General features: G+C 70.5%; 51 protein-coding genes (1 of these 51 cut by a window edge). 27 read left to right on the top strand and 24 right to left on the bottom strand.

All coding sequences use genetic code 11. From position 1 onward, the window contains the following. Positions 1-50: 50 nt before the first annotated feature. On the top strand, positions 51-914 hold the full coding sequence (locus tag ACWCPF_RS06440) for a DUF4429 domain-containing protein (protein ID WP_451043870.1): 864 nt from the start codon (positions 51-53) through the stop codon (positions 912-914). Here ACWCPF_RS06440 and ACWCPF_RS06435 read toward each other — a convergent pair whose 3' ends face one another. Further along, complete coding sequence (locus ACWCPF_RS06435; RefSeq protein WP_451043803.1) at positions 915-1,931, bottom strand: aldo/keto reductase; 1,017 nt, start codon at positions 1,929-1,931, stop codon at positions 915-917. After that, a complete protein-coding gene (locus ACWCPF_RS06430) occupies positions 1,928-2,392 on the bottom strand; it encodes a MerR family transcriptional regulator (protein ID WP_451043802.1) in 465 nt (154 codons plus the stop codon). Before ACWCPF_RS06430 ends, ACWCPF_RS06435 begins: the two co-directional genes overlap by 4 nt. 106 nt (positions 2,393-2,498) lie before the next feature. Between ACWCPF_RS06430 and ACWCPF_RS06425 the strand changes: the two genes are divergently transcribed. Together ACWCPF_RS06425 and ACWCPF_RS06420 are read left to right on the top strand one after the other, a co-directional pair. Beyond that, positions 2,499-2,969 carry an N-acetyltransferase family protein gene (locus tag ACWCPF_RS06425; protein ID WP_451043869.1) on the top strand — a complete coding sequence of 157 codons (471 nt, stop codon included), beginning with the start codon at positions 2,499-2,501 and terminating at the stop codon, positions 2,967-2,969. 19 nt (positions 2,970-2,988) lie between these two features. After that, complete coding sequence (locus ACWCPF_RS06420; RefSeq protein WP_451043801.1) at positions 2,989-3,810, top strand: serine hydrolase domain-containing protein; 822 nt, start codon at positions 2,989-2,991, stop codon at positions 3,808-3,810. Between the two features lie 92 nt (positions 3,811-3,902). On the opposite strand, the gene ACWCPF_RS06415 is transcribed toward ACWCPF_RS06420, so the two are convergent. Beyond that, a complete protein-coding gene (locus ACWCPF_RS06415) occupies positions 3,903-4,565 on the bottom strand; it encodes a pirin family protein (protein ID WP_451043868.1) in 663 nt (220 codons plus the stop codon). 61 nt (positions 4,566-4,626) lie between these two features. On the opposite strand from ACWCPF_RS06415, the gene ACWCPF_RS06410 reads away from it, so the two are divergent. The 5 genes from ACWCPF_RS06410 (at position 4,627) to ACWCPF_RS06390 (ending at position 9,588) form a co-directional block, all read left to right on the top strand. Further along, positions 4,627-5,832 carry a PucR family transcriptional regulator gene (locus ACWCPF_RS06410; protein WP_451043800.1) on the top strand — a complete coding sequence of 402 codons (1,206 nt, stop codon included), beginning with the start codon at positions 4,627-4,629 and terminating at the stop codon, positions 5,830-5,832. An 89-nt stretch (positions 5,833-5,921) separates the two neighbouring features. Continuing rightward, complete coding sequence (locus ACWCPF_RS06405) at positions 5,922-6,863, top strand: ACP S-malonyltransferase (RefSeq protein WP_451043799.1); 942 nt, start codon at positions 5,922-5,924, stop codon at positions 6,861-6,863. Positions 6,864-6,874: 11 nt separating this feature from the next. Continuing rightward, positions 6,875-7,876, top strand: a complete 1,002-nt coding sequence (locus ACWCPF_RS06400; protein WP_451043798.1) for a beta-ketoacyl-ACP synthase 3 — start codon at positions 6,875-6,877, stop codon at positions 7,874-7,876. Positions 7,877-7,958: 82 nt separating this feature from the next. Beyond that, positions 7,959-8,207, top strand: a complete 249-nt coding sequence (locus ACWCPF_RS06395; RefSeq protein ID WP_351909107.1) for an acyl carrier protein — start codon at positions 7,959-7,961, stop codon at positions 8,205-8,207. Positions 8,208-8,307: 100 nt separating this feature from the next. After that, on the top strand, positions 8,308-9,588 hold the full coding sequence (locus ACWCPF_RS06390; RefSeq protein WP_451043797.1) for a beta-ketoacyl-[acyl-carrier-protein] synthase family protein: 1,281 nt from the start codon (positions 8,308-8,310) through the stop codon (positions 9,586-9,588). Positions 9,589-9,712: 124 nt separating this feature from the next. On the opposite strand, the gene ACWCPF_RS06385 is transcribed toward ACWCPF_RS06390, so the two are convergent. Further along, positions 9,713-10,207 carry a DUF3145 domain-containing protein gene (locus ACWCPF_RS06385; RefSeq protein ID WP_451043796.1) on the bottom strand — a complete coding sequence of 165 codons (495 nt, stop codon included), beginning with the start codon at positions 10,205-10,207 and terminating at the stop codon, positions 9,713-9,715. Between the two features lie 261 nt (positions 10,208-10,468). Between ACWCPF_RS06385 and ACWCPF_RS06380 the strand changes: the two genes are divergently transcribed. Continuing rightward, positions 10,469-11,371 (top strand): SGNH/GDSL hydrolase family protein, encoded by a 903-nt coding sequence (locus ACWCPF_RS06380; RefSeq protein WP_451043795.1) that lies wholly within the window; start codon positions 10,469-10,471, stop codon positions 11,369-11,371. A gap of 26 nt (positions 11,372-11,397) precedes the next feature. Then, a complete protein-coding gene (locus tag ACWCPF_RS06375) occupies positions 11,398-12,375 on the top strand; it encodes an aldose epimerase family protein (RefSeq protein ID WP_451043794.1) in 978 nt (325 codons plus the stop codon). A 190-nt stretch (positions 12,376-12,565) separates the two neighbouring features. Here the strand turns inward: ACWCPF_RS06375 and ACWCPF_RS06370 are convergent, their stop codons facing one another. Next, positions 12,566-14,998, bottom strand: a complete 2,433-nt coding sequence (locus ACWCPF_RS06370; protein WP_451043793.1) for a glycoside hydrolase family 3 protein — start codon at positions 14,996-14,998, stop codon at positions 12,566-12,568. Positions 14,999-15,165: 167 nt separating this feature from the next. Between ACWCPF_RS06370 and ACWCPF_RS06365 the strand changes: the two genes are divergently transcribed. Beyond that, entirely contained in the window at positions 15,166-15,735 is a 570-nt protein-coding gene (locus ACWCPF_RS06365; RefSeq protein ID WP_451043792.1) for a TetR/AcrR family transcriptional regulator, read from the top strand. 231 nt (positions 15,736-15,966) lie between these two features. Beyond that, positions 15,967-17,232 (top strand): pyroglutamyl peptidase, encoded by a 1,266-nt coding sequence (locus tag ACWCPF_RS06360; RefSeq protein WP_451043791.1) that lies wholly within the window; start codon positions 15,967-15,969, stop codon positions 17,230-17,232. Here the strand turns inward: ACWCPF_RS06360 and ACWCPF_RS06355 are convergent. Beyond that, positions 17,204-17,818: a LysE family translocator gene (locus ACWCPF_RS06355; protein WP_451043790.1), complete on the bottom strand. Its 615-nt coding sequence runs from the start codon at positions 17,816-17,818 to the stop codon at positions 17,204-17,206. The two genes, ACWCPF_RS06360 and ACWCPF_RS06355, sit on opposite strands and share 29 nt — an antisense overlap. Beyond that, complete coding sequence (locus ACWCPF_RS06350) at positions 17,815-18,612, bottom strand: EI24 domain-containing protein (protein WP_451043789.1); 798 nt, start codon at positions 18,610-18,612, stop codon at positions 17,815-17,817. Before ACWCPF_RS06350 ends, ACWCPF_RS06355 begins: the two co-directional genes overlap by 4 nt. Positions 18,613-18,768: 156 nt before the next feature. On the opposite strand from ACWCPF_RS06350, the gene ACWCPF_RS06345 reads away from it, so the two are divergent. Then, on the top strand, positions 18,769-21,336 hold the full coding sequence (locus tag ACWCPF_RS06345) for a M14 family zinc carboxypeptidase (RefSeq protein WP_451043788.1): 2,568 nt from the start codon (positions 18,769-18,771) through the stop codon (positions 21,334-21,336). Continuing rightward, positions 21,333-22,538: a serine hydrolase domain-containing protein gene (locus ACWCPF_RS06340; RefSeq protein WP_451043787.1), complete on the top strand. Its 1,206-nt coding sequence runs from the start codon at positions 21,333-21,335 to the stop codon at positions 22,536-22,538. The genes ACWCPF_RS06345 and ACWCPF_RS06340 overlap by 4 nt, the downstream gene beginning before the upstream one ends. 87 nt (positions 22,539-22,625) lie before the next feature. On the opposite strand, the gene ACWCPF_RS06335 is transcribed toward ACWCPF_RS06340, so the two are convergent. Then, positions 22,626-23,645 carry an NADP-dependent oxidoreductase gene (locus tag ACWCPF_RS06335; protein ID WP_451043786.1) on the bottom strand — a complete coding sequence of 340 codons (1,020 nt, stop codon included), beginning with the start codon at positions 23,643-23,645 and terminating at the stop codon, positions 22,626-22,628. Between the two features lie 111 nt (positions 23,646-23,756). On the opposite strand from ACWCPF_RS06335, the gene ACWCPF_RS06330 reads away from it, so the two are divergent. Further along, positions 23,757-24,209: a MarR family winged helix-turn-helix transcriptional regulator gene (locus ACWCPF_RS06330; protein WP_451043785.1), complete on the top strand. Its 453-nt coding sequence runs from the start codon at positions 23,757-23,759 to the stop codon at positions 24,207-24,209. A gap of 122 nt (positions 24,210-24,331) precedes the next feature. Here the strand turns inward: ACWCPF_RS06330 and ACWCPF_RS06325 are convergent, their stop codons facing one another. From ACWCPF_RS06325 to ACWCPF_RS06315, 3 genes are read right to left on the bottom strand one after another with little or no spacing between them, the layout of a single operon-like run. Further along, the gene (locus ACWCPF_RS06325; protein WP_451043784.1) at positions 24,332-24,535 is read right to left on the bottom strand and encodes a hypothetical protein; all 204 of its coding nucleotides are present in this window, start codon (positions 24,533-24,535) and stop codon (positions 24,332-24,334) included. Then, positions 24,532-25,326 carry a GntR family transcriptional regulator gene (locus ACWCPF_RS06320; protein ID WP_451043783.1) on the bottom strand — a complete coding sequence of 265 codons (795 nt, stop codon included), beginning with the start codon at positions 25,324-25,326 and terminating at the stop codon, positions 24,532-24,534. Before ACWCPF_RS06320 ends, ACWCPF_RS06325 begins: the two co-directional genes overlap by 4 nt. Beyond that, entirely contained in the window at positions 25,323-25,865 is a 543-nt protein-coding gene (locus tag ACWCPF_RS06315; protein ID WP_451043782.1) for a GntR family transcriptional regulator, read from the bottom strand. Before ACWCPF_RS06315 ends, ACWCPF_RS06320 begins: the two co-directional genes overlap by 4 nt. Positions 25,866-26,048: 183 nt before the next feature. Between ACWCPF_RS06315 and ACWCPF_RS06310 the strand changes: the two genes are divergently transcribed. Then, complete coding sequence (locus tag ACWCPF_RS06310; protein ID WP_451043781.1) at positions 26,049-26,441, top strand: ATP-binding protein; 393 nt, start codon at positions 26,049-26,051, stop codon at positions 26,439-26,441. A gap of 114 nt (positions 26,442-26,555) precedes the next feature. Here the strand turns inward: ACWCPF_RS06310 and yjfF are convergent, their stop codons facing one another. The 6 genes from yjfF to ACWCPF_RS06280 form a co-directional block, all read right to left on the bottom strand. Beyond that, positions 26,556-27,581, bottom strand: coding sequence for a galactofuranose ABC transporter, permease protein YjfF (gene yjfF / locus ACWCPF_RS06305; RefSeq protein WP_451043780.1), 1,026 nt, complete (start codon positions 27,579-27,581; stop codon positions 26,556-26,558). After that, on the bottom strand, positions 27,581-28,708 hold the full coding sequence (locus ACWCPF_RS06300) for an ABC transporter permease (protein WP_451043779.1): 1,128 nt from the start codon (positions 28,706-28,708) through the stop codon (positions 27,581-27,583). Before ACWCPF_RS06300 ends, yjfF begins: the two co-directional genes overlap by 1 nt. Then, the gene (locus tag ACWCPF_RS06295) at positions 28,705-30,243 is read right to left on the bottom strand and encodes a sugar ABC transporter ATP-binding protein (protein ID WP_451043778.1); all 1,539 of its coding nucleotides are present in this window, start codon (positions 30,241-30,243) and stop codon (positions 28,705-28,707) included. The genes ACWCPF_RS06300 and ACWCPF_RS06295 overlap by 4 nt, the downstream gene beginning before the upstream one ends. A gap of 239 nt (positions 30,244-30,482) precedes the next feature. Further along, positions 30,483-31,487 carry an ABC transporter substrate-binding protein gene (locus tag ACWCPF_RS06290; protein WP_451043777.1) on the bottom strand — a complete coding sequence of 335 codons (1,005 nt, stop codon included), beginning with the start codon at positions 31,485-31,487 and terminating at the stop codon, positions 30,483-30,485. A gap of 134 nt (positions 31,488-31,621) precedes the next feature. Continuing rightward, positions 31,622-32,668 (bottom strand): LacI family DNA-binding transcriptional regulator, encoded by a 1,047-nt coding sequence (locus ACWCPF_RS06285; protein ID WP_451043776.1) that lies wholly within the window; start codon positions 32,666-32,668, stop codon positions 31,622-31,624. Positions 32,669-33,759: 1,091 nt separating this feature from the next. Next, positions 33,760-34,533, bottom strand: coding sequence for an SCO2400 family protein (locus ACWCPF_RS06280; protein ID WP_451043775.1), 774 nt, complete (start codon positions 34,531-34,533; stop codon positions 33,760-33,762). Positions 34,534-34,768: 235 nt separating this feature from the next. Between ACWCPF_RS06280 and ACWCPF_RS06275 the strand changes: the two genes are divergently transcribed. The 8 genes from ACWCPF_RS06275 (at position 34,769) to ACWCPF_RS06240 (ending at position 45,150) form a co-directional block, all read left to right on the top strand. After that, the gene (locus ACWCPF_RS06275; RefSeq protein WP_451043774.1) at positions 34,769-35,929 is read left to right on the top strand and encodes a mandelate racemase/muconate lactonizing enzyme family protein; all 1,161 of its coding nucleotides are present in this window, start codon (positions 34,769-34,771) and stop codon (positions 35,927-35,929) included. Continuing rightward, the gene (locus tag ACWCPF_RS06270) at positions 35,926-36,930 is read left to right on the top strand and encodes a zinc-dependent alcohol dehydrogenase (protein ID WP_451043773.1); all 1,005 of its coding nucleotides are present in this window, start codon (positions 35,926-35,928) and stop codon (positions 36,928-36,930) included. Before ACWCPF_RS06275 ends, ACWCPF_RS06270 begins: the two co-directional genes overlap by 4 nt. A gap of 145 nt (positions 36,931-37,075) precedes the next feature. Further along, entirely contained in the window at positions 37,076-38,047 is a 972-nt protein-coding gene (locus tag ACWCPF_RS06265) for a hypothetical protein (RefSeq protein ID WP_451043772.1), read from the top strand. Between the two features lie 160 nt (positions 38,048-38,207). Beyond that, positions 38,208-39,314 carry a multiple monosaccharide ABC transporter substrate-binding protein gene (gene chvE / locus ACWCPF_RS06260; protein WP_451043771.1) on the top strand — a complete coding sequence of 369 codons (1,107 nt, stop codon included), beginning with the start codon at positions 38,208-38,210 and terminating at the stop codon, positions 39,312-39,314. Between the two features lie 32 nt (positions 39,315-39,346). Beyond that, positions 39,347-40,897, top strand: a complete 1,551-nt coding sequence (mmsA, locus tag ACWCPF_RS06255; protein WP_451043770.1) for a multiple monosaccharide ABC transporter ATP-binding protein — start codon at positions 39,347-39,349, stop codon at positions 40,895-40,897. Continuing rightward, a complete protein-coding gene (mmsB, locus tag ACWCPF_RS06250; protein WP_451043769.1) occupies positions 40,894-42,141 on the top strand; it encodes a multiple monosaccharide ABC transporter permease in 1,248 nt (415 codons plus the stop codon). Before mmsA ends, mmsB begins: the two co-directional genes overlap by 4 nt. Before the next feature lie 94 nt (positions 42,142-42,235). Then, positions 42,236-43,318: an aldose epimerase family protein gene (locus ACWCPF_RS06245; protein ID WP_451043768.1), complete on the top strand. Its 1,083-nt coding sequence runs from the start codon at positions 42,236-42,238 to the stop codon at positions 43,316-43,318. 185 nt (positions 43,319-43,503) lie between these two features. Next, complete coding sequence (locus tag ACWCPF_RS06240) at positions 43,504-45,150, top strand: pyridoxal phosphate-dependent aminotransferase (RefSeq protein ID WP_451043767.1); 1,647 nt, start codon at positions 43,504-43,506, stop codon at positions 45,148-45,150. Positions 45,151-45,271: 121 nt separating this feature from the next. Here ACWCPF_RS06240 and ACWCPF_RS06235 read toward each other — a convergent pair whose 3' ends face one another. From ACWCPF_RS06235 to ACWCPF_RS06220, 4 genes are all read right to left on the bottom strand, one after another. Continuing rightward, a complete protein-coding gene (locus ACWCPF_RS06235) occupies positions 45,272-45,604 on the bottom strand; it encodes a hypothetical protein (protein ID WP_451043766.1) in 333 nt (110 codons plus the stop codon). Positions 45,605-45,806: 202 nt separating this feature from the next. Then, positions 45,807-46,553 (bottom strand): class I SAM-dependent methyltransferase, encoded by a 747-nt coding sequence (locus ACWCPF_RS06230; protein WP_451043765.1) that lies wholly within the window; start codon positions 46,551-46,553, stop codon positions 45,807-45,809. Beyond that, the gene (locus tag ACWCPF_RS06225; RefSeq protein ID WP_451043764.1) at positions 46,550-47,905 is read right to left on the bottom strand and encodes an asparagine synthase-related protein; all 1,356 of its coding nucleotides are present in this window, start codon (positions 47,903-47,905) and stop codon (positions 46,550-46,552) included. Before ACWCPF_RS06225 ends, ACWCPF_RS06230 begins: the two co-directional genes overlap by 4 nt. A gap of 590 nt (positions 47,906-48,495) precedes the next feature. Further along, positions 48,496-48,723, bottom strand: coding sequence for a hypothetical protein (locus tag ACWCPF_RS06220; RefSeq protein WP_451043763.1), 228 nt, complete (start codon positions 48,721-48,723; stop codon positions 48,496-48,498). A 148-nt stretch (positions 48,724-48,871) separates the two neighbouring features. Here ACWCPF_RS06220 and ACWCPF_RS06215 point away from each other — a divergent pair, with 148 nt between their 5' ends. Both ACWCPF_RS06215 and ACWCPF_RS06210 read left to right on the top strand, forming a co-directional pair. Beyond that, a complete protein-coding gene (locus ACWCPF_RS06215; protein ID WP_451043867.1) occupies positions 48,872-50,212 on the top strand; it encodes a tetratricopeptide repeat protein in 1,341 nt (446 codons plus the stop codon). Positions 50,213-50,490: 278 nt separating this feature from the next. Further along, a complete protein-coding gene (locus ACWCPF_RS06210) occupies positions 50,491-51,288 on the top strand; it encodes an intradiol ring-cleavage dioxygenase (RefSeq protein WP_451043866.1) in 798 nt (265 codons plus the stop codon). Between the two features lie 104 nt (positions 51,289-51,392). On the opposite strand, the gene ACWCPF_RS06205 is transcribed toward ACWCPF_RS06210, so the two are convergent. From ACWCPF_RS06205 to ACWCPF_RS06195, 3 genes are all read right to left on the bottom strand, one after another. Next, positions 51,393-52,043, bottom strand: a complete 651-nt coding sequence (locus ACWCPF_RS06205; protein WP_451043762.1) for a DUF4360 domain-containing protein — start codon at positions 52,041-52,043, stop codon at positions 51,393-51,395. 179 nt (positions 52,044-52,222) lie between these two features. Next, complete coding sequence (locus ACWCPF_RS06200) at positions 52,223-55,537, bottom strand: NACHT domain-containing protein (protein WP_451043761.1); 3,315 nt, start codon at positions 55,535-55,537, stop codon at positions 52,223-52,225. Continuing rightward, the gene (locus ACWCPF_RS06195; protein WP_451043760.1) at positions 55,534-55,872 is read right to left on the bottom strand and encodes a trypco2 family protein; all 339 of its coding nucleotides are present in this window, start codon (positions 55,870-55,872) and stop codon (positions 55,534-55,536) included. The genes ACWCPF_RS06200 and ACWCPF_RS06195 overlap by 4 nt, the downstream gene beginning before the upstream one ends. A gap of 199 nt (positions 55,873-56,071) precedes the next feature. Here ACWCPF_RS06195 and ACWCPF_RS06190 point away from each other — a divergent pair, with 199 nt between their 5' ends. Further along, positions 56,072-56,731, top strand: the 5' portion of a protein-coding gene (locus ACWCPF_RS06190; protein ID WP_451043759.1) for an intradiol ring-cleavage dioxygenase. 183 nt of this gene lie beyond the right edge of the window; 660 of the gene's 843 nt are visible here — the first part of the coding sequence; it begins with the start codon at positions 56,072-56,074; its stop codon lies off the right edge, out of view.

The raw sequence follows: 56,731 nt of genomic DNA, 5'->3' as shown, positions 1-56,731 counted from the left end.
GAATTGCGGCACGCGCGAGGAGGGGACGAAGAATGGGTGTCCCGCATACGATGAGCCGCATGGGTGACGTACTGGCCGGATTTCATGCCGCCTGGGAGTTCGAGTCCGACTCCGTGCTCATCCGCTACGAACGGGGACTGCGCACGCCCAAACTGCTGTCGGCGCTCGGCGAACGGCGGATCCCGCTGTCGGCGATCGCCCGGGTGACGCTGGCCCCCGGGCGGCGCGGGACGGTCGTGCTGCACGCGGAGCCACGCCCGGGAGCCGATCCGCTGATGGAGGCGGCCGCAGGGCAGCTCAAGGAGGCCTGCGACCCGTACCGGCTGGTGCTGCCCGCCGAGCGCGAGACGCTCGCCGAGTACTACGCCGACGAGCTGCGGGACAAGCTGACCGACTCCGAGGCCGGCCCGGCGGAGCGCTTCCTGGTGGACGCGCCCGAGGTGCCGCTGTCGTTCAAGGCGTACGACGGCAAGGCGTCCTTCGACGGCCGGACGGTGCGCTTCCGCTGGTTCTGGACGGGCGCGTCGTCGGCGAAGTGGAAAGCCGGCGACCAGAGCTTCCCCGTGTCCGAGCTGAGCGGGCTCGAGTGGCGCTCGCCCGAGGTGTTCGAGGGGCACCTGCGGCTGCTGCCCAGGGACGGCGACAGCCGGCCCGCGCAGGCCGATCAGGACCCCGCGACGGTGGTGTTCGGGCTGGGGTACGGCCCCGTGCACGAGTCGTTGCCGTTCGCCGCGGCCGTGCTGGCGCGGATGCGGGCCGCGCGGCCGGTGGCCGCCGTCCCCGCGACCCCGCCGCGCCGGGATCCCGCCGACATCGCCGAACGCATCCGCCACCTCGGGGAACTGCACCGGGCCGGGCTGGTCACCGACGAGGAGTTCTCCCTCAAGAAGGCCGAGCTGCTGTCGCAGCTGTGATCACTCGCGGCCGGCCGAGGTGAACGCCATGTCCGCGTACCGGTCGCCGGACACCTGCGCCGCGATCGGCTCCAGCAGCGCCAGCTCCTCGTCGCCCAGGACGACGGAGACGGCCGCCGTGTTCTCGGCCACCCGCCCGGGCCTGCGCGTCCCCGGTATCGGGATCACCGGCAGGCCGTGCACCCGGGCCTGCTGCTGGACCCAGGCCAGGGCGATCTGCGCCGGCGTCACGGCGTGCGCCGCGGCCAGCGCCCGGATCGGCTCCAGGAGCGCCGCGTTGGCGGCCGCGTTCGCGCCGGTGTAGCGGGGCTGCTGACGGCGGAAGTCGTCGGCGGTGAGGTCCGTGTCGGCGTCCGCGAAGGAACCGGTGAGGAAGCCCCGGCCGAGCGGGGAGTAGGGGACCAGTGTCACGCCCAGCTCCCGGGCGGCCGGCACCACCTGCGCCTCGATGTCCCGGCTGAACAGCGACCACTCCGACTGCACGGCGGCGATCGGGTGGACGCCCTGCGCCGCGCGCAGCTCGGCCGCCGTCACCTCGCTCAGGCCCAGCTGCTTGACCTTGCCCTCGCGCACCAGCTCGGCCATCACGCCGACGGTGTCCTCGATCGGCACGTTCACATCGCGCCGGTGCATGTAGTAGAGGTCGATGACGTCGACGTCCAGCCGCTTCAGGCTCGCCTCGACGGCCTCGCGGATGTAGGGCGCGTCGTTGCGGATGATCCGGCGGGTCGGCTCGCCCGGCGGGATCGCCAGGGCGAACTTGGTCGCGATCACGACCTCGTCGCGGTGCGCCTTGACGAACGGGGCGAGGAACCGCTCGTTCTCCCCCTGGCCGTAGGCGTCCGCCGTGTCGTAGAACGTGACGCCGAGTTCCAGGGCGCGCTCCAGGGTGGCCCGGGACTCATCGGCGTCCGCGGGACCGTAGGCGAAGCTCATGCCCATGCAGCCGAGGCCCTGGACGCCGACCTCGGGGCCGTTCGCGCCGAGTCGGGCCGTCGGGATCCTGCTGTCGGTCATCCGACCTTCTCCTTTTCGTAGAGGTGCGCGGCGTCCGCGTAGAAACTGATCTTCCGGTCGAGCACGGCGAGGGTGTCCTGCAGTTCGGCGACTCGGGCCAGGACGTCCCGGCGGGTCGACTCGAGGAGTTCGAAGCGCTCGGGGAACGTGTGGTCGCCCGCGCGCACCAGTTCCGCGTACCGCACCATGTCGGCGACCGGCATGCCGGTGAGCCGGAGTTTGCCGACGAGGTCCAGCCAGTCCAGGTCGCGGTTGCTGTACCGGCGCTGACCGGTGTGCGAGCGGTCGACGTGCGGCATCAGGCCGATCCGCTCGTACCAGCGCAGGGTGTGGGCCGTCAGGCCCGTGAACGCGACGACTTCGCTGATCGTGTAGCTGTCCTGGCCTTCCGGCCGCCGTTGCGGGTGCGGCGGGGCGGCACAGCTGTCGGTCCTGGTACCCGTGGTCTCCATCACCGTCATGGCGCCAACGCTATGGCCTTGGAGTGCGCTCGAAGCAAGCGGAATCGGTAAGAAAACCGGGGGACGCGGCTTGATCGCGCCCGTTAGCGTGCCGGACATGAGTGACGTGAGCGTCGTACGCCGTGCCCTGCCCGAGGACGCCGTGGAAGTGCTGCGGCTGCGTCAGGTGATGATCGACTCGATCGCCCCCGCGGACGGCTCCGTCGGCTGGCACGCGGAGTCGCTGCCCACGCTGCGCGCGCGACTGGCCGAGCCGGACGGCGGCTTCGCGGCCTTCGTCGTGGACCACCCGGAGCGGCCGGGGGCGCTGGCCGCCCTGGTCGTGGGGACGATCGAGTACCGGATCGGGCGGTCCGGCAATCCGCACGGGGACATCGGCTACGTCTTCAGCGTCGCCACCGATCCGGACGCGCGCCGGCGCGGTTACGCGCGTGCGTGCATGGACACGCTGCTGGCCTGGTTCCGCGCGCGGGGAGTCGGAAAGGTGCAGCTCACCGCATCCGCCGACGCCGCGCCGCTCTACGCGTCGCTCGGCTTCGAGCCCAAGCCGGACCCCTTGATGGAGCTCGCGCTGTGAGGCGCATAGGCTCGACCGCATGTCGCTGAAGAGCCTCGCCCTGATCGAGAACTGGCCGGTTCCCTCCGCCGCGGCGGGGGTCGTCCGGGCCGACGGCACGGTCCTGGGGACCCACGGCCCGGTCGGCCGGCGTTTCCCGCTGGCCTCGGTCACCAAGCCGCTCGCCGCGTACGCGGCCCTCGTGGCGTACGAGGAGGGCGCGATCGAGCTGGACGAGCCGGCCGGTCCGCCCGGGGCGACCGTCCGCCAGCTGCTCGCGCACACCTCCGGGCTCGCCTTCGACGAGCACCGGGTGACCGCCCCGCCCGGTGAGCGGCGGCTGTACTCCAACGCCGGGTTCGAGCAGCTCGGCGACCACATCGCGAAGGCGACGCAGATCCCGTTCCCGGAGTATCTGCGGCAGGCGGTGCTGGAGCCGCTGGGGATGACGGCAACCTCGCTGGAGGGCTCCCCGGCGAAGGACGGCGTCTCGACGGTCGAGGACCTGCTGCGGTTCGCGGCGGAGGTGCAGGCGCCCCGGCTGCTGGATCCGCGGACGGTGGCGGCGGCGATGAGCGTGCAGTACCCGGGTACGAAGGGCGTCGTGCCGGGGTACGGCCATCAGAACCCCAACGACTGGGGGCTCGGCTTCGAGATCCGCGGCTCCAAGTCCCCGCACTGGACGGGAAGTTCGTCGTCCCCGCGGACCTTCGGGCACTTCGGCCAGTCCGGCACGTTCCTGTGGATCGACCCCGAAGCGGGCGCCGCCACCGTCGCCCTGACGGACCGAGCGTTCGGGGCCTGGGCAATCGAAGCCTGGCCGCCCTTCACAGACGCGGTGCTTGCCGAGCTGCGCGGCTGAACCGCGCCCCAAAGGGGCGCGGGGAACTGCGCGACCAGCCACAACGGCGCCGCAGCGAAACGACGCCACATCACCGCACCCCCAGCGGAGCGCTATTCGCCGGACGGGCTGAAGATCCACGCCAGCAGTTCCGCGTCCGTCACCCCCTGCGCCTCCAGATCCTTCGCGTCCGTGACCCGGGCCGCGTCGCCCGGGCCCAGCCGTTCGCCGTCCAGGAGGACCTCGCCGCTCACCACGTGGACGTAGACGTGCGGCGCGTCCGGCACCGCCGTGCGCTCTCCGGCGGCCAGGCGGCGCACATGGAGCATCGCGCCCGCCTCCGGGACGGCGTAGGGGGTGGAGTCGGCGATGCCGTGGACCATCTCGTAGGCGGGGTCGCCGCCGGGGTCCAGCGGGGCCAGCCACATCTGGACGAAGGTCAGGGGCGTGTCGGCGTCGTTGCGTTCCACGTGCCGTACGCCGCCCGCCGAGCTGAGCCGCTGCACGTCCCCGGGGCGGACCCGACTCTCGTGGCCGGCCGAGTCGCGGTGGGTCAGCTCGCCCTCGATGACCCAGGTCACGATCTCGGTGTGGCTGTGCGGGTGCTCGTCGAAGCCGGCGCCGGGCGCGAGCCGCTCCTCGTTGCAGGCGATCAGCGGGCCGAAGCGAAGGTTGTCGGGGTCGAAGTGCGGGCCGAAGGAGAAGGCGTGCCACGACTCGACGCCTGCGGCCGGGTCGCCGCCTCGATAGCGCTCGTCGGCGCGCCTCACGTCCATCACGGGACCACGGTAGACCCGGCGGCACACTCCCCCGTCCCGATAAGGCAGTCTTGTCCACGTGCCCGAACCCGAAACCAGTCACCCCGATCCCACGGCGCACGCCGTCCACTCCCACCCCGCCACGCTGAAGCGGCTGGAGAAGTCCTCCGGGAGTCTCGCCGCCCAGGCCATCACGCGGATGGACGAGACACTGTCGTGGTACCGGGCGATGCCCCCGGAGAACCGTTCCTGGATCGGGCTGGTCGCCCAGGCGGGCATCGCCGCCTTCACCGAGTGGTTCCGGCAGCCGGACGCCCCGCAGGCCATCTCCACCGATGTGTTCGGCACGGCGCCGCGTGAGCTGACGCGGGCCATCACGCTGCGGCAGACCGTCGAGATGGTGCGCACCACCATCGAGGTCATGGAGTCCGCGATCGACGAGGTCGCGGCGCCGGGCGACGAGAACGTGCTGCGCGAGGCGCTGCTCGTCTACGCCCGGGAGATCGCCTTCGCCACCGCGCAGGTCTACGCCCAGGCCGCCGAGGCCCGGGGCGCCTGGGACGCCCGGCTGGAGTCGCTCGTCGTGAACGCCGTGCTGAGCGGCGAGGCCGACGAGGGGGCCGTGAGCCGGGCCGCCGCACTGGGCTGGAACGCGCCGGAACATGTGTGCGTCGTCCTCGGGACCGCCCCCGAGGGGGACTCCGAGCTGACCGTCGAGGCCATCCGGCGGGCCTCGCGGCACGCCAAGCTCCAGGTGCTCACCGGGGTGCTCGGCACCCGGCTGGTGGTGATCGCGGGCGGCAGCGACAACCCGCTCGCGGTGGCGAAGTCGCTGATCGGGCCGTTCGCCGCCGGGCCCGTGGTGGCCGGGCCCGTCGTGCCCGATCTGCTGGCCGCGACCCGGTCCGCACAGGCCGCCGCGGCCGGGCTCAAAGCCTGTTCGGCGTGGCAGGACGCACCCCGGCCGGTACTGGCGGACGATCTGCTTCCGGAGCGCGCGATCGCCGGTGATCCCGGTGCGCGCGATCAGTTGGTGGAGGAGATCTACAGACCGCTCGAGGAGGCCGGATCGGCGCTCCTGGAGACCCTCTCCGTATATCTCGAACAGGCGTCCAGTCTGGAAGGGGCCGCGCGGATGCTCTTCGTTCACCCGAACACCGTGCGCTACCGGCTTCGACGTGTGACTGACGTCACCGGCTGGTCGCCTTCAGATGTACGCTCCGCGTTCACGCTCCGGATCGCACTGATCCTGGGGCGTCTGGTCGACGGCGATCCCCAGACCTAGCCTTTTGTCGGGGCTCCACAAAACCCCCTGCCGTTCTTCGTCCCTGTCCCCACGGGCGGCTTCGGCCGTCCCCAAGAGAGAGTGTGAGAGTGCTCGTACTCGTCGCTCCCGGCCAGGGCGCCCAGACGCCCGGCTTCCTGACTCCTTGGCTCGAACTGCCCGGTGCCGCCGCCCGCGTCGCCGCGTGGTCGGACGCCATCGGCCTGGACCTCGCCCACTACGGCACGCAGGCCGACGCGGACCAGATCCGTGACACCGCGGTGGCCCAGCCGTTGCTGGTCGCCGCCGGAATCCTGTCCGCGACGGCGCTCGGCGACGCCTCCCCGGGCGCGGTCGCGGGCCACAGCGTCGGCGAGTTCACCGCCGCCGCCTTCGCCGGCGTCCTCGACGACACCGTCGCGCTGGACCTCGTCCGCAAACGCGGCCTGGCCATGGCGGACGCCGCCGCGATCACCGAGACCGGTATGTCCGCCCTGCTCGGCGGCGACCCCGAGGTCTCCCTCGCGCATCTGGAGAAGCTGGGGCTGACCCCGGCGAACATCAACGGCGCGGGTCAGATCGTGGCCGCGGGCACGCTGGAGCAGCTCGCCGCGCTGAACGACGACAAGCCGGAGGGCGTCCGCAAGATCGTCCCGCTGAAGGTCGCCGGCGCCTTCCACACCGTGCACATGGCCCCCGCGGTCGAGGCCCTTGCCAAGGCCGCCACGGAGGTCACGCCGGCCGACCCGACGGTCCGTTACCTCTCCAACAAGGACGGCCGGGCCGTCGCCACCGGCGCCGAGATCCTGGACCGGCTGGTCGGCCAGGTCGCCAACCCGGTCCGCTGGGACCTGTGCATGGAGACCTTCAAGGAGCTCGGCGCGACCGCGATCATCGAGGTCTCCCCCGGCGGCACGCTGGTCGGCCTCGCCAAGCGCGCCCTGCCCGGTGTGAAGACGCTCGCGCTCAAGACACCCGACGACCTCGACGCGGCTCGCGAACTCATCGCCGAGACCGCGGCCTCTGCCGCCGACGCGGCGGGCGTCGCCTAAAAGGAGCTCTGATGGCGAAGATCAAGCCCAGCAAGGGCTCCCCGTACGCGCGCATCCTCGGCGTCGGCGGCTACCGGCCCACCCGGGTCGTCCCCAACGAGGTGATCCTCGAGACGATCGACTCGTCCGACGAATGGATCCGCTCGCGCTCCGGCATCGAGACCCGGCACTGGGCGAACGACGAGGAGACCGTCGCCGCCATGTCGGTCGAGGCGTCCGGCAAGGCGATCGCCGACGCCGGGATCACCGCCCAGCAGATCGGCGCGGTGGTCGTCGCGACCGTCTCGCACTTCAAGCAGACCCCGGCCGTGGCCACCGAGATCGCCGACAAGCTCGGCACGAACAAGGCCGCCGCGTTCGACATCTCGGCGGGCTGCGCGGGCTTCGGCTACGGCCTGACCCTCGCCAAGGGCATGGTCGCCGAGGGCTCGGCCGAGTACGTCCTCGTCGTCGGCGTCGAGCGGCTGTCCGACCTGACCGACCTGGAGGACCGCGCGACGGCCTTCCTGTTCGGCGACGGCGCGGGCGCGGTCGTCGTCGGCCCCTCCGCCGAGCCGGCCATCGGCCCGACCGTATGGGGCTCCGAGGGCGACAAGTCGGACACCATCATGCAGACCGTGCCGTGGACGGACTACCGCGACGGCCCCGTCGCCAAGTTCCCCGCGATCACGCAGGAGGGCCAGGCGGTCTTCCGCTGGGCCGTGTTCGAGATGGCGAAGGTCGCCAAGCAGGCGTTGGACGTCGCCGGCATCACCGCCGACGAACTCGACGTCTTCATCCCGCACCAGGCCAACGAGCGGATCATCGACTCGATGGTGAAGACTCTCAAGCTGCCGGAGTCCGTCACGGTCGCCCGTGATGTGCGCACCACCGGCAACACCTCGGCCGCCTCGATTCCGCTCGCGATGGAGCGGCTCCTGGCGACCGGCGAGGCGAAGAGCGGCGACACCGCGCTCGTCATCGGATTCGGGGCGGGTCTCGTCTACGCCGCGACTGTCGTTACCCTCCCCTAGGCACTCCGTGCCGGATCACCCGGTCCGGCGCGGGAAACACCCCTTGCCACACCCTCTGGAACAGCAAAGAAGGAGCGCCAAGATGGCCGCCACTCAGGAAGAGATCGTCGCCGGTCTTGCCGACATCGTGAACGAGATCGCCGGCATCCCGGTTGAGGACGTCCAGCTGGACAAGTCCTTCACCGACGACCTGGACGTCGACTCGCTGTCCATGGTCGAGGTCGTCGTCGCCGCCGAAGAGCGCTTCGACGTCAAGATCCCGGACGAGGACGTCAAGAACCTCAAGACCGTCGGCGACGCGACGAACTACATCCTCAAGAACCAGGCCTGATCCACCGGCCCTGGGCTGAACTGCCCCGCCACCCGGCGGTGGCGCCGCTCTCCCCGCACCTGCGGGGGTAGTCCTCCTCGCAACGTTGGAGAAAGAATCCGTGAGCCCGACCAATCGCACCGTGGTCGTCACCGGTATCGGCGCAACAACACCGCTGGGTGGCGACGCAGCCTCTACCTGGGAGGGTCTCGTCGCCGGCAAGTCCGGTGTCAAGGCCCTGGAGCAGGACTGGGCGGCCGACCAGGCCGTCCGGATCGCGGCCCCGATCGCCGTGGAGCCTCTCGAGGTCATCCCCCGGCCGCAGGCCCGCAAGCTGGACCGCTCGGCGCAGTTCGCGCTGATCGCCGCCCAGGAGGCCTGGAAGGACGCCGGCTTCAGCGGCAAGGCCGGTGAGGACGGCAGCGACGGCCTGGTCGACCCCGACCGGCTCGGCGCGGTCATCGCCTCCGGCATCGGCGGCGTGACCACCCTCCTCGAGCAGTACGACGTGATGAAGGAGAAGGGCGTCCGCCGCGTCTCCCCGCACACCGTGCCGATGCTGATGCCGAACAGCCCGTCCGCCAACGTGGGCCTGCTGGTGGGCGCCCGCGCAGGCGTGCACACTCCGGTCTCGGCGTGCGCGTCGGGCGCGGAGGCCATCGGCTACGCCATCGAGATGATCCGCACCGGCCGCGCCGACGTCGTCATCGCCGGTGGCACGGAGGCGGCGATCCACCCGCTGCCCATCGCCGCGTTCGGCAACATGATGGCGATGTCCAAGAACAACGAGAACCCGCAGGGCGCCTCGCGTCCCTACGACGTCTCCCGCGACGGCTTCGTCATGGGCGAGGGCGCCGGCGTGATCGTCCTGGAGTCCGCGGAGCACGCGGCCCGGCGGGGCGCCCATGTCTACGCCGAGGCCGTCGGACAGGGCATCTCCGCCGACAGCCACGACATCGTGCAGCCGGAGCCCGAGGGCCGCGGCATCTCGCACGCGCTGCAGCACCTGCTGGACAACACCGACCTGAACCCGGCGGAGATCGTGCACGTCAACGCGCACGCCACGTCGACGCCGGCCGGTGACATCGCCGAACTGAAGGCGCTGCGCAAGGTCTTCGGCGACGACGCGGACCACATGGCCGTCTCGGCGACCAAGTCGATGACCGGTCACCTGCTGGGCGGCGCGGGCGGCGTCGAGACCGTGGCGACGGTCCTCGCGCTGTACCACCGGATCGCTCCGCCGACCATCAACGTCGAGAACCTCGACCCCGAGGCCGAGGCGAACGCGGACATCGTCCGCGGGGAGGCGCGCAAGTTGCCCGTCGAGGGCCGGATCGCGGCCCTCAACGACTCGTTCGGGTTCGGTGGGCACAACGTGGTACTGGCGTTCCGGACGGTCTGAGAACACCGTTAGCCGAATGTGGCCCGGACTCCCTGTGGGAGTCCGGGCCACATTTGCGTCTGCACGTCGGTGGGGGCTGGTCGCGCCCCGCGGCGGAGCCGCATATCGATACAGCCCCGCGCCCCTAAACGACCTGGTGCAACCAGCGCACCGGGGCTCCCTCACCTGCGTAGCGGAAGGGCTCCAGTTCGTCGTCCCAGGGCTTGCCGAGGAGTTTGGAGAGTTCGGCTTCCAGGTCCGTCTCGCCGCGCCGACTGCGGAGCAGCGCCGCGCGCAGCCGGTCCTCGGGGATCAGGATGTCGCCGTGGATTCCGGTGACGGCGTGGAAGATGCCGAGGTCGGGGGTGCAACTGTAGCGCTCGCCCTCGGCGGTCGCGCAGGGCTCGGCGGTGACCTCGAAGCGGAGCATCTGCCAGCCGCGCAGCGCGGAGGCGAGCTTGGAGGCGGTGCCGGCCTGGCCCTTGAAGGAGAACTCCGAGCGCCAGGTGCCGGGCGCGGCGGGCTGCCGGATCCAGTCGAGGCTGACGCGCGTGCCGAGCACCCCGGCGACGGCCCACTCGACGTGCGGGCACAGCGCGCGCGGCGCGGAGTGCACGTACAGAACTCCACGTGTCGTCACCGGGACCTCCGGGCAGAGCGGGACAGTCTTGCAGGCCGGCATGGCTGCGGTGGCAGGCAGCCGCGTTGATGGCGAGGCTACCGTGCGGCGGCGCAAGGAGTGTGACGTACCGTCGCTCCCGGTGCCGTGAACCACCGCCATTCACTCGGCAGGACGCCTGGAGTGGCGTGAAGCGTTCCATCTTGTGGGTGTGATTCGCCGGGAACTCCCGCGCGTTGTCATTACGGGGGCGTTGATCGAGGAGCGAGGGGACACCGGCGGATGCGGAAACGGAAACGGCACGCGCGGGCCGTGCTCGCGGGCACGACGGCGGCCGTCCTGGGCCTGGCCGGCTGCGACGCGCTGGGGGGCGGCGACGACCCGGGGGCTTCGGAGACCCAGGCCCGGCAGGCGAAGCCGTCCGCGTCGCCGACCCCGCTGTGGGACTCCACGCCGGACTCGGTAGCGGCGGTGGGCGACTCCATCACGCGTGGCTTCGACGCGTGTACGGTCCTCGCGGACTGTCCGGAGGCGTCCTGGGCGACGGGCAGCAGCACCGAGGTGAACAGTCTCGCGGTGCGGCTGCTGGGCGCGGCGAAGGCGGCCACGCACAGCTGGAACTACGCGGCGACCGGGGCGCGGATGGCGGACGTGCCGGGGCAGCTGGCGCAGGCGGCGGCCGAGAAACCGCAGTTGGTCACGGTGATGGCGGGCGCGAACGACGCCTGCCGCGCGTCGACGGAGGCGATGACGCCGGTGGCGGACTTCCGGGCGCAGTTCGAGGACGCGCTGGGCACGCTGCGCCGCGCGCTGCCGAAGACGCAGGTGTATGTGGCGAGCGTGCCGAACCTGAAGCGCCTGTGGTCGCAGGGGCGGACGAACGCGCTGGGCAAGGCCGTGTGGAAGCTGGGCATCTGTCCGTCGATGCTGGCCGACGCGGACGCGCTGGACTCGGCGGCGACCCTGCGGCGGGAGACCGTGCAGAAGCGGGTGGAGGACTACAACACGGTGCTGAAGAAGGTCTGCGCGAAGGACGTGCGGTGCCGGTTCGACGGCGGCGCGGTGTACGACTTCCGATTCGGCACCGACCAGTTGAGCCACTGGGACTGGTTCCACCCGAGCAAGGACGGACAGGCGCGGCTCGCGGAGATGGCGTATCGCGGAGTCACCGCGAAGGCTTCCTGACCAGGGCCTGCTCTAGAGTTTTGCTCATGAGCGAACACTTCGGAACACTTTCCGACGGCACCCCGGTGCACCGCTGGACCCTGGAGCGGGCGGGCACCCGGGTGCGGGTGCTGTCGTACGGCGGGATCGTGCAGTCCGTCGAGGTCCCGGACCGGGACGGACACGCGGCGAACGTGGTGTTGGGGTTCGCGGACCTGGACGGCTATCTCGCGCACCCGGAGCCCTATCTCGGCGCGTTGATCGGCCGGTACGCCAACCGGATCGCGCACGCCCGCTTCCCGCTGGACGGCGTGACGTACGCGCTGGAGCCCAACAACGCGCCCAATTCCCTGCACGGCGGGTCGCGCGGTTTCGACAAGCGGGTGTGGGAGGTGCGGCCGGTCGAGCACGGGCTGCGGCTGAGCCGGGTCGCCGCGCACGGCGAGGAGGGCTTCCCGGGCCGGCTGGAGGTCTCGGCGACCTACACGCTGGACGCATCGGGGGCGCTGCGGCTCGCCTATCGGGCGGTCACGGACGCGCCGACGGTGGTGAACCTGACCAATCACAGCTACTTCAACCTGGGCGGGCCCGGGACCGGCAGCGCGGGCGGTCACGAGCTGCGGCTGGCCGCCTCCCGGTACACGCCGGTGGACGCCGATCTGATCCCCACGGGTGAGCTGGCGCCGGTGGCGGACGGCCGCTTCGACTTCCGTGCGGCCCGCAAGGTCGGCGCCGGCTACGACCACAACTTCGTGCTCGACAAGGGCGTCACGGACACGCCGGTCGAGGTGGCCGAGCTGCACGATCCGGCGTCCGGGCGGGTGCTGACGGTGGCGACGACCGAGCCGGGGCTGCAGCTGTACACCGCCGATCACCTGGGCGAGCCGTTCGTGCCGGGCGAGGGGATCGCGCTGGAGACGCAGGGCTTCCCCGACTCCCCGAACCGGCCGGAGTTCCCGAGCACCGTGCTGCGGCCGGGCGCGGAGTACCGGTCGGAGACGGTGTACGGCTTCTCGCTGCGGTAGCGCTCCGCTGGGGGTGCCGCGACGTGCCGCGATGTGCCGTCGGTTCGCTGCGGCGCCGTCGTGGCTGGTCGCGCAGTTCCCCGCGCCCCTTCGGGGCGCTGCCGAACCGCTGCCGAATGAGGAAAGATGTTGCCCCGGTCCGGGGGTCAGGTCCCGGACCGGGGCTGTTCGTGGGGCGACAGACGCCAGGTCACACGGTAATCGTCGCGGTGATTCTGCGGTCGGCGATCGAGCGGCCCACCTGGATTTCGTACGAACCCTTCACAAAGAGCCAGCGGTGATCCGCCTCGTCCCACACCTCGAAGGCGCGCTGCGGGAGGTCCACGGTGACCTCGACGCTCTCCCCCGGGCCGGCCTCGACGGCGGCGAAGCCGGCCAGCCAGCGGGCCGGGCGCTCGGGCGTCGCGGTCGGTGTAGTCGGTGCGAGGTAGACCTGCACGACCTCGCGGCCCGCGCGCTCGCCGCTGTTGCGCAGCCGCACCTTGACCGTGGAGCCCGTGGTCGCGACCGACTCGTAGGTCCAGTCGGTGTAGCCGAGGCCGTGGCCGAAGGGGTAGGCCGGGGTGCGGTGCGCCTTCTCCCAGGCGCGGTAGCCGATGAAGACGCCCTCGGTGTAGGGGAGTTCGCCGTCGGTGGGGGTGACCTCGGTGACGGGCGCGTCGGCGAGGGAGCCCCAGGTGGTGGGGAGCCGGCCGCCGGGTTCATGGGCGCCGGTCAGGACGTCCGCCAGCGCCGCTCCGCCTTCCTGGCCGGGGAACCAGGTGAGCAGGACGGCCGCGACGTCCTCGCGCCACGGCAGCTCCACCGGGGAACCCGCGTTGACGACCACGACGGTGTTGGGGTTGGCGGCGGCGACGGCGCGCACCAGGTCGTCCTGCCGGCCGGGGAGGCGCAGGTCCTTGCGGTCGAAGCCCTCGGACTCGACGCGGTCGGTGGTGGCGACCACGACGACGGCCGTGTCCGCGGCCCGCGCCGCCTCGGCGGCCTCGGCGATCAGCTCGTCGGGGTCGCGCTGCGGGCCCTGGTGGGCCAGGGCGAAGGAGATGACCTTGAAGGGGATGTCCCCGGGCAGCGCGAAGACATGGGTGAGGGAGACCTCGACGGGTTCGCCGGCGGTCAGTTCGGCCCGGCCGCGGGGGGTCGGGGCGCCGAAGAACGCCTCGAAGGGGTCGGTGGTGTCGGCGGGGAGCTGGTCGTCGTCGAAGTACGTCGTGCCGGCGACGGTGAGGGTGAAGGCGCCGGTGCCCTTGATGCCGAAGGTGTGCGAGCCGCTCTCGCGCGGGGTGAAGGTGCCGGTCAGCTCGATGGTGTGGAGGTTGTCGTGGGTGACGCCCGCGGGGAGGTCGGAGCCCATCCACTGGATCAGGCCGCCCGGCGCGGAGGCGGCGCCGATGATCTCTCCGGCCGCGTCCCGGCAGACCGTCCGCAGCTCGAAGCCCTTGCCGGCGACCGCGAGTTCGGTGGTGGGGTCGGCGCCCACCGCGTAGCTGAGAGCGCCTTCGGGCAGGGCCGCGGTCAGGCCGTCCAGCGGGGAGACCGTGCGGGCCGGGAAGACGGTGGCCGAGCCGCCGCCGAGGACGCGGGCGTCGCGGGCGGCGGCGCCGATGAGGGCGACCGTGCCGGGCCTGAGCGGGAGCGCGCCCGCCTCGTTGCGGACCAGGACGAAGGAGCGGCGGGCCAGTTCGCGGGCCAGGGCCTCGCCGTCGACCGGGGCGGGGAGCGCGGTGACGGCCGGTTCGACGTCCGCGAGGACGCCGACGCGGGCGGCCAGGCGCAGGACGCGGCGTACGGCGTCGTCGACCTCGGACTCGTCGAGGCGGCCGTCGCGTACCGCCTGGGCGAGTGCGGGGCCGTAGACGGTCTTGGGGCCGGGCATGGCCACGTCCAGGCCGCCGCGGAGCGCGCCCACGGTGTCGCGGGCGGCCATCCAGTCGGAGACGTTGAAGCCGTCGAAGCCCCATTCGCCGCGCAGGACCTCGTTGACGAGCCGGCGGTGCTCGGTCATGGTCGTGCCGTCGACCTTGTTGTAGGCGGTCATGACGCCCCAGGGGCGGGCGTGGGCGACGATGGCCTCGAAGGGCGCGAGATACAGCTCGCGCAGGGCGCGCTCGGAGACGCGGTTGTCCACGGTGAAGCGGTCGGTCTCGGCGTCGTTGGCCACGAAGTGCTTGACGGTGGTGCCGACGCCGCCGGACTGGACGCCTTTCACATAGCCCGCGCCGATCACGCCGGTGAGGTACGGGTCCTCGCTGCAGGCCTCGAAGTGGCGGCCGCCGAGCGGGGAGCGGTGCAGGTTGACCGTGGGGGCGAGCAGCACGTGGACGCCCTTGCGGCGGGCCTCCTGGGCGAGCAGGACGCCCGCGCGGCGGGCGAGGTCCGGGTCCCAGGCGGCGGCGAGGGCGGTCGGGGAGGGCAGGGCGACGGACGGGTCGTCCGCGGTCCAGCGCACGCCCCGGACGCCGATGGGGCCGTCGGACATGACGAGGGAGCTCAGGCCGATCTCGGGCAGTGCGGGCAGCGACCACACGTCCTGGCCGGCCAGCAGTCGGGTCTTGGCATCCAGGTCGAGCTTGCCGAGAGCACTCTCGACGGCCGCTTCCCGACCCTCCTCGGTTCCCGCCATGCGGTGCCTCCTCGTTGAGTGACGTGACACGCCCGGCCGTGCCGGTGCGACGCCTTCCGTCGCGCGTCTCCGTCCTGCATCTCCATTCTGCACGACTACCTGTAGAGCGGTAGGTTTCGTTATCTATCCGTTACATTTAATGCCCCGGATGCCGCTACGGTGACGACATGAGTGCACGAGCCAGGAGTCAGGAGCGGCGGGCCGAGATCGTTCGGGCGGCCCTGGAGGTGATCGCCGAACGCGGTTACCGGGGGGCGAGCCTGGCGGCGGTGGCCGAGCGGGTCGGGCTGACCCAGCAGGGACTGCTGCACCACTTCCCGACGAAGGACACGCTGCTGGTGGCGGTGCTCCAGGAGCGCGACCAGTGGGACGCCGTGCCGGACACCGGGTGGCGGACGGAGCTGCTGGTCTCGCTGGTCGAGTACAACGCGATGCGGCCGGCCATCGTCCAGACCTTCGCGGCGCTGCTCGGCGAGAGCGTCACGGACGGGCATCCCGCGCGGGACTACTTCACCGAGCGCTACGCCCAGGTCCGGGCCAACATGGCGGCGGTGCTGCGCGCCGAGTACGGCGACCGCCTCCCCAACGGCCTCACCCCGGAGCGCACGGCCCCGCTGCTGGTGGCGGTGATGGACGGCCTGCAGTACCAGTGGCTGCTGGACCCGGAGTCGGTGGACATGCCGGGCGCGTTCCGCGACTTCCTGCACTTGCTGGGCGAGGCGCCGACCGGGTCCTAGCCGCCGTCGTTCCGGTGCGGCGCCGTCGTGGCTGGTCGCGCCCGCGCGGCGGAGCCGCATATGTCAGCGCCCCGCGCCCCTAAAGGGGCGCTGCCGAACCGTAGCCGACTTCGCCCGACCCACTCAGGTCCGCGATGCCGTGTGCCATGGCGTAGACCACTGCTGTCACGGGATACTTCCGCCGTCCCACGCCCACGCTCTCCCCCACAGCGACGGAAGGCCTCAACCCCCGTGCATTCCATACGAGTTCGCGTCGGTCTCCTCGGTCTGGCCCTGTTGGCCGGGCTATCCTCCCCCACCGCCCCCACCGCCCCCACCGCCACCACCGCGGCCGAGACGGCGCCCGCGCCCACCGTCGAGGAACAGCGGCTGGCGGGCGCCGTTCCTCAGGAGATCCTCGCCCGGTCCGGGTTCGACGCGGTGGCTCCGCGGTTCGCCCGGCTGTTGCAGGCCTCGCACTCCTATGCGCAGGCCCGGCGGATCGTCGACCGCGAGGGCACTGCCCTGTGGCGGCGGGCGGTGGACCGGGTGCAGGGGCGCGGTCCGGCCGGCGGGGACCTCAGCCGGGACGACGACCGGCCGCTGTACTGGGCGCGGCTCGGCATGACGAGCCAAGTGCGCACCTGGGAGCCCGGGTTCACGGTCACCGACCGCCAACGGACCGCGCTGCTCGACGCCTTGGAGCGCACCTCGCGCGGCCAGAGCGACCTCCGCTACCCGGCGCACGCCAAGGGGCTCAAGCGCGTCCTGGTCACCGGCTTCGATCCGTTCACCCTGGACCGGGACATCCGGATCTCCAACCCGTCCGGGGCCACCGCGCTCGCCCTCGACGGCACGGTGATCGACACCACGGACGGGCCGGCACGGGTGGAGACGGCCGTCTTCCCGGTGCGCTGGCAGGACTTCGCGGAGGGGACGGTGGAGCGCACCCTGCGGCCGTATCTGCCGCACGTCGACCTGTTCGCGACCGTCAGCCAGGGCCGCGTCGGCCGGTTCGACGTGGAGCGCACCAACGGGGCCTGGCGCGGCGGCTTCCCCGACAACGACACCATCGGGCGGACGGAGACGATCCCGGTCGCCGACCCCGCCTCGCAGCCGCAGTGGACGACCACGACCCTGCCGTACCCGGCGATCGTGGCGGCGGACACCGGGCGGTTCCCGGTCTACGACAACACGAGCGTCACGGAGATCCCGGCCGGCGGCACGGCCGCGGTGGTGCGGCCGGACGGGCCGACGGAGGGGTCGACCGCGCGGGCCGGGGGCGGCGGGAACTACCTCTCCAACGAAATCGCCTACCGGGCCACCCTGCTGCGCGACCGGCTGGGCCTGCGCAGCCTGCCGGGCGGGCATGTGCACACGCCGGTCCTGCAGTTCGGGGCCGGCAACACCACCGAGGTGACCGATGCGGAGTTCGTGCGCAACCGGCTGGACATCGTCGCCCAGGTGCGGGCGATCCTGACCGTGGCGGTCAGTGCGACGGAGCGAACGCGAGGCTGACGCCCAGGCCCGCCAGGACCGAGCCGATGACCTTGTTGAGGACCTTCTGACCGCGCAGCATCAGCGTGCGCATCCGGTCCTGGGAGAAGAAGACGGCGACCACACCGAACCACAGCAGGTGGGCCAGCGACATGAACAGGCCGTAGCCGACCTGCTGATGGGCCGGGGTGCCGGGGCTGACGACCTGGGAGAACGTCGAGACGACGAACAGGGTCGTCTTGGGGTTGAGGACGTTGGTGAGGAAGCCGGTGCGCAGCGCGGCGAGCGGGGTCAGTTCGGTCTTCCCGGTCAGATCGATCTCGACCTCGCCGCGGGTGCGGAAGGTGCGCACGCCGATGTAGACGAGGTAGGCGGCGCCGACCAGCTTGATGACCGTGAACAGGAACGTCGAGGACGCGATCAGCAGGCCCACGCCGAGCATCGTGTACGTGACGTGCACGAGGACGCCCGCGGCGACTCCGGTGGCCGCGAACAGTCCCGTACGGCGGCCGTAGAGATAGCTGTTGCGGACGATCATCGCGAAGTCGGCGCCGGGGGCGATGACGGCCAGCACGGTGATGAGGGCGACGGCGAGCAGCTCGGTCATGACGTGACGTCCTCCGACTCGGGTGCGACCGCTTCCTCTTTCTCGCGGATCTCCTCGCCGAGCAGTTCGCGGGCCAGCAGGGTGGCGCCGGCGACCGCGCCCGGCATCAGGAACACCGCGACGAAAGGGACCAGGAAGGCCAGGCCCAGGGGTGTGCCGAAGCCCCAGATCAGGGCCTTGCGGGAGCGGAACAGGGCGAGTCGGGCGCGCAGGCCGACGTCCCGGCGCTGGAGGGCGACGGCGGCGAGTTCCTCGGTGAGGAAGAAGCCGGTGACGAAGAACCCGATCACCGGGACGACGGTCTGGCCGACGACCGGGATGAAGCCGAGGGCGAACAGCAGCACCGCCCACACCAGGGCCCGGGCCAGGATCCGCAGGCTGTCGCGGGCGGAGATCCACAGTTCGCGCCAGAGCGGCAGCCGGGACTCCGGGGCGGCGCCGTCGGGCGAGACGTCCCGGTCGACCGTCTCGGAGAGGCTCTCGTAGAACGGCTGCCCGATGAGCAGGGTGACCGCGGTGAAGGTGAGGACGGCCAGCAGGAGGCCGAGGGCGAACAGCACGACGGTCAGGAAGCCGCGGAACAGGCCCAGCCAGGGGCTCGACCAGTCGTCGGCGAACGGCGTCGCCCAGCCGACGAAGTCCTCGCCCCACACCGCGAGCGCCACCAGCGCCGCCGCGTAGAGGACGAACGTGATCAGGCCGGGAACGAGCCCGAACCCGTACTGCTTGCCGTGCCGGGCCACCCACCGCTGGCCCTTCAGGAGGTACGTGAACCCCAGCCCTAGATCGTGCATGCCCGAACCCTATCGGTCGTGCTCGAACAGCTCTCCTAGGCCATCCGGGGTATCGGTGACACCAACACCCTCTTGTTGCAGTTGAGTCGAACAGGTACACCTCGCCGTACCGCTCTTCGGAAGCAACGATCTCGGCAAGTCCTCCAGGAGGTACACGTGCGCACCACGAGCACCTGCCCTGCCCGACCTGTTCTGATCAGCGCCCTCGCCCTCGCCGCGACGGGCTCTCTCCTGCTCACCCCCCACCCCGCCGACGCCGACCCGAAACCCGTCACCCGGGAGGGTGCCGCCGGTTCCGCCCTCGACCGCACGGCCGCCGCCGCCCCGCAGAGCGCGGCCCAACGCGCCCTGACCGCACCGGCGGCGGAGAAGACCGGCGTGCGCGGCTACCCGCGCAGACAGCTTCTCGCCGCCGATCCCGAGAACCCCGCCGACAAGTCCCTCAAGCTCGGTCTCACCCCGTACCACGCCATCGCCCCGAAGCTGAACGCCCTCCAGGCGCTCGGCGACCGGGTGAGCGTGGAGGTCGCGGGGCGGTCGGCGGGCGGGCACCGGCTCTATCTGGTCACGGTCACCGCCCCGGAGACCGCCCGTCAGGCGCAGGCCCAGGAACGGATGCGCGAGCTCATCGAGAACGCGCCCGTGACGGCGGCCCGGAGCAAGGAGATCAAGGCCGGCTACAAGGCCCCGGTCTTCTTCAACAACAACATCCACGGCAACGAGTGGGAGGGCACCGACGCCTCCCTCGCCCTCGTCGAGCGCCTCGCCACCGCGAACGACGCGCGGACGAAGGACTTACTCGCGCACAGCCGCCTCTACTTCAACATCACGGCCAATCCGGACGGCCGGATCGCCGGAACCCGGGCGAACGCCAACGGCTTCGACCTCAACCGGGACTTCGTCACCGCCTCGCAGCCCGAGGCGCGCGCGATGCGGCAGATCGAGATCGACAAGCAGCCCGCCGTCATGCTGGACCTGCACGGCTATGTCAACGGCACCCTGATCGAGCCGACCACCCCGCCGCACGGCGAGAACTACGAGTACGACCTCTTCCTGAAGAACACCTACGCCAACGCGCTCGGCATGGAGGCCGCCGTCAACGGCCTCGGCTACACGCCCGCGAAGGACGGCGTGCAGCCCGCCCAGATCCCGTTCCGGGACCAGGAGGAGGGCTGGGACGACTGGCCCCCGATCTTCACCCCGCAGTACGCGGCCTTCCACGGCACGGTCGCCGCGCACACGGTGGAGATCCCGCTGGCCGTCAACAACTCCGCCTACAACACGCTGCCGGTGACGGAGCTGCGCCGGCGGTCCGCGATCAACGTGGAGGTGGCGGGGGCGGCCCTGCGCGCCACCCTCGACTTCGTGCGGACCCACCGCGCCGCGCTGGTCGCCGACCAGATCGAGGTGTTCCGGCGCGGCTCCGCCGGCGCGGCGCAGCTGCCGGTGTCGGCGCAGACCGTGCCGGGGGTGCCGGGCATCGGCCCGGAGGACGTCTACACGACGGCCTTCCCGCGCGCCTACGTCATCCCGGCCGGTAAGACGTCCGCCGCCCGGCTCGTCGACCATCTGCTCGCCAACGACGTCCGGGTCACCCGCGCCACGCGCGCGTTCCGGCTCGGCGGGCGGACGTATCCGAAGGGCTCCTACGTCGTCGACCTGCACCAGCCCAAGCGGGGCATGGCGAACGTGCTGCTCGCCGACGGGCGGGACATCAGCGACAAGGTGTCGGTGATGTACGACATCTCGGGCTGGAGTCTGGGGCGGCTCTGGGGCGCCGAGGCAGTGCCGGTGACCGGCGGCGGTCTGGCGGGGCTCGGCCTGCGGCCCGTCTCCGCCGCGGCCCCGGTCGCCGCCGTCGCCCCGCGCGGCGATCTGCGGCTGCGGCTCGACGACCCGAACGCCGTGGCCGCCCTCAACTCCCTGCTGCGGCAAGGGGTTCCGGTACGGCGGGCCGCGGACGGCAGTGTCGTCGTGCCCGCGTCGGCGCGCGGCCGGGCCGCTGTCGTGGCACGCGCGTACGACGTCTCGTTCACGGCCGCGGGACCCACCGGCGCGACGACCGCGCTGCGTCCGGTGCGGGTCGCCGCCGCCGTCACCCCGGGCGAGCTGTTCGCGCTGCGGGAGATGGGCTTCGACGTCACACCCGTCTCCACGGCCGTGCTCAACGCGGGCTTCGACTGGTCGTCGGTGGATGTGCTGTTCGTGTCCGCCGGGCTCGACCGGGCCGCTCTCGGCGTATCCGCCCGCAACGCCCTGGACGCCTTCCTGGCCGGTCACGGTCTGGTCGGCCGGGGCCTCGGCGGAGCCAAGGTCGGCACCGGCGCGGGGCTCCTCGACGTCACGGCCGTCGAGGGCAACGGGAACGCCAACGGCGTGGTACGGGTGGTGAGTTCGAGCGGTGCGGTGACGGCCGGCGCACCCGATCACAGCTTCGTCTACGCACCGGTCTGGTTCACCGGGCTCGGCTCCGGGGTGCGCGTCGAGCAGTCGTACGCCACCGGGAACCCGCTCGTCTCCGGCCACTGGCGGGCCCTGGCCGACGGCTCGGGCGGCCCCGCCGCCGCGGCCGGCCGGCCTTCGGTCGTGAGCGGGCCGCATGCCGTCCTGTTCGGCACGGAACCGCTCTTCCGGGACCATCCGAAGGGCGCGTTCCCGCAGGTCGCACAGGCGTTGATCACCATGGCACACGCAAGCAGCGGGCTGGTTGAGGAGAACGGATGACTCGATTGACTCGGACGACCAAGGAGATCCACGGCACCGTCGCCGACGGATTCGACGCGGTGCGGGAGGAGTTCGCCGCGTTCGTGGCGGAGGAGACGGCACAACGGCCCGACTACGAAGGCCAGTTGTGCGCGTATGTGCACGGCCGACGGGTCGTCGACCTGTGGGCTCCCGGCGACGACGCCGACTCCCCCGACTTCCCCGATGCCGCTGACTCCCTCTACGGCGTGTACTCGTCGACCAAGGGCGCCGCCCATCTGGTCGTCGCGCTCCTCGTCCAGGAGGGCACCCTGGAGCTGGACCGCAAAGTCACCTACTACTGGCCGGAGTTCGCCGCCGAGGGCAAGGGCGCGCTGACCCTGCGCGAACTGCTCGCCCACCGGGCGGGCGTGATCGGCACGGACGGCGGGTTCTCGTCGCAGGAGCTGGCCGACGACCGGCAGATCGCCGAACGCCTGGCCGACCAACGGCCGTTCTGGCGTCCGGGCACCGCCTTCGGCTACCACGCGCTGGTCATCGGGGCGCTCATCGGCGAGGTCGTCCGGCGGGCCACCGGCCGTACGCTCCAGGAGGTGTACGAGGAGCGGGTGCGCGCCCCGTACGGGCTGGACTTCTTCCTGGGGCTGCCCGCGGTGCACGAGCCGCGCTTCCGGGCGGCGCAGCCGATGGCGCCGACCGCCGAGCAGCGGGCGCTGCTCGACTCCCTGCCCGGCGGGCCGCACACCCTCGCCGCCGTCGCCTTCAACCGGCACACCGCCGAGCCGACCGACCTCGAACTGCTGCCGAACGACCGGCTGATCCGCGCCAAGGGGCCGGCCTCGGTGGGCGGGGTGGCCTCGGCGCGCGGGCTGGCCGGGCTGTACGCGGCGGCGATCAGCGAGGTCGACGGGAAGGCTCCGCTGCTGAAGGAGGACACGGCGGCGGAGTTCGGGCAGCTGCACTCCGTGGGGTACGACGTGGTGGCGCGCACGCACAAGTCGTACGGGCTGGGCTTCCAGGCGACCGCGGACACCTGGTACCCGTTCCTGGGCGTCGGGGCGTTCGGGCACAGTGGGGCGGGCGGCTGCCAGGCGTTCGCGGACCCGCGCAGCGGGCTCGCCTACGGCTACACGCGACGCCGGTTCGCGTTCCCGGGCGGTGCGGCGCCGGAGAACGAGCGGCTGGTCGCGGCCCTGCATCGGGCGGCCCTGGCCACCGGCTGACGACGGGCGAAGGCCGCACCCCCTGGAGAAGCATCGTCCAGGGCGTGCGGCCTTCGTCGTGCGGATCAGCGCCGGACCGGAGCCGGGTCAGAGCTTGACGATCATCTTGCCGGTGTTGTCGCCGCGCAGCACCCCGAGGAACGCCTCCAGGTTGTTCTCGATGCCCTCAACGACCGTCTCGCGGTACTTCAGCTCACCGGAGCGGACCCAGGCGCCGACCTCCGCGACGAACTGCGACTGGAGGTCGTAGTGGTCGCCGACGAGGAGGCCCTCGATGCGGCCGCGGGTGGCGATGAGACGGGCGAGGTTCTTCGGGCCGGGGGCGGGCTCGGTGTTGTTGTAGACGGAGATCATGCCGCAGATCGCGATCCGGCCGTGCAGGTTGAGGGAGCCGATGGCGGCCTCCAGGTGTTCGCCGCCGACGTTGTCGAAGTAGACGTCGATGCCGTCGGGAGCGGCGGTGCGCAGCTGCTCGGCCACGGGGCCGTTCTTGTAGTTGAAGGCCGCGTCGAAGCCGTACTCCTCGACGAGGAGCTTGACCTTGTCGTCCGAGCCGGCGGAGCCGATGACCCGGGAGGCGCCCTTGAGCTTGGCGATCTGGCCGACCTGGCTGCCGACGGCGCCGGCCGCGCCCGACACGAAGACCGAGTCGCCCTCCTTGAAGGAGGCGGTGCGCAGCAGGCCGGCGTAGGCGGTGAGGCCGGTCATGCCGAGGACGCCGAGGTAGGTGGACAGCGGCGCGGCCTCGGGGTCGACCTTGACGGCCTGCTTGGCGTCGACGGTGGCGTACTCGCGCCAGCCGCCGAAGTGCAGGACGTGGTCGCCGACGGCGATGCCCTCGGCGGCGGAGGCGACGACCTCGCCGACCGCCCCGCCCTGCATGGCCTTGCCCAGCTCGAAGGGGGCGACGTAGGACTTGGCGCTGCTCATGCGGCCGCGCATGTACGGGTCGACGGAGACGTATGCGTTGCGGACCAGTACCTCACCCGCGGCGGGCTGTCGGATCTCCGCCTCGGCCAGCTCGAAGTCCTCGGGCTTCGGCCAGCCGACGGGGCGGCTGAGCAGACGCCATTCGCGGCTGGTGGTGGGGAGGGCCGAGTCAGTCATGGGGAGGCTGCCTTTCGCATGCTTCATGCTTCACTGCAAAATACTTCAGTACCTGAAACAACCATGCCTCTGAATATTTCAGGATGTCAAGTAAAGAGGTAGGCTGAATGCATGCCGACCTCACCCGCGACCCGCCTCCCCGACCCGCTGACCATGGAGGTCGTCGAACTGATCGGCGAGGTCGTGGCCCGCTACTACGAGGACTACGAGGAGGCCGCCGCCGATCACGCCCTCACCGGGGCGCAGGCGCGGCTGCTGAGCCTGCTCTCGCTGGAGCCGCTGCCGATGCGGAAGCTGGCGAAGAAGCTGAAGTGCGAGCCGTCCAATGTGACCGGCATCGTCGACCGGCTGGAGTCCCGCGGTCTGGTCGAGCGGCGGCCCGACCCGGCCGACCGCCGGGTCAAGCTGGCGGCGGCCACGGACGAGGGGCGGCGGATCGCCAAGGGGCTGCGCGAGTCGCTGCGCTTCGCCCGGGAGCCGCTGGCGGGGCTGGAGGCCGCGGAGCGGGAGGCGCTGCGGGGGCTGCTGCAGCGCATGCTCGTGCCCGAGGGCGGCCGAGCCTAGCGGGTCCGCTGGAAGTGCCGCGATGTGCCGTCGTTCTGCTGCGGCGCCGTTGTGGCTGGTCGCGCAGTTCCCCGCGCCCCTTTGGGGCGCTGCCGAACCGCTGCCGACTCCGCCCGACCCGCTCAGTCGTTCTGGCCGTCGTCCGAGTTCGACTGTCCGTTGCCGCGTCGGCTTCCGCGGTTCGCCTGGGTCATCAGCTCGCTGATGGCCAGCACCACGGCGCTCACGCCGCGCGCCCAGCGAGGGCCGCCGCGCGCCGCCCACCAGACGCAGGCGCAGCCGCCGAGGACGAGGACGAGGAGCCCCGAGAGGACGAGCACGGTCACGCTCCTCCCCCTCCTTCCGCTGTGAACTCGTACTGCAATTCGTAGAGATGGCCGGCCTTCACCATCACGGTCACCTCGACGGGACGGTCGCCGTCGCTGTGGATCACGCGCAGTGTACGCAGCACCGGCATGCTGCTGGTGAGGCGCAGGGCCCGGTACTGGTCCTGGGTGGGCACGCGGGCCGAGACCCGGTCCGTGCTGCGGCGGGGCGGGTGGCCGAGTTCGGTCAGCAGGGCGGGAGTTCCGCCCCGGATCCGGCGGCGCTCGGCCAGCGGCGTGCCCTGCGCGAGGTCCGACGGGTAGTAGGACTCGACGAGTTCGGCGGGTTCGTCGTCCACGAGGAGTATCTGGGCGCGCAGCAGGGCGGTGCCGTCCGGCGGGAGGCCGAGGGCGGCGCGGACGTCCGCGGGCGGGCGGGTCTCGGTCACGTCGAGGAGTTCGATGCGGGCGTGCGTGCCGTGCTTGGCCGCCTCGGTGAGCCAGCGGTAGGGCGCGCCGGGGGCGGCCGGGGCCATCAGGGCGGCGGGCCGGACGGTGCGCTGGCGGTGTTCGCGGACGGTGACGGCGGCGCCCGCGCGGCCGATCACCAGGCGTTCGTCCTTGAGGAGTTGAAGGGCCTTCTGCACAGTGGCGCCGGACGCGTCGAAGCGGGCCTTGAGCTGGGCGGTGGTGGGCAGGTTGGCGCCGGGGGCGAGCTCGCCGCTCATGATGTCGTCGCGCAGATCGGCCGCGATCCGCTCGTGCAGGGATCGGCGGTCGACGGCTTCCGGTTCTGCCTTGGGCACGGTCATCCGATCCTGATCTGGTAGCGCAGCCTCTGCCGTAGGGCAGGCATCACCATACGGTCGACCTGGATCGGCCGGTCGTCGCGGTCCAGGGTGAGCCGGATCAGCCGCAGGACGGGCTCGTCGGGGGCGGTGCGCAGGGCCCGGCGCTCGTCGGCGTCCGGCATCCCGGCCGTGACGTCCTCCCGGACGAGGACGCCGACATGGCCGAGTTCGGCGAGCAGGGCGAGGGCGCCGCCGCGGATCTTGGCGGTGCCGGCCAGGCGGGTGCCGGCCGCTATGGCCGTCGGGTAGTAGGTGTCGGTGAGCTCGGTGGGCTCGTCGTCGAGGAGGATCAGCCGTCGGCGCACCACGACGGGTTCGCCTTCCGGGACCTCCAGCAGCGCCGCCACGTCGGCGGGGGCGGGCACCTCGCCGGCATGCACGATCCGCTGCGTACCCCGTCGCCCCTGGGCCGCGGCCTCGGCGGCCCAGGGGTCGCCCTGCCCCGCCCCCCGGGGCATCAGATACGGCAACGACGTGCTGACCCAATCGCTCCCACCCAAGACGTCCTCCTGTACGGCCGACCGTTCTTTCGACCCTGCCGCCCTACACGGTAGGCGACTTGACTGATCCGCCAACCGCCACCCCGAGCCACCCTCAGCCACCCTTCACTACCTTGTTGCCTTTCGCGAATAACAGTAAGGTATCGCCGCAGGACGCCCCTGAACCACCGGAGGTGGCCCCCCGTGCCCCTGACACGGCAACGTCGTTTCCCCCGCTCGCGCGCCTCCGTACGGGCCGCCCGCACCTTCGTCGAGCAGGTCCTGACGGAGTGGGGCTGCGTCGACCGGCAGGACGACATAAGACTGTGCGTCTCGGAGCTCGCCACGAACGCCCTGCTGCACGGCGTGCCCCCGGGCCGCCAGTACTGCGTGACCCTCACCCTGGACGGCCCGCTGATCCGCCTCGCCGTCCGCGACACCGGCGATCACCCGGCGCCCGCGGCCCCCCCGACCTCCGAAGCCTGCTCGGGCCGCGGCCTCCACCTGGCCCGCCATGTCTCCGACGACTTCGGCATCACGGAACACGCCATCGGCAAAACGGTCTGGACGATCTTCAAGACGGACGGCGCCCACTAGGCGCTCCGCTGGGAGTGCCGCGATGTGCCGTCGTTTTGCTGCGGCGCCGTCGGGGCTGGTCGCGCAGTTCCCCGCGCCCCTTTGGGGCGCTGCGGACCGGGGGCTTCTCCTCCGTCAGGTCTTTCTGCGGGTCGTCATGAAGCGCTGGATCAGGATGAACGCGCACAGCAGCACACCCGTGGCGATCTTCGTCCACCAGGAGCTGAGCGTGCCCTCGAACTGGATGATGCTCTTGATCAGGCCCAGGACGAGGACACCGAAGAGGGTGCCCAGGACATAGCCGGAGCCGCCGGTCAGCAGGGTGCCGCCGATGACGACCGCGGCGATCGCGTCGAGTTCCATGCCCGTCGCGTGCAGCGGGTCGCCGGACTGGATGTACAGCGTGAAGAGCAGACCGGCGAGAGCCGAGCAGAACCCGCTCACGGTGTACACGGCGATCTTCGTGCCGCCCTGCGGGAGACCCATCAGCAGCGCCGACTGCTCGTTGCCGCCGATGGCGTACACCCGGCGCCCGAAGCGCGTGTAGTGCAGGACGTAGAACGCCACGGCGAGGACGACCAGGGAGACGATCGCGCCGATCGACACGAAGCCCATCCCCAGCGACACCTGCGCCTGGGCCATGCTGCTCACCGAGGAGTCGCTGATGGAGATCGACTCCTTGCTGATGACCAGGCACAGCCCGCGGAAGAGGAACAGGCCGGCGAGGGTCACGATGAAGGGCTGGATCTCGAAGTTGTGGATCACATAACCCATCAGGAAACCGCCGAAGGCGCCCACGCCCAGCGCCAGCGGGATCACCAGCACGAGCGGCAGCCCCTGGCGCTCGACCAGCCAGGCCGTGAACATCGTCGTGAAGCCGATCACCGAGCCGACGGACAGGTCGATGCCGCCGGACAGGATGACGAAGGTGACGCCGACGGCGGCGACCAGCAGATAGCCGTTGTCGATGAACAGGTTGAGGAAGACCTGCGGTTCGGCGAACCCGTAGTACTGGTAGCGGCCGAGGCCGACGCCGTACATCACGAGGAAGAGCAGGGCCGTCGCCACGACGGGCAGCCGCCGGTCGGCCAGCAGACGCGCGGCCCTGGAGGGCGTACGGCTGTCCGGGGCGGCCGTGGGGGTCTGGGTGGTCGTGCTCATCACGACACCTCCATCTTGGGAGCGGCCTCGGTCGCCGCGGCGGCGTCCGCGGGCGGCGCGGCCGACTTGGCGTCTGCCTTCGCGCCGAACCTCGCGCCGAATCCGGCGCCGAAGACCTTGGCCCGGAACTTCGGGGACTGCAGCAGACAGACGACGATGACGACGGCGGCCTTGAAGACCAGGTTGGTCTGGGTCGGCACGCCGATGGTGTAGATCGTGGTGGTCAGCGTCTGGATGACGAGGGCGCCGACCACCGTGCCGCCGATCGAGAACCGGCCGCCCAGCAGGGAGGTGCCGCCGATCACCACGGCGAGGATCGCGTCGAGCTCGATCCACAGGCCGGCGTTGTTGCCGTCCGCCGCCGAGGTGTTGGAGCTGATCATCAGGCCCGCGATGCCCGCGCACAGCGCACAGAACGCGTACACCATGATCTTGATGCGGCGGGATCTGATGCCCACCAGTCGGCTGGCCTCGGCGTTGCCGCCGACCGACTCGACGAGCAGTCCGAGCGCGGTGCGCCGGGTCAGCACGACGGTGACGGCCACCACCACGGCCACCACGAAGATGGAGAAGGGCAGCGTCAGCCAGTAGCCGCCGCCGATCAGCTTGTACGGCTCGCTGTTGATGGTGATGATCTGGCCATCGGTGATCAGCTGGGCGACACCGCGCCCGGCGACCATGATGATCAGCGTGGCGATGATCGGCTGGATGCCCATCCGGGCGACCAGGAAGCCGTTCCACAGTCCGCAGACGACCGCGGCCAGCAGGCCCAGGCCCATCGCGAGCAGCACCCCGGACAGGGCGCCCTGGTCGGACTGGTCGCTGATGTACGAGCAGGCCAGTGCGCCGGTGATGGCGACCACCGCGCCGACCGACAGATCGATGCCGCCGGTGGCGATGACCAGGGTCATGCCGACCGCGACCAGGATGAGCGGCGATCCGAACAGCACGATCGAGACGAGGCTGCCGTAGAGGTGGCCGTCCGCCATCTTGATCGAGAAGAAGTCGGGGGTGAAGGGGACGTTGACGAGCAGCAGGAAGACGAGGACCGCTATCGGCCAGAACAGGTGATGGCGGGTCAGCGCTCGCCATCGGGTGGAGGTCGGCGTGGAGGTGGAGGTGGTCACTGGTGCTCTCCGCTCGCGATGGTCTCCAGGATCCGGCTCGTGGTGATCTCGGGCCCGTTGGCCAGCTGCGCCACCAGCCGGCGGTCGCGCAGCACTCCGATGGTGTGGCTGAGCCGGAGCACCTCTTCGAGTTCGGCCGCGATGTACAGGACGGACATGCCGTCCTCGGAGAGCGAGACGACGAGCTTCTGGATCTCCGCTTTCGCGCCGACGTCGATGCCGCGCGTCGGCTCGTCGAGGATCAGCAGCTTCGGCTGGGTGATGAGCCAGCGGGCCAGCAGCACCTTCTGCTGGTTGCCGCCGCTGAGCTGACCGACCCTGGCCTCGGGGTTCGCGGGGCGGATGTCCAGCGCCTTGATGTACTTGGCGACGAGTTCGTCGCGCTGGGCGACCGGGATGGGCCGGGTCCAGCCGCGCGAGGCCTGGAGGGCCAGGATGATGTTCTCCCGGACCGTCAGATCGGGCACCAGGCCCTCGGTCTTGCGGTTCTCGGAGCAGAACGCGACGCCGGCACCGATGGCGTCGTTCGGGGCGCTCATCGAGACCTGCTTGCCGCCGATGGTGACCTTGCCGCTGTCGGGCTGGTCGGCGCCGAAGAGCAGCCGGGCGAGTTCGGTGCGGCCCGAGCCGAGGAGGCCGGCGAGCCCGATCACCTCGCCCTTCTTGATCTCCAGGTCGAAGGGGGCGATGCCGCCGGTCCGGCCGACGCCGTCCGCCTTCAGCAGCGTCTCGCCGACGTCGGCGTGCAGTTGCTGGTCGTGGAGCTCCTCCAGCTGGTCCAGGGCCTTGCCGATCATCAGCTGGATCAGCCCGACCTGGTCGAGGTCCGCGACCAGGTGCTCGCCGACGAGCGTGCCGTTGCGCAGGACCGTCATACGGTCGCAGATCTCGTAGATCTGGTCGAGGAAGTGCGAGACGAACAGGATCGCCACGCCCTCCTCCTTGAGCTGCCGCATCAGACGGAACAGCTCCTGGACCTCGTCGCGGTCGAGACTGGACGTCGGCTCGTCCAGGACCAGCACCTTGGTGCCCGAACCCTGTCCGTCGCTGTCGCCGGTGCCCACCGACCGCACGATCGCGACGAGTTGCTGCACGGCCAGCGGGTACGAGGACAGCGGCGCGGTCACATCGATGTCGAGGCCGAGCCGGTCCACCAGCTCCGCCGCCTCCTTGCGCATCCGCTTCCACTGGATGCGGCCCATGCGGGTGGGCTCGCGCCCGATGAAGATGTTCTCCGCCACCGACAGGTTGGGGCAGAGGTTCACCTCCTGGTACACCGTGCTGATGCCGGCCTGCTGCGCCTGCAGCGGGCTGCCGAACCGCACGGACTTCCCGTCCAGGGTGATCGTGCCGCCGTCCAGGGTGTAGACCCCCGTCAGGACCTTGATGAGGGTGGACTTCCCGGCGCCGTTCTCGCCCATCAGGGCGTGGATCTCGCCGGGGAAGAGCCGGAAGTCGACGTCCGACAGAGCCCGTACCCCCGGAAACTCTTTGACTATGCCCGTCATCTCCAGGACGGGCCGCGGCTCTGCCATACCTCTCCTAGTGAGGGAGGCCACCGGCCATACCCGGTGGGTGAATTCATTGCGTGTTAGATTGATTACGCCCCGTATGGGGTCGGTTCGGGCTGGACCGCAGCTTTCGGGCTGGAAGCCCCTCACCTGGGGCGGAGTCACGGCAGTGCTCCTCGTGAGATCGAGCCGCTGCAGGCCCAGAGGGCCCGGCCGACCGAGATTTCGGTCGGCCGGAGGCTCCCTGCCGGTGGGTGCGTCGGTCAGTACTTCCGGGTCGGGAGCGCGGCCGCGGCCTGGTCCTGCATGAAGTCGCCCTCCTTGGTCTTGATCCAGCGCTCGACCGTCTCGCCGTCCTTGACCTTCTTCACGACGTCCATCAGCTGGGGGCCGAGGAGCGGGTTGCACTCGACGATGGCGTTGATCTTGCCCTCGGACATGGCCACGAAGCCGTCCTTCACGCCGTCGATGGAGACGATCAGGATGTCCTTGCCCGGCTTCTTGCCCGCCGCCTCGATGGACTGGATGGCGCCGATGGCCATGTCGTCGTTGTGCGCGAAGAGCACGTTGATGTCCGGGTTGGACTGCAGGAAGGCCGCCATGACCTGCTTGCCGCCGGCGCGGGTGAAGTCACCGGTCTGGCTGACGACGACCTTCCAGTCGGAGGCGTGGTCGGCGTCCATGACCTCCTTGAAGCCCTTGGCGCGCTCGATCGCCGGGGCGGCGCCGGTGGTGCCCTCCAGCTGCGCGATCTTCACGGCGCCCTTGAGGCCGGCCTTCGCGATGACCTTCTCCAGGATCTTCGCGGCGCGGCGGCCCTCGTCGGTGAAGTCGGAGCCGACCAGGGTGACGTAGAGGGACTCGTCGGAGGTCTCGACGGAGCGGTCGGTGAGGACCACCGGGATCTTCGCGGCCTTCGCCTCCTTGAGCACCGCGTCCCAGCCGGTGACGACCACCGGCGAGAAGGCGATGACGTCCACCTTCTGCGCGATGTAGCTGCGGATGGCGGAGATCTGGTTCTCCTGCTTCTGCTGGGCGTCGGAGAACTTGAGGCTGTACCCCGCTTCCTTCGCGGCCGCCTTCACCGAGTCGGTGTTGGCGCTGCGCCAGCCGCTCTCCGAGCCGACCTGGGAGAACCCGAGGCTGATCGCCTTGCCGCCGTCCCCGGAGGAGCTGGACGCGTTGTCGTCCTTCTTGGCGCAGGCGGTCAGGCCGCCCGCGGCCGCCACGCCGACCGCCGCGGTGAGGAAGTTCCTTCTGCTGAGCATGTTCTTCTCCTTTGAAGAGCCGGGCCGGGGATGGACCCGTTGACACTCGACAGCACCGGCCGCACTGCGTCCAGCCTGTCGATCATTGTTCGGAATGTCGGCCATGGTGGGGGGTGGGGCGACCTGTCGGTCCGTCAGAGAGGTACGCCTTCCGACTGGGCGGCGTACGGGAACGAGCTTGCACGGACGACGAGTTGGGGTTCGATCGCGGACCGGGACGCGGCCTGCGGGGGCCGGCCCTCGATCAGTTCCAGGAGCAGTGCGATGCCCCGCCTGCCCACCGTCGAGAAGTCCTGTCGGACGGTGGTGAGCGGAGGAGCGAAGAACTCCGACTCCGGGATGTCGTCGAAGCCGACCACCGCGACGTCCTGGGGGGTTCGGACCCCCGCCTCGCGCAGGGCGCGCAACACGCCCAGCGCCATCTGGTCGTTGGCGACAAAGACGGCGGTCAGCCCTCGGCCCACCCAGCCGGCCAGTTCCTGACCGGCCCGGTAGCCCGACAGCGGACTCCAGTCCCCCCGCAGCAGCATGGGCGGTTCGACCTCCGCCGCTTCGAGGGTCGCCCGCCAGCCGGCGGCCCGGTCGGCCGCCTCCTGCCAGTCCTCCGGCCCGGCGAGATGCCAGACCGTGCGGTGGCCGGCGGCCAGCAGGTGACCGGTGGCCAGCCGTGCCCCCAGGTGCTGGTCCACGCTGACGCTGGGGACGTCCACGCCCGGACCGCTGCCGACGACCACCACCGGGAAGGGATGGCGGAGTTCGGCCAGAGCCTCCACCGCCGAGCGCTGCGGGGCGATGGCGACCACGCCCTCCACCCCGCCCTCGCTGAGGTGGTCCAGGGCCTCGGACACCTTCTCCATGGTCAGTTCGCGCAGACTGACCGTCGAGACGAGATATCCCTCGGCGCGCGCCGCCTCTTCGAGTGCGAACAACGTACTGGCCGGCCCGTACAGGGTGGTGTCGGACGCGACCACACCCAGGGTCCGGGTGCGCCGAGTCGCCAGGGCTCGTGCGGAGGAGTTGCGACGGTATCCCATCTCCTCGATCGCTCGCAGCACCCTGGACCGGGTCTCGTCCCGCACGTTGGGGTGATCCCCCAGCACGCGGGACACCGTCTGGTGGGACACACCGGCCAGTCGTGCCACGTCAGCCATGGTGGGCGGTCGAAGCTGCGCGCGGGTCACGGCCGTACCTCCTTGGCGATCGTCTGCCGATAAGTCCGTTGCTGCGGGCGGCTGTTGACGTGCCGCGGCCGCCGGACGCCGAACTGGTGAATGCGGAGGTCATTGTGAGCGCTAACAATTCACGGCGGTCAAGAGGGTTGCGCCGGAACGGCGTCACGGTTGAATAACGCGCCCGACGGCGGGGGCGAACGGGACAGCCACCCCGACGCCGACCCCCGGCGACCCGGGCCGCCGGCGCCACCCGTCGCCCCGACCCCGGAAGCGCTGCCCCCGACACGCCCAACTCAGGCCCACCACAAGCAACTTGGCCAAATCAAGCCCCCGATTCACCAACCCCGGCAAGCTCAACTGCGCCTCCCACAGGAGAACTTGGCCGAATCGGATGCCCTACAACCCCTCCCCGGCGGGCCGTTCGGCCGGTCTCACGGAGGCGCTGAGGCAGCCCACACGGCAGCCGCCCACCCGACGCGGACCACGACCGATCCGCCCCGCTGGCATGCGACGAAAAACCGAGGGCAACTTGACCGAAACAGGGTGCTCAACTCGCCCACATCGGCGGCCCGTTCGACCGAACACACGGACGTGGTGGAGCGACTCACACAGCAGCCGCCCACCCGGGCCCGGACCAGGGCCGATCCGCCCGCGCGAGCGCGCTACGAGCGGCCGTGGGCAACTTGGCTGAATCGGGCGCTCAACACGCCGTCCACAGCTGGCCGTTCGGCCGAGGCGACAGACGTGGCGGCACGCCTCGCACGGGCAGCCGCCCACGCGGGCGCGGACCAAGGACGATCCGCCCGTGCGGGCGCGCTACGAGCGGCCGTGGGCAACCTGGCCGAATCCGGTGCTCAACACGCCGTCCACAGCGGACCGTTCGGCCGAGGCGACGGACGTGGCGGCACGCCTCGCACGGGCAGCCGCCGACGCGGGCGCGGACCAGGGCCGATCCGCCCGTGCGGGCGCGCTACGGGTGGCTGCGGGCAACTTGGCCGGATCGGGTGCTCAACACGCCGTCCGCGACGGGCCGTTCGGCCGGGGTGACGGAGGCGGTGTGGGCGGGTCGGACGGCAGATGCGCACCGCCCTTCGGGCGCCCTACGAGCACCACCAGAGGAACCGCGTGCATGTTTCCGACGGTGACGGCTCCGGGGAGCTTCCCGGTGTGGTGCCGGACGTCGGGGTGGGGTCGGGGTCCGACGGGGTCGTGGAGCCGGAGGAACCGGGGAGGGGGGCCGACTGGGCTTCCTTGTCCGGGGTCCGGGTCGCTTCGGTCCCGTCGTCCGGGGACGCGGAGGCCGAGGACGACGCCGACGGGGAGCCGGAGGGGTCGGGGGAGGGCGAGGCCGTGCCCGCGCCCGTGTCGGTCCTGTCGTCCAGGGGCTGCGCGGTCGCGCTCGGCTCCCCGGTCGAACCGTCGACCTCGGCCGACTCGCCGCCGGCCGCCGCCGGGTCCGGGGTGGAGGAGAACCCCGGCGCGTCCACGCCGAGTTCGGCCAGGCTCAGGCCGCCCGCCGCCAGGACGAAGCCGACGGTGACCAGGATCGTGCGCTTGCGGCGCCGCCGGTGTGCCGTGGCCTTGCGATCGCGACGGCTGGCGTCCGACGCGGCGGCCGTGCCCGCGGGGGCCCGCCGGCCGCCCCGGCCCTGCTCGCGGCGGCGCGCGGCGCGGCCCTGCGGCTCGGCGTCCGGGCTCTCACCCTCGACACCCTCGACGCCGTCGACACGCTCGGGCTCGGGCGTGGGCGCCGGTTCCTCCCACGTCCGCGCCGGTTCCCGGGGAGACGCGCGTAGCTGTTCGGCGGCTGTGCCGCACCCCGGGCAGGCGAGGGCGCCGTTGAGGTGCCTTCGGCACGGGTTGCAGTAGTCCATGACGCGGGAAGACTAAGTTCCCCGATGGTCACGTTCCTAGGTCCCACTGTGAAAGTTGTGTGGGAAATCGATCATACTGGTGTGGCGAGTTGATCAGTCCGTTGCCGAAAGACGGGCCGAACCTGTCGAAACCGTTACCTGTTCGACCCATTGACACCCAGCTCGCGCCATCCTTACTGTCTGCCCAGCATTTCGAACAAGTGACGAAATCTCGAACAGTCGAAGGGCAACTTCCGTGCGCATCACCGGAATCAGCACACACGTGGTCGGGACGCCCTGGCGCAACCTGACCTACGTCCTGGTGCACACCGACGAGGGCATCACGGGTGTCGGCGAGACCCGCATGCTGGGCCACACCGACGCGCTGATCGGCTACCTGAAGGAGGCCGAGGCCAACCATATTCTCGGCTCCGACCCGTTCGCTGTCGAGGACCTCACCCGCCGGATGAAGTACGGCGACTACGGGCGCGCCGGCGAGATCGTGATGTCCGGCATCGCCGTCGTCGAGATGGCCTGCTGGGACATCAAGGGCAAGGCCCTCGGCGTCCCGGTCTGGCAGCTGCTGGGCGGCAAGGTCACCGACAAGGTCAAGGCGTACGCCAACGGCTGGTACACCACCGAGCGGACCCCGGAGGCCTACCACAAGGCCGCCCAGGGGGTCATGGAGCGCGGCTACAAGGCGCTCAAGATCGACCCCTTCGGCACCGGCCAGTTCGAGCTGGACCACGAGCAGAGCCTGTACGCCGTCTCCCTCATCGAGGCCGTGCGCGACGCCATCGGGCCGGACGCCGAGCTGATGCTGGAGATGCACGGCCGGTTCTCGCCGGCCACCGCCATCCGGCTGGCCAAGGAGCTCGCGCCCTTCAAGCCCGCGTGGCTGGAGGAGCCGTGCCCGCCGGAGAACCTGAAGGCGCTGGAGAAGGTCGCGGCCAAGGTCGACATCCCGGTCGCCACCGGTGAGCGCATCCACGACCGCATCGAGTTCCGCGAGCTGTTCGAGAGCCAGGCCGTCGACATCATCCAGCCGGACGTCGGCCACATCGGCGGCATCTGGGAGACCAGGAAGCTCGCCGCGACCGCCGAGGCGCACTACGTGCTGGTCGCCCCGCACAACGTCGGCGGCCCGGTGCTGACCGCCGCCTCCCTCCAGGTCGGGTTCACCTCCCCGAACTTCAAGATCCTCGAGCACTTCAACGACTTCGCGGACGCGGAGATCAAGAAGGTCGTCAAGGGCGCGCCCGAGGTGATCGACGGCTACTTCCACCTCTCCGACAAGCCCGGTCTGGGCGTCGAGCTGGACGTGGACGCCGCCGCCGAGTTCCCGCAGCAGCAGGCCCGCTTCGACCTGTGGGCCGAGGGCTGGGAGCAGCGCAAGCCGAAGGGCGCCGAGAAGTGAGCACCGCAGTCGTCGTCGACGCGCCGGGCGAGCACCGGCTCGTGCCGCACGAGCCCCGGCGGCCCGAGCCCGGCGAGGCGCTCGTGCGGGTCCACGCGACCGGCATCTGCGGCAGCGACCGCGAGGTGTACCAGGGCAACCGGCCCGAGGGGTACGTCCGTTACCCGCTGACCCCCGGCCATGAGTGGTCCGGGACGGTCGAGGCGGTCGGCGCGGGGGTCCCCGCGTCCCTCGTCGGCCGCAAGGTGGTGGGCGAGGGCTTCCGCAACTGCCAGGTCTGCGACCGCTGCCACGCGGGCGAGACAACGTTGTGCACGGACGGGTACGAGGAGACCGGCTTCACCCAGCCGGGCGCCATGGCCGCCACCCTCACGCTGCCGGCCCGGCTGCTGCACGTGCTCGCGGACGACGCCGATCTCACCGCCGCCGCCCTGCTGGAGCCGGCCGCCTGCATCGCGGCCGCCGCGATCAAGGCGCGCGCGCTGCCGGGCGAGAAGGTGGCCGTGGTCGGCACCGGCACCCTGGGCATGTTCGCCGTCCAGTTCCTGAAGGCGGGCTCCCCGGCCGAGCTGCTGGTCGTCGGGACCCGCAACGACCGGGAGGGCCTGTCCCGCCGGTTCGGCGCCTCCGACTTCCGCACCCGGGACCAGGAGCTGCCGGACGACTTCGACGTCGTCATCGAGACCGCCGGCTCCGCGTCGGCCGCGCGCACGGCCGCCTCGCTGCTCAGGCGCGGCGGACGGCTGGTGCTGACGGGGATCCCCGCGGCGGGCGCCGACGGGCTGGACCCGACGGACCTGGTCGTGCGGCAGCTGGAGGTGCACACCGTCTTCGGCGCACCGCCGGACGCCTGGTCGCACACCGTGCGGGTGTTCGGGGCCGGGTTGCTGGATCCGCTGCCGCTCGTCACCCATGAGCTGCCGCTGGCGGAGTTCTCGGAGGCCATCGAGCTGGTGGGATCCGGCGATCCGAAGGTGGGCAAGGTACTGCTCCGCCCCTAGGAAAGGCCGGCCGAGCGCCGGCGAAACCCCCTGACCGTACGCCGGTACGGAGGCGACCTGACGGCTGCCGTACCGGCGTACACCCACATCCCGCACGCCTTGAGCCGCGAACCTCGTCCGAAATATCGAACACGAAGGACAGCTTGTGACGACCGACGCTTCCGCCCCGGGCGCCCGCCGACCCGGCGAGCAGGCGCTCACCGCGCTCGGCCTGGGCGCGCCCGCCCTCGACCCCGCCGACGCCTCCTCCCACTCCTTCCCGGACGGCGGCCGCTGGCGCACCGAGGTCCCTTCGTGCGAGGGCCCCGAGGCGCTGGCCGTCATCCTCAAGGAAGCCTCGCGGCTCGATGTGCCGATCCACCGGATCAGCCAGGGCAGCGGCGTGTGGATGCTCTCCGACGCCGAGATCACCGAGATGGTCGAGGCGACCGGCGAACGCGACATCGAGCTCTGCCTGTTCACCGGCCCGCGCGGCACCTGGGACATCGGCGGCTCCACCCGGACCGACTCGCGCGGCGCGGGCCTGCGGGCCCGCGGCCACGACGCGGTGGCCGGCTGTGTCGAAGACGCCGTCCGCGCAACGGAGTTGGGTGTCAAGTGCCTGCTCGTCGCCGACGAGGGCGTCCTGTGGACGCTGCACCGGGCCCGCCAGGCCGGCATCATCCCGGCCGACACGACGCTGAAGGTGTCGGCGCTCATTGGTCCCGTCAACCCGGCAGCATACGCGGTGTACGAGCGGCTCGGTGCAGATTCGGTCAACGTGCCCAGCGATCTGACGCTGGATCATCTCACCGAGATCCGGCGGGTGTCGGGCGCTCCCATGGACATGTACATCGAGGCTCCCGACGATCTCGGCGGCTACATCCGGATGTACGAGGTCGCCGAGTTGATCCGGCGCGGGGCGCCGCTGTATCTGAAGTTCGGCCTCTCCAAGGCCCCCGGAATCTACCCGTACGGTCACCATCTGCGCGATCTGACGCTCTCCACGGCCCGGGAACGGGTGCGGCGCGGACGGCTCGCACTGGACCTCCTGACACGGCATGGCGCGGACGGTCACATGGCTGCTCTAGGCTCACGTCTGCCGGGCGAACTGAACAGGTTCGACGCTCAGTCATAACGTTCCGGAAACCCCGCTTCACACAAGCCGACACAGGCGCGCAGAATCCCACACATATTCTTTTCGGTTTCTTCTCGGTCTTCCCGGCCACAACTCCGGGAGCACCAGCGCCTTCGGCACCGCGAGACCGATCCGTGCACACACATCAAGGATGATGACCATGCGTAACCGCAGAGCAGCACTCGCCGCCATAGCCGGAGCCGCTTCCCTCGCTCTGACCCTGACGGCCTGCGGACAGTCCGGCGACGGCGGCAGCGAGGACACCGGTGGCGACGCCAAGGGCGGGACGATCGGCATCGCGATGCCGACCAAGTCCTCGGAGCGCTGGATCACCGACGGCGCCAACGTCGAGAAGGACCTCAAGGCCAAGGGCTACAAGACCAAGCTGGTCTTCGGCGAGGACGACCCCGACCAGCAGGTCTCGCAGATCGAGAACCTGATCACGCAGGGCGTCAAGGCGCTGATCATCGCCGCCATCGACAACAAGTCCCTGAACAACGTGCTTCAGCAGGCCGCCGACGCCAAGATCCCGGTCATCTCCTACGACCGCCTGATCCTCGGCACGAAGAACGTCGACTACTACGCGTCCTTCGACAACGAGAAGGTCGGCCAGCTCCAGGCCACCTACCTCGTCGACAAGCTCGGACTGGCCGCCGGCAAGGGCCCGTTCAACATCGAGCTGTTCGCCGGGTCGAACGACGACAACAACACCAAGTACTTCTTCAACGGTGCGATGAGCGTGCTCAAGCCGTACATCGACAGCAAGAAGCTGGTGGTCAAGTCCGGCCAGACCGAGCTCACCAAGGTCACCACGCTGCGCTGGGACGGCGCCACCGCCCAGAGGCGCATGGAGGACATCCTCACCTCCACGTACAAGACCGGCCGGGTCGACGCGGTCCTCTCGCCCTACGACGGCATCACCATCGGCATCCTCGCCGCGCTGAAGTCGGACGCCTACGGCACCAAGGCCAAGCCGCTGCCGGTCATCTCCGGCCAGGACGCCGAGCTGGCCTCGGTGAAGTCGATCATCGCCGGCGAGCAGTCCATGACCGTCTACAAGGACCTGCGCAAGCTCGCCCAGGTCGCCACGGACATGGTCGACGCCTCGCTCACGGGCAAGAAGCCCGAGATCAACGACACCAAGTCGTACGACAACGGCACCAAGGTCGTCCCCGCCTACCTGCTGCAGCCGGTCAGCGTCGACAAGGCGAACTACCAGAAGGAGCTCGTCGACGGCGGCTACTACACGGCTGACCAGCTCAAGTAAGCGTAGAACCTTAAGGATTGGAAGGCACGACCATGGCGGGACCCGTCCTGGAAATGCGCTCGATCGTCAAGACCTTTCCCGGCGTAAAAGCGCTGTCGGACGTCTCACTGACCGTCCGTCAGGGCGAGGTCCACGCCATCTGCGGTGAGAACGGCGCCGGGAAGTCCACCTTGATGAAGGTGCTCTCCGGCGTCCATCCGCACGGCAGCTACGAGGGTGACATCCTCTTCGAGGGAGAGGTCTGCTCCTTCAAGGACATCCGGGCGAGCGAGCAGCACGGCATCGTCATCATCCACCAGGAACTGGCGCTGTCGCCCTACCTCTCCCTCGCGGAGAACATCTTCCTCGGCAACGAACACGCCAAGGGCGGGTTCATCGACTGGAGGAAGACCCTCGGGCACGCCACGGAACTGCTGCGCCGGGTCGGTCTGAGCGACCACCCGGAGACCCGCGTCGCCGACATCGGCGTGGGCAAGCAGCAGCTCGTGGAGATCGCGAAGGCGCTGTCGAAGAAGGTGAAGCTGCTCATCCTGGATGAGCCGACGGCGGCGCTGAACGACGAGGACAGCGACAAACTCCTCGATCTCATCCTGGAGTTGAAGAATCAGGGCATCACCTCGATCATCATCTCCCACAAGCTCAACGAGATCCGCAAGGTCGCGGACTCGGTGACGATCATTCGCGACGGGCACTCCATCGAGACGCTCGACGTGAAGTCGGCGGAGACGACCGAGGACCGGATCATCAGCGGCATGGTGGGCCGCGACCTCGACCACCGCTTCCCCGAGCGCACCCCGCACGAGCCCGAGAAGGGCACGGCTCCGGCCCTGGAGATCCGCGGCTGGACCGTGCACCACCCGATCGACCAGCAGCGCAAGGTCGTCGACGACGTGTCCATCCAGGTGCGTCGCGGGGAGATCGTCGGCATCGCCGGCCTGATGGGCGCCGGCCGCACCGAACTGGCGATGAGCGTCTTCGGGCGCTCCTACGGCCGGTACGCGGGCGGCACGGTCCTCAAGGACGGCAAGGAGATCCGGACGAAGTCCGTCGCGGAGGCGGTCGACAACGGCATCGCCTACGTCACGGAGGACCGCAAGCACTACGGCCTCAACCTCATCGACACGATCAACCGCAACATCTCACTCACCGCACTGAGCAAGGTGGCCAAGCGCGGCGTCGTCGACGAGCAGGAGGAGCGGCAGGTCTCCGAGGGCTTCCGCAAGTCCATGAACATCAAGGCTCCGACCGTGTTCGAGCGGGTCGGCAAGCTGTCCGGCGGCAACCAGCAGAAGGTCGTCCTCAGCAAGTGGATCTTCGCGGGTCCGGACGTGCTGATCCTGGACGAGCCCACGCGCGGCATCGACGTCGGCGCCAAGTACGAGATCTACACGGTCATCGACCAACTGGCCGCCCAGGGTAAAGCGGTGGTCTTCATCTCCTCCGAGCTGCCCGAACTGCTCGGTATGTGCGACCGCATCTACACCATGGCCGCCGGGCGGCTCACGGGCGAGTTCCCGCGTGCCGAGGCCACGCAGGAAGTGCTGATGCGTCAGATGACGAAGGACAAAGAGGTAACCCGATGAGCACCGATGTGACCGACAAGAGCCCGGCCGCGGCGCCGCCCGGCAAGAGCGGCGGGTCGGCCTCCGGCGGCGGACTGCTCCAGGTGGTGCTGGACGGCCTGCGCCGCAACATGCGCCAGTACGGCATGCTGATCGCCCTCGGTCTGATCGTGCTCCTGTTCCAGGTGTGGACCGACGGCGACCTGCTGCTGCCGCGCAACGTCTCCAACCTGGTGCTGCAGAACAGCTACATCCTGATCCTCGCGATCGGCATGATGCTGGTGATCATCGCGGGTCACATCGACCTGTCGGTCGGCTCGCTCACGGCGTTCACCGGCGCCTTCGCCGCCGTGCTGACGGTGGAGCACGACATCGCGTGGCCGCTCGCGCTGCTGCTGTGCCTGGTCGTCGGCGCGGTGGCCGGCGCGGCCCAGGGCTTCCTGATCGCCTACCTCGGCATACCCTCCTTCATCGTCACCCTCGCGGGCATGCTGATCTTCCGCGGTCTGACGGAGATGCTGCTGAAGGGTCAGACCCTCGGCCCGTTCCCGGACGGCCTGCAGAAGATGGGCAACGGCTTCCTGCCGGAGGTCGGCCCGGACACGAACTACCACAACCTGACGCTGCTGCTCGGCTTCACGCTGATCGCCTTCGCGGTCATCCAGGAGGTCCGTGACCGTAAGCGGCAGCAGGAGTTCGCCCTCGACGTGGCTCCCACGAACCTCTTCCTGCTCAAGCTCGTCGCCATCGTCGCCGCGATCCTCACGGTCACGATGCTGCTCGCCAGCTACAAGGGCGCGCCGATCATCCTGATCGTCCTGGCCGTGCTGGTGGTCGGCTACGGCTACGTCATGCGCAACGCGGTCTTCGGCCGTCACATCTACGCGATCGGCGGCAACCTGCCGGCCGCGAAGCTGTCCGGTGTGAAGGACAAGAAGGTCACCTTCCTGATCTTCCTGAACATGGGCGTGCTCGCGGCCCTGGCGGGTCTCGTGGTCGCCGCGCGGCTGAACGCGGCGTCCCCGAAGGCGGGCCTCAGCTTCGAACTCGAGGCGATCGCCTCGTCGTTCATCGGTGGAGCGTCCATGAGCGGCGGTGTCGGCACCGTCCTCGGCGCGATCATCGGCGGTCTCGTCCTCGGCGTGCTGAACAACGGCATGAACCTCCTCAGCGTCGGCACCGACTGGCAGCAGGTCATCAAGGGCCTCGCCCTGCTGGCCGCGGTCGGGTTCGACGTCTGGAACAAGCGCAAGTCCGGTTCCTGAACCGGAGCGGGCCCCGCCGGAAGGCGGGGCCCGCTTTTTCTGTTTTCGCCAGGCAGAGAGCGGCGTTCGGGCAGAGGAAGGCAGAAGGCAGCACATGAGGAAGACGGTGAAGGCGGTCAAGAGGCCCTTCGGCGCCCTGACCGACGGCGTCGAGGTCTCCAGCTGGTTCCTGGAGAACGGCGGCACCCGGCTGACGGTGCTCTCCTGGGGCGGCGTCGTCCAGTCCCTGGAGATCCCGGACCGGCACGGCCGCCACGCCAACGTCTGCCTCGGCTTCGACCGCATCGAGGACTACGTCGCCAGGACCCCGTACTTCGGCGCGCTGATCGGCCGCTACGGCAACCGCATCGGCGCGGGCCGGTTCACCCTCGACGGCACGGCCCACCAGGTCGACGTCAACGACGGCGCGAACAGCCTGCACGGCGGCGCGACGGGCTTCGACAAGCAGCTCTGGGACGTCGAGCCGTTCACCGACGGCTCCGACGTCGGCCTGTGCCTGTCCCGCACGAGCGCGGACGGCGAGATGGGCTACCCGGGCACGCTCGACGTGAAGGTCACGTACACCCTCACCGAGCGCGGCGAGTGGCGCATCGACTACGAGGCGACCACCAGCAAGGCGACCGTCGTCAACCTCACCAGCCACGTCTACTGGAACCTGGCCGGTGAGGGCAGCGGCACGATCGAGGAGCACGAGCTCACGATCGCCGCGAGCCGTTACACGCCCACCGACGCGGGCCTGATCCCGACGGGCGAACTGGCGGACGTCTCCGGCACGCCCTTCGACTTCCGCACGCCCAAGACGATCGGCCGGGACCTCCGGGCCGGTCACCTCCAGCAGCTCCACGCCCAGGGCTACGACCACAACTGGGTCCTCGACAAGGGCGTCACGGCCGAGCCGGCGCACGTGGCCACGCTGCGCGACCCGGGCTCCGGCCGCACCCTGAAGATCGCCACCGACCAGCCGGGCCTGCAGTTCTACTCCGGCAACTTCCTGGACGGCACGCTCGTCGGCACCGGTGGCCGCGCCTACCGCCAGGGCGACGCCCTGTGTCTGGAGACGCAGGGCTTCCCGGACTCGCCGAACCGGCCGGAGTTCCCCTCCACGGTCCTGCGACCCGGCGAGACGTACCGGACGACGACGATCCATACGTTCGGCACGTTCGATACGTTCGAATAGCGCTAAGACGGTGTACGCGTGCCCAGGGTTCCCGAACCCAAACAGGAACTCACACTGATTTCACACGCGTTGAACAACACCCCGCCAGCATGCGTATGTAAGAGCGGCCCGCGCTCCCCCGCGCGGGCCACCCAATGACGACGGGCCCGGTCGTCCCCGCCGGGCCCGCCCCATACGGAGGTTCCATGGCCGACAACGTCTCCTCGTTGTTCCGCAACACTGCGGCCCACAGTCCGTCGATGGCGGCACTGACTCGCGAGGGCGGCGAGGGGGTCGGCCCGGTGGACTTCTGCATCCCCTGCAACCCGTACTTCCCCACCCCGGCCATGATGGACACCATGTCCGCGAAGCTGCGGGACATCGTCACGTTCTACCCCAGCGGCGCCGACACGATCACGGCCGAGCTCTGCAACCTGCTCCAACTCCCGCCGCAGGCCGTCGCCATGGGCAACGGCTCGACCGAGCTGATCACCTGGATCGACCACCTGCTGGTCCGTGAGTCGCTGGCCATCCCCGTGCCCACCTTCGGCCGCTGGACCGACCAGCCGATGGAGACCGGCAAGCGGGTCGACATGTTCCCGCTCCAGGAGTCCAGCGGCTTCGCCCTGGACCTCGCGCAGTACGCCGAGTTCATCCGCAGCCGCGGCACCAAGGTCGCGGTCATCTGCAACCCGAACAACCCCGACGGCGGCTTCCTGCACAAGCACGCGCTCGTGCAGTTCATGGACGCGATGGCCGACCTGGACCTGATCATCATCGACGAGTCGTTCCTGGAGTTCGCCGACGCGGAGCAGGAACCGAGCGTCGTGCAGGAGGCGATGATCCGGCCGAACGTCATCGTGCTGCGCAGCCTCGGCAAGAACTTCGGTCTGCACGGCATCCGCTTCGGCTACATGGTCGCCAACCCGTCGCTGGCCGGCCGGGTCCGCTCGATGCTGCCGAAGTGGAACCTCAACGCCTTCGCCGAGTACGTGGTGTTCATGCTGAAGGAGCACGGCCCCGAGTACGCGCAGAGCCTGATGCAGGTGCGCCGGGACCGGCTCGACATGGCGAGCCAGCTCAGCGCGCTGCCGGGGCTGACCGTCTACCCCTCCCAGGGGAACTTCCTCTTCGTGCGCCTTCCCGTCGGCGCCGAGGGCACCGTGGTCCGCGACCGGCTGCTCGCCGAGCACCGCATCCTGATCCGCGAGTGCGGCAACAAGATCGGCTCGTCGAGCCGCTTCGTGAGGCTCGTGGTGCGCCCCCAGGTGGACGTACGTCGCCTGGTGACCGGCCTGGAACAGGTGCTCTACGGGACCAGGCGGGGAACTGCCGTGCCCGAGCTGAGCCCCGGAATCAGCTACAGCTCGGGTACTGCGGCGGTCGACCGGCTGGTCACCAACGGGGCCGGCATGCCCGGCCTTGCCGCTCAGGCCATGGGCATGAGCGCCCAGATGCCGGGGCTGGTCGCCGCCGCCCCGGCGATGGCCGCCCCCGCGATGGCCCCGATGATGGCCCAGTCCGCACCGTCCGACGGCATCGGGATGCCGATGCCGGCCGCGGCACAGGTCTTCCCCCAGCCCGTGCAGATGCCGGCACCGGTGCCCGCCCCGCAGCCCATGGCCCCGGCGCCGATGGCCCCCGCGGCGATGGCGCCCGCAGCGATGGCGCCCGCCATGGCCCCGGCCGCCCAGGCCCCGCCGATGGGCCCGACCCCGACCGGCGTCCCGGCCCGCGGCGGCCTCACCGCCGCCCAGGTCAGGGGCACCAACGGCCTCTCCCCCGCGGCCGCCACCGGCTGGCCCAACGCCCAGAGCTGGCCGAACGCGGCGGGCATGGGCCAGGTCAGCTAGTCAGTCACATCTTCGTGGGCGCGGGCGCGCTGCACGGCCTTCGGCCGGCAGCACGCCCGCGCCCGTCCTTGTGGTCGCCAGGAGTCATCAGGGAACAATCCAAGCGGTGCCACAGGGCTCACTACACGGTCAGAGAGGTGTGCCGGTAGTACTCCGCAGCTCGGCGAAGAGCCTCGTCCAAGGCGGCCAGGCCTTCGGTGTGCCGCCATTCCTGGGTGCCGTTCCCACAGGCCCGCCAAATCTCGACGTATGCGTCGCCGAGTTCCGCGGCCTTCTCCAGGATCTCGTCGAAGACGTCGTCCGGGATCTTCTCCTTGTCCTGGTCAAGGAACCTGGCGTTCAGCTCCTGATGAGCGATGAGCAGTTCACCCACGCGCCGCAGGTGCCGACCGCCGACATTCGGGCTGGTGATGATCTCGGCCCAGGTCCTGGCGTACACGGAAGGCCAGCTCATTCACCCTCCCCTCCTGATCATTCCCCATGGTAGGGACCCGTACTGTTGCCGACCGTCGTACTGGCCGACGACGGCGGGCTCCTCGGTGATCACCTGCTCGACAGTGCGTGAGCGCCCGTCAGCCATGTCGATGCGCCGACCCCACGAGCTATGCCGTCAGGAGTCGGACGGCTGGCACTGGTGCCAATTCTCGCCCCGCCGGTCACCGCCGAGTTCGTCGGGCCACGGTGTACGCGGTTGGGCCGGTGAGCCCTCTGTCTGCGCCGTCGCTCATGTCCAGGACCTCGAAGCCGACATCCTCCGCGTAGCGTTCCAGCTCGCGGGGGAACAGGACGCGCCTGCGGATCTCGTCTCGGGCCTCGTCGCCCGAGGGGAGCGCCCAGTGCCGGTGCATGGTGTTGATCTGGGTCCGCAGGTCCCACGTGTGGCGGATGGTGACGGTCGCGGATCCCGTCGGGGTGTCCACCGTGGCGGTGGTCGGCTCGGGCCGGGTGATCGGGGCGACGGGGGAGCACAGCACGAGCAGTGCTCCTGGCCGGGCGTGGGCGGCGAAGGTGGCGAAGACCTGGCTGATCGCCTCGTTGTCGTGCACGTAGGCGAGGCTGTTACCCATGCACGTCACCACGTCCATGCGCTTGCCGAGTCGCGCGGTGCGCATATCGCCGATGCGGATGTCCAGCCCGGGCCGGGCCTGGTGGGCGTAGTCGACCATGCCGGGCTGGAGGTCCACGCCGATGCATTCGAAGCGCTTGGCGAGGATCTCCAGGTCGCGGCCGGTACCGCATCCGAAGTCGACGAGGGTCCGGGCGTCCGGCCGGTGCAGCTCGATCAGGGTCTGGCACATTCCGGCGCTCGTGCTGTCGGACTGGACGACGTCGTAAAGTGCCGGATCGCGGTACAGGAGGTTGGTGGCTTCCACGTGCTCGGCTTCCGTGTCGGGGCTGGTCACATGAGGCTGCGCAGCCCGACCTCCAGGGCGAGCACATCGCACAGCAGATCGGGGACGACCGGCGCGGAGTCGGCGCTCCTCCCCGCCTTGGCGAGAGCCTTGCCGTCAACGTAGCCGAGATCCACCAGGATGGACTCCTTCAGCATGTCGTCCAAGACCGGCAAGCCGTGGGAACGTAAACCCTTCTCCAGGACAGCCAGGAAGTTCTCCGGTTCGGTCGGCGCGGCCACCCACTCGGGCAGCCCGGCCCGTCGGATCCGCTCCCGGAACAACGCCTTGCCGCGCTTGTGCTCGTGCGGCAGCTGCTCCATGAACCGCACGATCCGCGGGTGCGCGAGCGGACTCACCGGCCAGATTCCGGCCCGGAGGAATCCGGGGTTGTGCATCCCGAACGCCATCAGGGTCGGTACGGGCAGCACTGGGATGGGAGCCAGGTGCTCGTTGACTTCGGCGAGCGCTCGGATTGCTTTGTCGCCGAGCCACGGCACGGGTTCCGGCGTCGGCAGTTCGGCCCGTGTCCTGGAGTGGTGGGCGTTGACCTCGTCCCCGCCGCTACCGGTGAACATGACCTCGCACCGCCGGGCCGCTGCCTGCTCGCGCACGACATCGAACGCCTCCTGGTAGAAGGCTCCCGCAGGATCGTGTGGCCTGCGCAGAGCGCGCACGCCTCCGGGGCAGAAGGGTGCGTGCTGCATGGCAGGGGTGGCCGTGTCCCGGAAGCCGCAGTGCTCCACAAAGGCTCGGCGCCGCTCGCCCTGTTGCCTGCCGGTGCTTCCTCCCACCAGCAGGCCGAAGCTGTGCGCCTCGGGGAAGCGGGCGGCTTTCACCGCCAGGGCGACGTTCCCGGAGTCCGCGCCTCCGGACAGTTCGACGCCCACGCATCCGGTTGCCGTCGGCGCCTGGCCGATTACGTCGGTCAGCAACTCGTCCAGAGCGGCGAGTGGATCAACTCCGAGCCGGAGCGTACGTGGCTCAAGTACGTGCTCGGCGGGCTCGGGGTAGTGGATGCTGAGTCCCGAAGTGGTGAACGTGGCCGCTGCCCGTTCGGTGAGGCGGTAGACGCCTTCGAAAAGTGTCTCGGACGTGTAGCGGTGCTGCCTCGTCAGCGTGCGGGCGACAACGCGCGCCACCAGGCGGTGGGCCTGCATATACGGTCGCAGTAGTGTCAGGTCCCAAGAGGCGTGCAGCTCGCCGGCCTTCTCTGTCAGATAGAGCGGCGCTGTGCCGAAGACACCCGCCGCCAGGCGGGCTTGTCCGGGCTCCATGGTGAGTGCGACGAAGTCGGCCTCGGCCCGCTTGCACTCCTTCACGCGGACCCGTACGCGCGGCGCTTGGTCATCGTTGACCTCCATGACCAGAGTGGACACGTTCGCGGGCTCGATCCAGCTCTCGCCATTGGTCCAACGGCCTCCCTCTGATCTCCATTTGGGCTCCTGGAGATCGGCCAGGCGCAGACGCATCGACAGCATGTAGTCCCCTTCCCATGTCGTGCGGCGGGGCGGGGCCGCGAACGGCCCCGCCCCGCCTGGCGTCAGCCCTGGATCACTTGCTGCAGTGGTCGCCGTTGTTGTCGCCACCGCCCGGCATCTTGTCGAGCAGCGCGGCCTCGACGGCCGGGACGCCGGTGATCAGGTCGCCGGTGAACAGTTCGTCCACGTTCATCGTTCTCTCCCTTACGGTTTTCAGTGGACTCCACGGCGGATGCTGCGGAGTTGGACCCGTCCGGCTGCCGGACCCTTGCGAAGAAGGCAGCCGAGCGGGGTGCCCACCGCTTCCGGCGGCGGGCCCTCCCTCGTCACAGGTGGGGAGCCTGGATGCGCGACGGGGAGGAGTCAGGTGGGTGTGGATGCGGCGGCCACGCCAAGGACGAAGCCGACCGGTCCCGAGACGGTGATGATCAGGAGTGGTCCGGCGTAGCGGCCGACGGCTGCGGCCAACCGGTTCACAGCCGCTCTCCACGGCTGCGCTCGTTGGCCTCGCGTACTGCGGCGCTCAGCCTCTCCGCGCCGTACTCAGGTGTGGCACTGCGGTGCTGCGGGCAGCGACACGGCGAGAATCGATTCAGACCCGGCGGCAGGTCCGCGCCCTCGTAGGTGTCGATCCTCAACACCCCGTCCATGCCCCGCTCCTCAGTCAGCCGGGCCAGACGGGCCCGCGCTTCGCTTCTCATTCCTCAGCCCTTCGGACGACGGCTGCGGCGAGGTCTCGCCGTTCCCTGCTGTCTCTACGCAACCGCACGACCACGCTCAGCGGTACCGTTGCCGCAGCACCAGGACTTGAAAGCCTTGAAAGTTCGCAAGGGCACGGGGAGTTGGGGCATGGCCAAGCGTGAACCGAACGCGGCGCTCGGGCGCATGCTCACCGAAAGCCGCTGGACTCACCGCCAGTTCGCGCGGGCGGTGAACCGCGTCGGCACGGAGACCGGAATCCCCTTGCGCTACGACGAGTCGGCGGTGAGCCACTGGCTGGGCGGCACTGTCCCGCGCGATGCGGTGCGCGCATGCGTACTCGAAGCCCTCTCCCGCCGCCTCGGCCGCCCCGTCACCCATGCAGAGGCGGGACTGCCCGTTCCACGCGATCGCTCCTCCACCGCTGCGGATACCGTGGAAGGGGTGATCGACCTGGGGAGGCTGGATATGGACCCGTCCCGCCGCAGTGTCCTGGGTGTCGGCCTGTTCTCCGTGGCCGTCACCGTTCCCGGCTGGCGGGATGTGGTCGGGCGTGCCGATGCCGTTCAGTCCGGCCGAACGACGCACATCGGCATGAACGAAGTGGACATGGTCGTCGCCATGACCGAGCGGGTCTCAGACCTGGACGACGAGTTCGGGGGCCGTCACGCCCGCCCCATGGCGGCCGCGTTCATGGTCAACACCGTGGCCTCCTACCTGCGCGCCGACGCACCCGAGGACGTGCGCAAGGCGATGCTGTCCGCCGCCTCGGACCTGCTCTACCTGACCGGCTTCATGGCCGTGGACGAAGGGCTGCACGGTCTCGCGCAGCGCTACTACGTCAAGGCCCTGGAGCTGGCGGGCGCGGCCGAGGACCACCTGACGTACTGCACCACCCTGCGGGGCATGAGCGTCCAAGCGGTCGACATCCGCCACGGGGCGAAGGCCATGGAGCTGGCCGATGCCGCTGCCGCCGCCTCCCCGAAAGCCGGCCCTCGGATGCTGGCCTTCCTCGTCGGCCAGCAGGCGCACGCCGCCGCGCAGAGCGGCGACCGTGCGGGCGCGCTGCGCTACATCCGGGAGGCCGAGGCGGCCATGGAACGTGCCGAGTCACGCGGCAAGGCGTTCGGCTCGTACGATCCCTCTTCGCTCAACTACCACGTCAGCCAGGTACGTTACGAACTGGGCGACAAGGCCGGAGCCGTCGAAGCCATGCAACAAGCGGACCGGCTCCGCCCCAGCGTGTACCAGCGCACACGAGTACACCGTCGTGGCCTGCTGGCCGAACGGCAGCTGGAACTCGGCCACCTGGAAGCGGCCTGCGCCACCTGGCACCAGGCCCTCGACGACTACCCCAAGGTGCAGTCCGGCCGCGCCGACGACCGCGTGAAGGCGATGTTCGGCCTCTTGCGCCCTCATCTGAAGAACACGACGGCACTCGACCTGTACGACCGAGCACGGACGATCGCACCACCGTCGCTGGTCACCTGATCCCCGTCGCACCTTCAAGCCCAGCGCAGCCCGGACGATGCGGACGGCGACGGGGGTCTCCGACGGCGGCGCCGAGCCGGGGACGACGACGGTGAACACCGCGGCGGGCTTGGAGTTCCGCACACGGGCCGTGCGGGCGCTGCCGTCCTCCGGGGTAACCGGAGGGCGGCGGTCTTGTGTCGACACTTGCCCGGCAAGTAACTTGACGCGCACTCACTTTGCCTAACTGACAGCCTCCCTACAGGAACCGTTTCTACGGTGCCGTGTTCATGACAGACATGACGGGAAACCCCAACGGAACCCCCCACCCATCCGATCGCCCCATCGAGCACCCCATCGGCCGGCGCACCGTGCTGATCGCCTCGGGCGCCACCGCCGCGACGCTGGCCGTCGGCGCCACGGCCGCCGTCACCGCGCCGGCCGCCGAGCAGCAGCCGGACACCGCCCCCGTCGCCGCCGCGGCCGTCTGCACCCTCACGAAGGAGATGACCGAAGGCCCCTACTACCTCGACGGACAGTACGTCCGCGCCAACATCACCGAGGGCAAGGCGGGCATCCCGCTGAAGCTGAACCTCACGGTCGTCGACGACGACACCTGCGTGCCCCTCTCCAACGCACTCGTGGAGATCTGGCACGCCGACGCCCTCGGCGAGTACTCCGGCTTCGTCGGCGCCAACGGCCACAACGAGCCGGACAGCGGCACCTTCCTGCGCGGCGGAGTCCTGACCAACTCCAGCGGCGTCGCCGCGCTCACCACGGTCTACCCCGGCTGGTACCGGGGCCGCTGCATCCACATCCACATCAAGGTGCACACGAACGTCACCCTGACCTCGGACGGCTCGTTCACCGGCGGCCAGGAACTGCACACCGGTCAGCTCTTCTTCAGCGAGACGATCACGACCGCCGTCGCGGCCGTCTCCCCGTACTCGACCAACACGGTCACCCGCACCACCCTCGCCCAGGACTCCATCTACGACGACGGTGGCGCCGCCTCGGGCCTGGTGACCCTGACGGCCCTGGGCAGTTCGACGTCCTCGGGCTACGCCGGGACGCTGACGCTGGGCGTCGAGAGCTGACCCGCAGCACCACCTGACCGGCTGGGCGTCACCGAGTCGCGGTGACGCCCAGTCGGCGTTCCGGAGGAGGGCCGTGAGCCGCTAGAACAGGTCCTGGCGCGGGCTCACTTGGCCGGGCACTGCTGCCAGGCCATGTGGTAGATCGTGCTGAGGTCGCCGTCGGTCGAGTCCATGGTCATGAAGCTGACCTTGCTCGGCGACGAGGTGCCGGCGTTGACCCGGAGCTCGGTGTTGATGTTGAAGTTGCGCTGAACTCCACAGGGGGCCCAGACCAGTTGGGCCCAGTCCGTGGTGTCGGTCGCCTGCCAGCTGTCGTTGAGCGAGCCGCTGAAGTTGTGGTTCTTGAACACCGTCTGCGACGAGCCCTGGAAGTAGTACGAGGCCCGCTGGACGGCGCTCGCGCCGGACTGGAGCGAGGCGTAGCCGCGGTAGTCCGCCTTGGCGATCGCGTACGTGAAGCCCGACGGGACGTGCACGACCAGGTTGAGCTGGCAGTTCTTGCGGAAGGCGGTGGGGTTGGAGCTCCCGCCGACCTGGGCGAGGTAGTCGCTGTAGGTCACGGTGAACGCGGTGTTGTCCTCGGAGACGGCGACCGCCGCCGTACCGGCCGGGCAGCCGGAGCCGTTCACGGTCGCGACGTCGATGACGATCCGGTCCGGCGGCGGGTTGTCGAAAACGGGGGACGAGTTCTGCGCGGGTATCGCCGCGGTGATGAGAGCGGCGACCGCGCCGCCCAGGAGCAGCCCACTTGCCATGATCTCTCCTTCGATCGAAGGGTGGGGGGTGGCAGCGCCCGGCTCCACGCGGCGCCGGCTCCACGGAGAATCCGTGAAGCCGAAACTGTGAAGCTGCTGTGAAGAACCGGGGCGATCGCATCGTAGGGAGCCCCCTGAACCACAGTCAGGTCGAACTCCGGCCATTCACCCGGGCCCGTTCACACCTCGACCAGGCGCAGGGCGGAAACCGCGGAGATCACGAGCCGGGGGCCGAACTCCTTCGCTCCGGCGATCCGGGCTCCGTCGCGGCTGATGCCGACGAGATCGACGACGAGGTCGGGAATGTCCAGCAGCGGCGTCAGGTCCAGTGACTGAGGGGCCCGCGAAGCGGGGTCGAACGACAGGTGCAGCCGGCGCAGCCCGGGGAACACCCGCCGCAGCTGGGACAGATGGCCGTACTCGATGAGGCCGGACAGCTCCAGGCTGCGGATCTGCGGCAGTGGGGCGGCCGGCGCCAGTTCCTGCACTGAGCGGACGGCCAGCGCCAGGTCCTCGACCTGCGGGGACCGGGACAGCGCCTGCACGATCTCCGGAACGTCCCGGCCCGCGATGTCCGCGTGCAGCCGGCGCAGGCTCGCCCAGCCGTCGAGATCCGCGAGCCAGTCGTCGTGTTCCGACGTCACGCTCAACTCGCGCACCCCGCTGTGCGGCCGCATGGCCGCCCAGCCGCCCCTCGGCACGCCGAAGAGGGCGAGTCCGCGCAGTTCGCGCATCCCGGCCAGCAGAGCGAACTGCTCCTGGGAGAAGCCCTGGACCCGCAGGGAGAGCGAGGTCAGCTTCAGGTCGGGCAGCACCCGCAGATCCCGCAGGGAGATGCAGCCCGACAGCACGAGAATCCGCAGATCGTCGCGCTCGCGCAGGAATTCCAGATGCCGCACCGCCGCGTTGGCCCGCAGTTCGAGCTCTTCGATCCCGTGCGCCGGAAGCGTGGCGTCGAGCTCCTCCGCCGAGTGGGAGCCGCTGACGACCAGCCGCCGGATGGCCCCGAACCGGGTGAGACAGGCCAGCTCCGAGCTCGTCCGGACCCGAAGCACCGGACAGTGCATCCCCGCCAGCACGTCCCGGGCGTACTCCTCGGTGGGCTGCAGAGCCCAGCCCGTCACCACGTCCCGTCGGACGTCCTCGGCCGGGTGCGGGGCGAATCGTCGGAGCGCCTGCCGTGCTCGTGCCGTGCGGATCCGCACGAGCACCGCGACGATCTTCCTGGCGGTCTCCTCGCTGAGGCCGTCCGGCCCTGGCAGCGTCTCCACGCCCCAGTCGCCCAGCTCCGTGACCTCGCTGACCTCGGTGCCGCCCTGCGGCGGCATCAGGCTGCGGACCCGCTCCCGCACACCGCCCATCAGCCGCTCGTCCAGCGACAGCAGACTCGTCGCGCAGCGCGCCGCCAGCAGATGGAAGTGCCACCGCTGCGCCCGCTTCGGGACGGCGTCCCCGCGCCGGACCAGTTCCTCGACGAGGTGCTGGGCGTCCTTGCGCGTGGCATGCCCGACGGCCAGGACGATGACGTCGCTCCACGTCTCGTCCTCCGCGTGCTTCAGCAGCTCCAGGACGTAGCCGCTCTCGTGGAGCTCCTTCGCGGCGAGGTAGTCCTGGAAAGTGCGGTGGATGAACTCGATGGTGTCGTCCGTGCGCTCCCGGAGCAGCCCGCTGCGGTGGAGCAGGAAGAGCAGCACCCGCTCGGGCGTCTCCTCGTCGCGGAGCTGGTCCACGTCCCGTATCGCCGGTTCGAGCTGCCGGAGGGCCTGGGCGCGGGTCATCTGCTGCTGTCCGGTGCGCACCAGCCAGACGGCGAGCCGCTGGAGCAACTCGTGCTGCAGATCGGAGTCGAGGGTGACGTGGTCGGTGTGCAGGACGCCCCGTCCGGCGTCCCGGCCGCCGAGGAGCATCGCGAGGGCGGCCCGGTACAGCGACCAGCGGGTGGTGGGCAGCAGGCCCCGGCGACGGCGGTGCAGCGCGCAGATCACGGCGCACAGCAGGGGTGTGCGGGCCATGTCGCGCAGCGCGGCGTTGCGGCCCAGCTGGTGGATCAGGTCCTGCTCCAGGGTGGTCAGCAGCTCCCGCTCGTCGACGCCGCGCCGGGTGTCGAAGAGGTGGTCGCACTCCAGCCGGGCGGCGTCGTGCCAGGCGCCGACGAAGGTGGTGATGTCCTCGTCGCTCATGGGGAGCAGCGTCAGCTCGGCGAAGCCGTCCTGCGCCAGCCAGTCCTTCTCGACGGCGTTGGGGCGGACGGTCGCCAGACAGCGGGTGAACTGGTAGCGGTCCAGGAGGGCGGAGAGCCAGCGGCGGGCCTCCTCCCGCTGCCGGCCCGGGACCTCGTCCAGCCCGTCCACCAGGAGCAGGGCCCGGCGGGCTTCCAGCACCCGGCGGGTCCAGCCGTGGGGTGCGCCGTCCGTGATGCCCCGGCCGACGGACGGCAGCTCCGAGACCGTGGGGAAGCGTCCGCCGCGCGCGTACATCTCGCGCAGCGGGATCACGAAGGGGACGAGACCGTTGAGTTCGGCGAGTTCCGGCCCGAGGGTGCCGTTCGCCGCATGCGCGGCGAGCCACCAGACGAGGGTGGTCTTGCCGGCCCCGGCCTCGCCCCGCAGCAGCACGCGGGGCCGAGCGGTCAGCAGGCTGTCGATGCGCTGCGGCGAGGTGTCGGACGCCCGGGAGCCGCTGTCGGCGAGGACCCGGGGCTCGTCGGCCTGCAGGCTCAGATAGGCGGTGTCGAGATCCCAGCGCGATTCGCTCCTGCCGAGATCGTCGATGCCGAAGATCTCCGTCTTGCGGTACTGCGAACTCAGGTCGGCCGCATAGCGGTTCTCGAACAGCTGGTCCTGGGGATGGACCTCGGTGACCGCCTCGAACCAGGGGATCCCGAAGCCCGAGCTGCGCGACACGCTCAACGCCGCCTCGATCGGGGCGGCTTCGATCCGCAGGTGATTGCGGCCGCGCGGTACCTGGGTCACGACGCCGAGCAGCACCTCCCCGGCGAAGACCGGCGCACCCGACAGCCCCTGCAACGGCGAGGCCTCGCCGCCGAGTTCCGCCGCGGCCGGCCGGTCGAGTTCGCAGACCAGGAGGTCGCGCATCCGTCCGGCCAACGGCAGCACGGTCGCCCGGTACTGGTCGAACTCCAGCTCCTCGCCGCGCTCCCCGTAGCGCTGGACCCCCGGGAAGCCGACGATCTGGCAGTGCGGGACGGGCTGGACGGTGTCGATCCGGCCGTTGCGGAAGACGCCCAGCGCGGCTTCGCTCTCGGGCGCGATCACCCGCTCCCTGGCGTGCAGCAGCGCGACGTCGAAGGACTCGTCCGCCCACTCGACCGTGCACTCCACCGCCGAGCCGGACGGGTGGATCACCTCGATGAGGTCGTGCCCTTCCACCAAGTGCCGGGCCGTCAGCACGAAGTGGGTGTCGACGAGCACCCCGCTCCCCTGGCCGTCGGCCCGCACGGCGACGACCCGGCCCAGCGCCGTCCCTGCGATCACCGCCCGTCACCGCTGCGCCCGAAGCGCGCCACGCTCCCCCTGTTCTCGTTCCCGACCTTCCACGGCTGCCCGGTGCGCGCGTCCAGGGCCTTGAGGGTGACCGCGACCTTGTGGGTGCGGGAGCTGCCGCCCCGGGCGTCCGCCCCCGCCTCGATGACGTAGGCCTTCACCTTGAGGCCGCCCGCGGTCTCCTTGCGGATCTCGACGGTGAACTCCAGCTCGATGTCACCGAGTTCGAAGACGACGTCCTGCCCGCCGGCGCGGCTCGCGGCCGTGATCAGCTCGTCCCGTACTGCCTGCACTGCGTCGGCCAGTTCGACGCGGTCGTCTGCCATGGGTCCCCCTCGGGTCGGTGCGGCGCAGCCCCACGCTAGAGAGATCGCGGATCTCGCGCCCGGTGTTTCGCCATGTCCGAGCCGCGTCCGGGCCATGTCCGAACTAACGTGGAAAGAACGGCAGTTGACCGTTGCATCCCCAGGTCCCGCACAGCCCCGCATCAAGGATTTCCTCAGGTCCGCTTCTAACTTCCTCTGCATGACGGGAAACACCGAGCACCACGACGAGTCCATCGACACCGACGACAACCAGCCGGGCAGGCACCGGCTCGACAAGAGCATGAAACGGCGCCGCGTCCTGATCGGCGGCACCGCGGTCGCCGCCGCCGGCGGCCTCGCGGTCGCCGGGTTCGCCTCGGCGTCCGACAGCACCCCCGAGACCACCGCGGCCGCCGAGGCCGAGGCCACGACCACCGCGTCCAGCGGCGTCTGCACCCTCAACGCCGAGGTCACCGAGGGCCCGTACTCCCTGGACGGCGCCCTCGTCCGCGAGGACATCCGGGAGGACAAGGAGGGCTTCGAGGTCCAGTACACCTTCACCGTCGTCGACCAGGCCAACGACTGCGCGCCGCTCGCCGACGCGCTGGTCGAGATCTGGCACTGCGACGCGCTGGGCGAGTACTCCGGCTTCGTGGGCGGCAACGGCCACACCGAGGAGGACAACGGCACCTTCCTGCGCGGCGGTCAGATGACCGACGCCAACGGCCAGTGCAGCATCACCTCGATCTGGCCCGGCCACTACGTCTCCCGCGCCGTGCACGTCCACATGCGGGTGCACACCGAGGTGACGCTCACCGACGACTCGTACACCGGCGGCGACGTCATCCACACCGGTCAGCTCTTCTTCGACGCCGACATC

It is taken from the genome of Streptomyces sp. NPDC001858 (genome assembly GCF_053594615.1).
This window is presented reverse-complemented; position numbering and strand designations above follow the sequence as displayed.

Bases quoted from the DNA above. Each gene is read 5' to 3' on its own strand.
- ACWCPF_RS06365 (WP_451043792.1), top strand. From the start codon at position 15,166: ATGAGTGCACGAGCCAGGAGTCAGGAGCGGCGGGCCGAGATCGTTCGG.
- mmsA (WP_451043770.1), top strand. From the start codon at position 39,347: ATGGCGGGACCCGTCCTGGAAATGCGCTCGATCGTCAAGACCTTTCCC.
- ACWCPF_RS06245 (WP_451043768.1), top strand. From the start codon at position 42,236: ATGAGGAAGACGGTGAAGGCGGTCAAGAGGCCCTTCGGCGCCCTGACC.
- ACWCPF_RS06205 (WP_451043762.1), bottom strand. From the start codon at position 52,043: ATGGCAAGTGGGCTGCTCCTGGGCGGCGCGGTCGCCGCTCTCATCACC.
- ACWCPF_RS06395 (WP_351909107.1), top strand. From the start codon at position 7,959: ATGGCCGCCACTCAGGAAGAGATCGTCGCCGGTCTTGCCGACATCGTG.
- ACWCPF_RS06350 (WP_451043789.1), bottom strand. From the start codon at position 18,612: ATGCACGATCTAGGGCTGGGGTTCACGTACCTCCTGAAGGGCCAGCGG.
- ACWCPF_RS06335 (WP_451043786.1), bottom strand. From the start codon at position 23,645: ATGACTGACTCGGCCCTCCCCACCACCAGCCGCGAATGGCGTCTGCTC.
- mmsB (WP_451043769.1), top strand. From the start codon at position 40,894: ATGAGCACCGATGTGACCGACAAGAGCCCGGCCGCGGCGCCGCCCGGC.
- ACWCPF_RS06295 (WP_451043778.1), bottom strand. From the start codon at position 30,243: ATGGCAGAGCCGCGGCCCGTCCTGGAGATGACGGGCATAGTCAAAGAG.
- ACWCPF_RS06210 (WP_451043866.1), top strand. From the start codon at position 50,491: ATGACGGGAAACCCCAACGGAACCCCCCACCCATCCGATCGCCCCATC.
- ACWCPF_RS06380 (WP_451043795.1), top strand. From the start codon at position 10,469: ATGCGGAAACGGAAACGGCACGCGCGGGCCGTGCTCGCGGGCACGACG.
- ACWCPF_RS06375 (WP_451043794.1), top strand. From the start codon at position 11,398: ATGAGCGAACACTTCGGAACACTTTCCGACGGCACCCCGGTGCACCGC.
- ACWCPF_RS06225 (WP_451043764.1), bottom strand. From the start codon at position 47,905: ATGGAGGTCAACGATGACCAAGCGCCGCGCGTACGGGTCCGCGTGAAG.
- ACWCPF_RS06290 (WP_451043777.1), bottom strand. From the start codon at position 31,487: ATGCTCAGCAGAAGGAACTTCCTCACCGCGGCGGTCGGCGTGGCGGCC.
- ACWCPF_RS06195 (WP_451043760.1), bottom strand. From the start codon at position 55,872: ATGGCAGACGACCGCGTCGAACTGGCCGACGCAGTGCAGGCAGTACGG.
- ACWCPF_RS06370 (WP_451043793.1), bottom strand. From the start codon at position 14,998: ATGGCGGGAACCGAGGAGGGTCGGGAAGCGGCCGTCGAGAGTGCTCTC.
- ACWCPF_RS06415 (WP_451043868.1), bottom strand. From the start codon at position 4,565: ATGGACGTGAGGCGCGCCGACGAGCGCTATCGAGGCGGCGACCCGGCC.
- ACWCPF_RS06280 (WP_451043775.1), bottom strand. From the start codon at position 34,533: ATGGACTACTGCAACCCGTGCCGAAGGCACCTCAACGGCGCCCTCGCC.
- ACWCPF_RS06240 (WP_451043767.1), top strand. From the start codon at position 43,504: ATGGCCGACAACGTCTCCTCGTTGTTCCGCAACACTGCGGCCCACAGT.
- ACWCPF_RS06400 (WP_451043798.1), top strand. From the start codon at position 6,875: ATGGCGAAGATCAAGCCCAGCAAGGGCTCCCCGTACGCGCGCATCCTC.
- ACWCPF_RS06235 (WP_451043766.1), bottom strand. From the start codon at position 45,604: ATGAGCTGGCCTTCCGTGTACGCCAGGACCTGGGCCGAGATCATCACC.
- ACWCPF_RS06340 (WP_451043787.1), top strand. From the start codon at position 21,333: ATGACTCGATTGACTCGGACGACCAAGGAGATCCACGGCACCGTCGCC.
- ACWCPF_RS06355 (WP_451043790.1), bottom strand. From the start codon at position 17,818: ATGACCGAGCTGCTCGCCGTCGCCCTCATCACCGTGCTGGCCGTCATC.
- ACWCPF_RS06430 (WP_451043802.1), bottom strand. From the start codon at position 2,392: ATGACGGTGATGGAGACCACGGGTACCAGGACCGACAGCTGTGCCGCC.
- ACWCPF_RS06320 (WP_451043783.1), bottom strand. From the start codon at position 25,326: ATGACCGTGCCCAAGGCAGAACCGGAAGCCGTCGACCGCCGATCCCTG.
- ACWCPF_RS06420 (WP_451043801.1), top strand. From the start codon at position 2,989: ATGTCGCTGAAGAGCCTCGCCCTGATCGAGAACTGGCCGGTTCCCTCC.
- ACWCPF_RS06440 (WP_451043870.1), top strand. From the start codon at position 51: ATGAGCCGCATGGGTGACGTACTGGCCGGATTTCATGCCGCCTGGGAG.
- ACWCPF_RS06330 (WP_451043785.1), top strand. From the start codon at position 23,757: ATGCCGACCTCACCCGCGACCCGCCTCCCCGACCCGCTGACCATGGAG.
- chvE (WP_451043771.1), top strand. From the start codon at position 38,208: ATGCGTAACCGCAGAGCAGCACTCGCCGCCATAGCCGGAGCCGCTTCC.
- ACWCPF_RS06220 (WP_451043763.1), bottom strand. From the start codon at position 48,723: ATGAGAAGCGAAGCGCGGGCCCGTCTGGCCCGGCTGACTGAGGAGCGG.
- ACWCPF_RS06435 (WP_451043803.1), bottom strand. From the start codon at position 1,931: ATGACCGACAGCAGGATCCCGACGGCCCGACTCGGCGCGAACGGCCCC.
- yjfF (WP_451043780.1), bottom strand. From the start codon at position 27,581: ATGAGCACGACCACCCAGACCCCCACGGCCGCCCCGGACAGCCGTACG.
- ACWCPF_RS06215 (WP_451043867.1), top strand. From the start codon at position 48,872: ATGGCCAAGCGTGAACCGAACGCGGCGCTCGGGCGCATGCTCACCGAA.